At 59.9% G+C, this 57671-nt stretch carries 30 protein-coding genes, 2 tRNA genes and 18 pseudogenes (1 of these 50 running past the window's edge); 7 read left to right on the top strand and 43 right to left on the bottom strand.

What is annotated here, in order from left to right; genetic code table 11:
- On the bottom strand, positions 1–610 hold the 5' portion of the coding sequence (locus tag JCM25143_RS03750) for an IclR family transcriptional regulator (protein WP_025860072.1). It extends 173 nt beyond the left edge of the window; 610 of the gene's 783 nt are visible here — the first part of the coding sequence; the start codon lies at positions 608–610; its stop codon lies beyond the left edge, outside the window.
- A gap of 256 nt (positions 611–866) precedes the next feature.
- Here JCM25143_RS03750 and JCM25143_RS03740 point away from each other — a divergent pair, with 256 nt between their 5' ends.
- Positions 867–1352 carry a glutathione peroxidase gene (locus JCM25143_RS03740; protein ID WP_025860071.1) on the top strand — a complete coding sequence of 162 codons (486 nt, stop codon included), beginning with the start codon at positions 867–869 and terminating at the stop codon, positions 1350–1352.
- Here the strand turns inward: JCM25143_RS03740 and JCM25143_RS03735 are convergent.
- From JCM25143_RS03735 to JCM25143_RS16575, 27 genes and pseudogenes are all read right to left on the bottom strand, one after another.
- Positions 1349–2035 (bottom strand): ABC transporter ATP-binding protein, encoded by a 687-nt coding sequence (locus JCM25143_RS03735; RefSeq protein ID WP_025860070.1) that lies wholly within the window; start codon positions 2033–2035, stop codon positions 1349–1351. The two genes, JCM25143_RS03740 and JCM25143_RS03735, sit on opposite strands and share 4 nt — an antisense overlap.
- A pseudogene (locus JCM25143_RS16610) lies at positions 2028–3273 on the bottom strand (lipoprotein-releasing ABC transporter permease subunit). Before JCM25143_RS16610 ends, JCM25143_RS03735 begins: the two are co-directional and overlap by 8 nt.
- A gap of 5 nt (positions 3274–3278) precedes the next feature.
- Positions 3279–4595 (bottom strand): proline--tRNA ligase, encoded by a 1317-nt coding sequence (gene proS / locus JCM25143_RS03725; RefSeq protein WP_025860069.1) that lies wholly within the window; start codon positions 4593–4595, stop codon positions 3279–3281.
- A gap of 144 nt (positions 4596–4739) precedes the next feature.
- A pseudogene (locus JCM25143_RS16605) lies at positions 4740–6381 on the bottom strand (ribonuclease J).
- A 9-nt stretch (positions 6382–6390) separates the two neighbouring features.
- Positions 6391–7200 (bottom strand): type III pantothenate kinase, encoded by an 810-nt coding sequence (locus JCM25143_RS03715; RefSeq protein WP_025860068.1) that lies wholly within the window; start codon positions 7198–7200, stop codon positions 6391–6393.
- A gap of 2 nt (positions 7201–7202) precedes the next feature.
- Positions 7203–7948: pseudogene (locus tag JCM25143_RS16600) on the bottom strand (biotin--[acetyl-CoA-carboxylase] ligase).
- Positions 7945–9387 carry an NADH-quinone oxidoreductase subunit NuoN gene (gene nuoN / locus JCM25143_RS03705; protein WP_025860067.1) on the bottom strand — a complete coding sequence of 481 codons (1443 nt, stop codon included), beginning with the start codon at positions 9385–9387 and terminating at the stop codon, positions 7945–7947. The pseudogene JCM25143_RS16600 and the gene nuoN overlap by 4 nt, the downstream one beginning before the upstream one ends.
- 61 nt (positions 9388–9448) lie before the next feature.
- Positions 9449–11388 (bottom strand): annotated as a pseudogene (nuoL, locus tag JCM25143_RS16595) (NADH-quinone oxidoreductase subunit L).
- A gap of 6 nt (positions 11389–11394) precedes the next feature.
- On the bottom strand, positions 11395–11718 hold the full coding sequence (gene nuoK / locus JCM25143_RS03695) for an NADH-quinone oxidoreductase subunit NuoK (RefSeq protein ID WP_035370430.1): 324 nt from the start codon (positions 11716–11718) through the stop codon (positions 11395–11397).
- Entirely contained in the window at positions 11715–12434 is a 720-nt protein-coding gene (locus JCM25143_RS03690) for an NADH-quinone oxidoreductase subunit J (protein WP_025860065.1), read from the bottom strand. The genes nuoK and JCM25143_RS03690 overlap by 4 nt, the downstream gene beginning before the upstream one ends.
- 36 nt (positions 12435–12470) lie before the next feature.
- On the bottom strand, positions 12471–12959 hold the full coding sequence (gene nuoI, locus JCM25143_RS03685; protein ID WP_025860064.1) for an NADH-quinone oxidoreductase subunit NuoI: 489 nt from the start codon (positions 12957–12959) through the stop codon (positions 12471–12473).
- Entirely contained in the window at positions 12959–13987 is a 1029-nt protein-coding gene (nuoH, locus tag JCM25143_RS03680) for an NADH-quinone oxidoreductase subunit NuoH (RefSeq protein ID WP_025860063.1), read from the bottom strand. Before nuoH ends, nuoI begins: the two co-directional genes overlap by 1 nt.
- A 5-nt stretch (positions 13988–13992) precedes the next feature.
- Positions 13993–16056 carry an NADH-quinone oxidoreductase subunit NuoG gene (nuoG, locus tag JCM25143_RS03675; protein ID WP_025860062.1) on the bottom strand — a complete coding sequence of 688 codons (2064 nt, stop codon included), beginning with the start codon at positions 16054–16056 and terminating at the stop codon, positions 13993–13995.
- Positions 16057–16062: 6 nt separating this feature from the next.
- A complete protein-coding gene (gene nuoF, locus JCM25143_RS03670) occupies positions 16063–17388 on the bottom strand; it encodes an NADH-quinone oxidoreductase subunit NuoF (RefSeq protein WP_025860061.1) in 1326 nt (441 codons plus the stop codon).
- 12 nt (positions 17389–17400) lie between these two features.
- Positions 17401–18041, bottom strand: a pseudogene (locus tag JCM25143_RS16590) (complex I 24 kDa subunit family protein).
- Positions 18034–19316 (bottom strand): annotated as a pseudogene (locus JCM25143_RS16585) (NADH-quinone oxidoreductase subunit D). Before JCM25143_RS16585 ends, JCM25143_RS16590 begins: the two co-directional pseudogenes overlap by 8 nt.
- Positions 19316–19975, bottom strand: coding sequence for an NADH-quinone oxidoreductase subunit C (locus JCM25143_RS03655; protein WP_025860060.1), 660 nt, complete (start codon positions 19973–19975; stop codon positions 19316–19318). The pseudogene JCM25143_RS16585 and the gene JCM25143_RS03655 overlap by 1 nt, the downstream one beginning before the upstream one ends.
- The gene (locus JCM25143_RS03650) at positions 19968–20537 is read right to left on the bottom strand and encodes a NuoB/complex I 20 kDa subunit family protein (protein WP_035370429.1); all 570 of its coding nucleotides are present in this window, start codon (positions 20535–20537) and stop codon (positions 19968–19970) included. The genes JCM25143_RS03655 and JCM25143_RS03650 overlap by 8 nt, the downstream gene beginning before the upstream one ends.
- A gap of 8 nt (positions 20538–20545) precedes the next feature.
- Positions 20546–20911 (bottom strand): NADH-quinone oxidoreductase subunit A, encoded by a 366-nt coding sequence (locus JCM25143_RS03645; RefSeq protein ID WP_025860058.1) that lies wholly within the window; start codon positions 20909–20911, stop codon positions 20546–20548.
- Positions 20912–21135: 224 nt separating this feature from the next.
- A tRNA-Val gene (locus tag JCM25143_RS03640) sits at positions 21136–21210 on the bottom strand.
- Between the two features lie 85 nt (positions 21211–21295).
- A complete protein-coding gene (locus JCM25143_RS03635) occupies positions 21296–21583 on the bottom strand; it encodes an HU family DNA-binding protein (protein WP_025860057.1) in 288 nt (95 codons plus the stop codon).
- Between the two features lie 138 nt (positions 21584–21721).
- Positions 21722–24223, bottom strand: coding sequence for an endopeptidase La (lon, locus tag JCM25143_RS03630; RefSeq protein WP_025860056.1), 2502 nt, complete (start codon positions 24221–24223; stop codon positions 21722–21724).
- A 199-nt stretch (positions 24224–24422) separates the two neighbouring features.
- Entirely contained in the window at positions 24423–25688 is a 1266-nt protein-coding gene (clpX, locus tag JCM25143_RS03625) for an ATP-dependent Clp protease ATP-binding subunit ClpX (protein ID WP_025860055.1), read from the bottom strand.
- 120 nt (positions 25689–25808) lie between these two features.
- On the bottom strand, positions 25809–26471 hold the full coding sequence (locus JCM25143_RS03620; RefSeq protein ID WP_025860054.1) for an ATP-dependent Clp protease proteolytic subunit: 663 nt from the start codon (positions 26469–26471) through the stop codon (positions 25809–25811).
- A 172-nt stretch (positions 26472–26643) separates the two neighbouring features.
- Positions 26644–27977, bottom strand: a pseudogene (gene tig / locus JCM25143_RS16580) (trigger factor).
- 94 nt (positions 27978–28071) lie between these two features.
- Positions 28072–28156 (bottom strand) — tRNA-Leu (locus JCM25143_RS03610).
- Between the two features lie 90 nt (positions 28157–28246).
- Positions 28247–29702 (bottom strand): annotated as a pseudogene (locus JCM25143_RS16575) (NAD(P)H-hydrate dehydratase).
- A gap of 184 nt (positions 29703–29886) precedes the next feature.
- On the opposite strand from JCM25143_RS16575, the pseudogene JCM25143_RS03585 reads away from it, so the two are divergent.
- The 3 genes and pseudogenes from JCM25143_RS03585 to JCM25143_RS03575 all read left to right on the top strand — a co-directional run bounded on the left by JCM25143_RS03585 (position 29887) and on the right by JCM25143_RS03575 (position 34023).
- Positions 29887–30341 (top strand): annotated as a pseudogene (locus tag JCM25143_RS03585) (hypothetical protein).
- Positions 30342–30599: 258 nt separating this feature from the next.
- A complete protein-coding gene (locus tag JCM25143_RS16570; protein WP_408735021.1) occupies positions 30600–32657 on the top strand; it encodes a DEAD/DEAH box helicase in 2058 nt (685 codons plus the stop codon).
- Between the two features lie 37 nt (positions 32658–32694).
- Positions 32695–34023: a class I SAM-dependent RNA methyltransferase gene (locus tag JCM25143_RS03575; protein ID WP_025860048.1), complete on the top strand. Its 1329-nt coding sequence runs from the start codon at positions 32695–32697 to the stop codon at positions 34021–34023.
- Here JCM25143_RS03575 and JCM25143_RS03570 read toward each other — a convergent pair.
- The 9 genes and pseudogenes from JCM25143_RS03570 to JCM25143_RS16550 all read right to left on the bottom strand — a co-directional run bounded on the left by JCM25143_RS03570 (position 33977) and on the right by JCM25143_RS16550 (position 42134).
- The gene (locus JCM25143_RS03570; RefSeq protein WP_025860047.1) at positions 33977–34345 is read right to left on the bottom strand and encodes a HesB/IscA family protein; all 369 of its coding nucleotides are present in this window, start codon (positions 34343–34345) and stop codon (positions 33977–33979) included. The genes JCM25143_RS03575 and JCM25143_RS03570 overlap by 47 nt on opposite strands.
- A 26-nt stretch (positions 34346–34371) precedes the next feature.
- A pseudogene (locus tag JCM25143_RS21860) lies at positions 34372–34847 on the bottom strand (SUF system Fe-S cluster assembly protein).
- On the bottom strand, positions 34834–35319 hold the full coding sequence (locus JCM25143_RS03560) for an iron-sulfur cluster assembly scaffold protein (protein WP_051542837.1): 486 nt from the start codon (positions 35317–35319) through the stop codon (positions 34834–34836). The pseudogene JCM25143_RS21860 and the gene JCM25143_RS03560 overlap by 14 nt, the downstream one beginning before the upstream one ends.
- A pseudogene (locus tag JCM25143_RS16560) lies at positions 35316–36571 on the bottom strand (aminotransferase class V-fold PLP-dependent enzyme). Before JCM25143_RS16560 ends, JCM25143_RS03560 begins: the two are co-directional and overlap by 4 nt.
- Positions 36568–37842, bottom strand: coding sequence for a Fe-S cluster assembly protein SufD (sufD, locus tag JCM25143_RS03550; protein ID WP_148299997.1), 1275 nt, complete (start codon positions 37840–37842; stop codon positions 36568–36570). The pseudogene JCM25143_RS16560 and the gene sufD overlap by 4 nt, the downstream one beginning before the upstream one ends.
- A 2-nt stretch (positions 37843–37844) precedes the next feature.
- Complete coding sequence (sufC, locus tag JCM25143_RS03545) at positions 37845–38615, bottom strand: Fe-S cluster assembly ATPase SufC (RefSeq protein ID WP_025860044.1); 771 nt, start codon at positions 38613–38615, stop codon at positions 37845–37847.
- Positions 38616–38628: 13 nt separating this feature from the next.
- Positions 38629–40111, bottom strand: a pseudogene (gene sufB, locus JCM25143_RS16555) (Fe-S cluster assembly protein SufB).
- Positions 40112–40114: 3 nt separating this feature from the next.
- Complete coding sequence (locus tag JCM25143_RS03535) at positions 40115–40606, bottom strand: SUF system Fe-S cluster assembly regulator (RefSeq protein ID WP_025860043.1); 492 nt, start codon at positions 40604–40606, stop codon at positions 40115–40117.
- A gap of 230 nt (positions 40607–40836) precedes the next feature.
- Positions 40837–42134 (bottom strand): annotated as a pseudogene (locus JCM25143_RS16550) (DUF445 domain-containing protein).
- Between the two features lie 236 nt (positions 42135–42370).
- Here JCM25143_RS16550 and JCM25143_RS03525 point away from each other — a divergent pair.
- A complete protein-coding gene (locus tag JCM25143_RS03525; RefSeq protein WP_025860042.1) occupies positions 42371–45178 on the top strand; it encodes a phosphoenolpyruvate carboxylase in 2808 nt (935 codons plus the stop codon).
- Positions 45179–45370: 192 nt separating this feature from the next.
- On the opposite strand, the gene fusA is transcribed toward JCM25143_RS03525, so the two are convergent.
- The 4 genes and pseudogenes from fusA to JCM25143_RS03505 form a co-directional block, all read right to left on the bottom strand.
- Positions 45371–47458 (bottom strand): elongation factor G, encoded by a 2088-nt coding sequence (gene fusA, locus JCM25143_RS03520; protein WP_025860041.1) that lies wholly within the window; start codon positions 47456–47458, stop codon positions 45371–45373.
- 228 nt (positions 47459–47686) lie between these two features.
- Positions 47687–47992: a 50S ribosomal protein L28 gene (rpmB, locus tag JCM25143_RS03515; protein ID WP_025860040.1), complete on the bottom strand. Its 306-nt coding sequence runs from the start codon at positions 47990–47992 to the stop codon at positions 47687–47689.
- A 119-nt stretch (positions 47993–48111) separates the two neighbouring features.
- Positions 48112–48407, bottom strand: a pseudogene (locus JCM25143_RS16545) (hypothetical protein).
- A gap of 6 nt (positions 48408–48413) precedes the next feature.
- On the bottom strand, positions 48414–50273 hold the full coding sequence (locus JCM25143_RS03505) for an ABCB family ABC transporter ATP-binding protein/permease (protein ID WP_025860039.1): 1860 nt from the start codon (positions 50271–50273) through the stop codon (positions 48414–48416).
- Between the two features lie 164 nt (positions 50274–50437).
- On the opposite strand from JCM25143_RS03505, the pseudogene JCM25143_RS16540 reads away from it, so the two are divergent.
- Positions 50438–51312, top strand: a pseudogene (locus JCM25143_RS16540) (NUDIX domain-containing protein).
- Between the two features lie 3 nt (positions 51313–51315).
- Here JCM25143_RS16540 and JCM25143_RS16535 read toward each other — a convergent pair.
- Together JCM25143_RS16535 and mutS are read right to left on the bottom strand one after the other, a co-directional pair.
- Positions 51316–54279: pseudogene (locus JCM25143_RS16535) on the bottom strand ([protein-PII] uridylyltransferase).
- Positions 54280–54363: 84 nt separating this feature from the next.
- A pseudogene (mutS, locus tag JCM25143_RS16530) lies at positions 54364–56969 on the bottom strand (DNA mismatch repair protein MutS).
- Positions 56970–57162: 193 nt separating this feature from the next.
- Here mutS and JCM25143_RS16525 point away from each other — a divergent pair.
- Positions 57163–57671: pseudogene (locus JCM25143_RS16525) on the top strand (carboxypeptidase M32); the annotation flags it as partial.

Below are 57671 nucleotides of genomic sequence, written 5' to 3'. Positions count from 1 at the left end.
CATCGTGAATCTGCTCGTCATCCACCGCGTAGCCACGGTCACGGATTTCGCCCATTTCACGCACCAGCGTTGCAATAGAGCGTATGGCATTGGGGGTCAGCGGTTTGGGCCAGCCTGATACCGGGTGCTGGGCCAGCCATTCGTCAAACGACGCATCATCCATACCAGCCAGCATGGCATTGCCTGTCGCTGTAAAAATGGCAGGCAGGCGCATACCCACCCGAAACGACGCCCCAAGAACCATCGCGCTGTTCCGGCAGGCCAGATACACGACATCCGCCCCTTCGAGCATGGTGAGCGTGATGGTAAACGAATCCAGATCGGGGCGGGTTTCGAGCGCGTGGTAGAACTCAGCCACCAGATCGCGCTTTTCGGTTACGTCCCCTGCCCAATCAAGCAGACGTGTACCCAACCGGTATCCCTGCGCCGCGTTCTTGTCCAGCAGCTCAAGCTCCACCATCACGGCCAGCAATCCGTGGGCTGTACTGCGCGGTAAATCAAGCTGGCGGGCAATATCCGCCGCCAGAGGAGGCCTGCTGGCAGCACGCACAAGATCAAGAATGCGGACGGCTCGGCGCAGGGCTGGAACCGTATCCTGTGGAGTAGACATGCTTTTCTTATTTTCCTTGTTGACAGGAGAGGCCCGTCTCTTCATATTCAGAATACAGGATCAAGTTCAATATAATGAACAACAAAAATCAGAACACGATCTTGCCGCGCAGAGGCATGGTGGAAGCCTGAAAAAAGAACCCGTAACAGGGCAGCAGGCTTCCACCCTCTGATTACGCATCATCCCTCGCACCCTGTCTGCTATTCGGCTACATGGAATATTCCTCCTGCCACAAATGTAGCAAAAGGACAGCCTCTTGACTTGTGTGTATGATTTCACCCTGCCCTCTCTTGAAGGCGGAACCATTGATCTGGGCGCTTATCGCGGTCGCCCGGTGCTTCTTGCCAATACCGCATCGCTCTGCGGCTTCACGCCCCAATATGAAGGCCTGCAAGCGCTGTGGACCCAGTACCATAAAGCCGGGCTGGTTGTTATTGGCATTCCCAGCAATGACTTTGGCCGACAGGAGCCGGGGTCGTCCGAAGAAATTTCCGGCTTTTGCCAGCGCAATTATGGCGTTGCCTTTCCCATGGCAGCACGCAGCACGGTACGCGGGGCCGACACCATTGCGCTGTTCCGGTGGCTGGACAGCGACCTCGGTTTTCTGGCTAAGCCGCGGTGGAATTTTTATAAATATCTGACGGATCGCCACGGCCTACCCGCAGCATGGTTCAGCAGCCTGACACCGCCCACAGCCTGGCGCGTGCGCAAGGCTGTAGAGCGGGTGCTGAAAAACGCCTAACGCGGCACCAGAACGCCGTCGCGCAGGGTCACCACCCGGTCCATGCGCGGCAGCAGTTCTTCGTTATGGGTTGCAACCAGTGCAGCCAACCCTTTCTGCCGCACGGCATCCAGCAGTTCCGTAAAAACGGCATCTGCGGTGCGCACGTCCAGATTGCCAGTCGGCTCATCCGCCAGCAGCAGAGCCGGTGCATTAGCCAGCGCACGGGCTATGGCCACACGCTGCTGCTCACCCCCTGACAGCTTGCCCGGCAGGTGCCCCACCCGGTGTGAGAGACCAAACATGCCCAGCAGGCGTTCGGCCTCTGCCCGCGCCTGCCCCTTGGGCTTGCCCGCGATCATCTGGGGTAGCATCACGTTCTCACGCGCGCTGAATTCTCCGAGCAGGTGATGGAACTGGTATACAAAACCAATCCGGTCACGCCGCAGCGCCGTGCGCCCGGCCTCCGCCATGCCACGGGTGGACTGGCCGCAAATGACGATATCGCCATTATCCGGTGTATCCAGCAGACCCGCCAGATGCAGGAGGGTCGATTTACCTGTGCCGGACGGCGCTACCAACGCCACGATTTCCCCCGCATGCAGGGTCAGCTCCGCTCCACGGAGCACGGGGAGGACATCGTTATCACCACTGCGGTAGTTTTTCTCCACACCACGCAGCGACAGCACGGTCGTCTCACTCATGGCGCAGGGCCTCCACCGGGTCGGTTTTCGCGGCACGCCATGAGGGGTACAGCGTGGCCAGCAGCGAGAGGCCAAGCGCCATCACGATCACTTCCGCCACCTGCCCCCACACCAGCTTGGCCGGCAGATGTTCAAGGTAATACACTTCGGGGTTGAACAGGTTGGTGCCTGTCAGCTTCTGCAATGCCTGCCTGATCCGCTCGATATTCACGCAGAACACCACACCAAGCAGCGTTCCCGCCACGGTGCCGCTCACCCCGACAAAGGCTCCGCACATCAGAAAAATCCGCATGATGGCACCGCGGCTCGCCCCTAGTGTGCGCAGGACGGCAATATCTGCGGTCTTGTCCTTGACCATCATGATCAGCGAGGAAATGACATTGAAGGCTGCCACCAGAATGATCAGCGTCAGGATCAGGAACATGACATTCTGTTCCACCTGAACCGCGCCAAACAGGGCGTTATTGGCATTGGTCCAGTCCATGACCCGCAGGCCCGGATCAGCCAGAGCCCGGCTGATTGCCAGCGTGACTGGCCGCACATGCTCGGGGTCATCCGTCATGACCATGATCTGCGTGACCTGCCCGGGCATCTGGAAATATACCTGCGCCGCCTGCATGGGGAGAAACACCACGCTGGAATTGTAGTCATTCACCCCGCATCAAAAATCGCCACGACATGGTAGGTTTTGACACGCGGCACTGTGCCAAAGGCCGTTGCCGCGCCATCGGGTGAAACAAGGGTTACACCTGAACCCACCATAAGCCCGGCGCGCTCGGCCAGTGTCACCCCGACCACGATGGAATCATCACCGCCGAAATCGTTCAGTGATCCCGCCACCAGCGAGGAACTGACAGCCGTAAGCCCCTGCAAGCCCTGTGGGGTCATACCATGCACGACAGCACCGGTATTATACCCACCACGCTCAGCAGCACCTGGCCTTCGATCATGGGGGTAGCCCCCACAACACCGGGCACCTTGCGCACTTTTTCCGCCGCTGTTTCGTAAGCGCTGATGGTACGACCTGAACCATAGACGGTCAGATCGCCATTGAGCCCCAGTATGCGGCCCATCAGATCAGCCTGAAAGCCGTTCATCACCGCCATGACGATAATTAGCGTGGCAACGCCAAGAGCAATACCGATGAGTGAGAAAATGGCGATGATCGAAACAAAACGTTCGCCCCGCCGAGCACGGAGGTAACGGCCCGCCACCGCGCGCTCAAAGGGGCCAAACATACCGCTTAACCAGCCAGAACCAGAGCCAGCGCATCGTCTATCGCCAGCTCCTGCCGCTCGCCCGTGGCGCGGCGCTTGAGTTCCACCTGCCCGGCCTTGGCACCACGCGGCCCCACGACAATCTGCCACGGGTGGCCCATAAGGTCGGCATCCGCAAACTTCACGCCTGCACGCTCCGGCCTATCATCATACAGGAAGGCATCGGGGGCAGCCGCGTAAATCCGCTCGCACAGCGCATCGCACAGTTCATCGCCCGATTTCAGGTTCAGGATAGCCGCCTTGAACGGCGCAATGGAATCCGGCCAGATAATACCGTTCTCGTCATGGCTGGCCTCGATAATGGCCCCCGCCAGACGGGACACGCCAATGCCGTAAGACCCCATTTCCGGGTGGAGTTTGTTGCCATCCGGCCCGGCAATGCTGATATCCATCGCCTCGGTATATTTCGTGCCGAAGTAGAAAATATGCCCGACTTCCACGCCACGGCCTTCGCGGCGGCGCTCTACCGGCACATTCTCCCATGCGGCGGTGTCGTGCATTTCATCCGTTGCCGCATACGGCGTGGTCACACGGTTGAAAAAGGCTTCCAGCTCCGCCGGGCTGTTTACGTCAACCGGTTCATCCAGCCAGTCCTGCTCTTCCAGCGCGGCGTCATAAAACACGCCGCTTTCACCCGTAGGGGCCAGAATCAGGAATTCATGGCTGAGTTCACCGCCAATGGGGCCGGTATCAGCGCGCATGGGCACCGCCTGCACGCCCAAACGCTGGAATGTCCGCAGATAAGACAGCAGCATGCGCCGATAGGTCGCAACAGCGCCAGCATAGTCGACATCGAAGCTATAGGCGTCTTTCATCAGGAACTCACGCCCGCGCATGACCCCGAAGCGGGGCCGCACTTCATCGCGGAATTTCCACTGGATGTGATACAGTGCCTGCGGCAGTTCCTTGTAGGATTTAACGGACTGACCAAACAGGTCCGTAATCATTTCCTCATTGGTCGGACCGTACAGCAGTTCGCGCTTGTGCCGGTCCTGAATACGCAGCATTTCCGGTCCGTAGGCATCGTAACGGCCCGAGCGCCGCCACAGATCGGCAGATTGCAGGGTGGGCATAAGCACTTCCTGCGCATCAATGCGGTTCTGTTCCTCACGCACGATCTGGCTGATATTGCGCAGCACACGCAGGCCAGCAGGCAGCCAGGCATAGATACCAGACGCCGTCTGGCGGATCAGCCCTGCGCGCAGCATGAGCCTGTGCGAGACGATCTGCGCCTCTGCAGGGTTTTCCTTAAGCGTGGGAATGAAGCTGCGCGAAAGACGCATGGTCGGTTATGCCCTGTACGATGAACGCTCCCCTGAGTGGGAACATCCCGGAATGATTGATCCTGTTTTCTGCTCTAGAACAGCAAACGCCCAAAGGAAACCCGCGATGGGCCTCCTTCGGGCGAATGATGTTGTCATACCACCTCAGACGCGCAGCAGATGCACATCCACCAGCGGGCGTTTTTGCAGCTTGCGGCCCAGAGCACGACGCAGCGCGGTTTTGGCAGCATCGCGGAACGTGCTGTCCTCATTACGCAGTTCATCGGGGATGATATCCAGCGCATTGGCGAATTCCTCGCGCACGCGCACGCTTTCCAGATCATCCGGCTCAAGCAGCCCCGGTGCACTCACCTTGGGGTCGCCAATAACAAAGCCTTCCTCATCCACCGCGAAGCTGCCGATAACGATACCGTTGAACAGCATCTTGCGCCGCGCCGCCAGCACGCCACCGTTCATGGACAGCAGACGCCCCGCATCAAGCGCCAGACGGCCCGTGGGGGCTGTATCCACCACCTCGACCCGGCCCGGAGCAAGCTGCAGGATATCACCATCCTCCAGCAGCACCGGCGTAATGCCGGCTTCCTGCGCCAGAGCGGCCTGTGCCGTCAGGTGGCGCCATTCGCCGTGCACCGGCACAACATGCTGCGGGCGCAGCAGGTCATACATCTTGCGCACATCGCCACCCGTTGCATGGCCGGACACATGCACAAAGCGTTCACGGTCGGTAATAACCGTAACACCCCGGCGTGCCAGATTATCCTGCACGGCCATGATGGCGCGCTCGTTGCCCGGAATCATACGGCTGGAATAAATGACCGTATCACCCTCACCCAGCGAGATATTCGGGTGTTCGTCGATCGAAATACGGGAAAGCGCCGAGCGGGGCTCGCCCTGACTGCCGGTGATGATCATCAGCAGCTTGTCATCGGGCACGTCGTTCACGTCCTGCTCGCTCAGGAACGGCAGAACACCCGACAGATAGCCACATTCACGCGCGGCGGTATCGAGGTTGCGCAGGGAGCGCCCGACCAGCACCACCGTACGGCCTGCTGCCTGTGCTGCCATGGCAATGGTTTCAACACGCGCCACGTTGGAGGCAAAGCAGGTAACCGCAATACGGCCCTTAAGCTCCCCCACCAGTTCCGTCATGCTACGGCGCACTTCGGATTCAGACTGCGAAGGGCCGGGCTTCATGACGTTCGTGCTGTCGCACACAAGTGCCAGCACGCCTTCACGGCCGATTTCCTCAAGCCGGTTCAGGTCTGTCGCGGGGCCAACCAGCGGCTCGGGATCGAACTTCCAGTCACCCGTATGCACCACGATACCCGCAGGTGTGCGCAGCACCATGGACTGTGCCTCGGGCACCGAATGCGTTACGGGCACGAATTCGATATCGAACGGGCCGACATTGAAACGGCTGCCGGGCATGACAACCTTGATCGGCACATCGTTCAGCCGCGCTTCCGCCAGCTTGCGGCGCAGCACGGCCGCCGCGAACGGCGTGACGTAAACCGGGCATTCGAGCATGGGCCACATATGGGCAACAGCGCCAATATGGTCTTCATGCGCGTGAGTGATAACCAGCCTGCGAGGCTGTTTTTCCGTTCCACGATAAAGGCCGGGTCCGGCACCAGAATTTCAGCTTCCGGGGTGTCGTTCCCGCTGAAACCAATGCCGCAGTCAATGGCAAGCCATGTATCGCCCAGACGATACAGGTTCAGGTTCATGCCGATCTCGCCCGTTCCACCCAAGGGCAGAAAGGCAGATCGCCGTTTTGTCCTGTCATAATGTCGTTTTATCCTTCAGTCAGAAAATCTCGTTCTACAGTCAGTTTTGGCAGGGGATTGCGCCCCGCCAGCAAGCGCAGCCCGTTCAGGGTCAACATTGAATCCACATGGTCGAAAATAGTCGTTCCCTCCGAGAAGAGCGGAGCCAGACCGCCGGTCGCGAGCACCTTCATGGGCCCCACTTCCCGCCTGATCCTCTCGACGATCCCCTCGATCAAACCAACATACCCCCAGAACACACCCGACCGCATGGCCGAAACCGTATTGCGCCCGATGGCCGAATCTCCCACCGGACGCCCAATGCCAATGCGGGGCAAACGGGCCGCCGCCTGATGCAGCGCCTCAACCGATAGATTGATACCCGGCGCGATCACCCCACCGCAATAGCTGCCTTCACGGTCTACTACGTCAAATGTCGTAGCTGTGCCAAAATCGATAACGGTCAATGGCCCACCATAGTTGTGGTGCGCGGCCAGACCGTTCAAGAGACGGTCAACACCCACCTCGTCCGGGTTATCCACCAGAATGGAGAACCCCCAGTCCAGTCGGGCGGAAGCCAGAAGTGGCTCGACCGCAAACCACTGGCGGCACAATGTTCTGAGATGATAAAGGGCGGCGGGCACGACGGTGCCGATCACGGCCCCTTTGACGTCGGCAGGGCTCAGCCCCTGTGTGCGCAGCAAAGCCAGCAGCCACACGGCATACTCGTCAGACGTGCGCTGCGCCTGCATGGTAATGCGCCACACGCCCCGCCATTTTTCCGCGTCATGCACAGCAAACACAACATTGGTGTTCCCGGCATCAATGACGAGCAGCAACCCTAGCCTCTCCCTTCCGCAAGCAGGATATCACCTGTTGCGATCACTTTTGTGCCCGCAACCGTGTCCAGCAGCAGGCGTCCATCCGCCGTCAGCCCGGCGAAGCGCCCTTCCTCATAAGTACTCGCGCCCCTGACGACAAGAGGCGTTCCAGGCGGGTGCGCCCTTTCTAGCCATGCAAGACGCAGAGATTCAAAGCCTTCCCTGCGCCATATATCGCACCACTGGCCCAGCCGCGCCAGCACCGCGCGCGCGACATCTTCGACATCACCCACCGGACCGCACTGAGCAAGACAGGCGGTTCCCTGACCGGTCAGGGCCTGATCCGGAGCCGCCTGAAGGTTGGCCCCCATGCCGATCACCAGCCTCTCGCCTTCCCGCTCGATCAGAATGCCGCCGAGCTTGCGCCCGTCGAGCAGAATATCGTTCGGCCATTTTATGCTCAGCCGCACACGGGCCGCAGGCACGCTGTCAACAAGGCCATCATAAAACGCAAGGGAGGCGGCAAAAGGCCAGCCCCCCAGCGCATCCTGCTGCGTAACGCCTGCATCAAGCAGAACAGATAGGGCAAGACTTTGCCCGGAATCCAGCCATTGCCGCCCCCGGCTGCCACGTCCCTTGCTCTGCCGTCTGGCCAGAACCGCCAGACCACTGGGCTCACCTGCCTGAGCCGCTCCATGCAGTAATCAGAGGTCGATGTCAGTTCCTCGTGGCACTCAAGCCGCCACGGCCATGCCGGGTTACTCATCCGACCAGCGCAATCGCAGCCTGATGTGCGAAGGACAGAATCGGCCCCAGCACGGCAATGAACAGAACCGTGGCCAGACCCATACCGCCCGATACCAGCAGCAGACCCGGCGCGGGCCGGTCCAACGCCTGATCCGGTGCATCAAAATACATCACCTTGACAATGCGCAGGTAATAATAGGCACCGACAATGCTTGCCGCAGCCCCCACCGCCACCAGCGGATACTGGCCAGCCTGCCAGGCGGCAGCAAACACCAGAAATTTGCCAAAGAACCCGGCCAGAGGGGGAGCCCCCACCATGCTGAACATAAAAATGGCCAGCGCCAGCGCCATGCCGGGGTCTGTCTTGCCCAGCCCGGCGAGGTCGGCAATGCCGTTCACCTCACGCCCGTTACGGCGCATGGCCGCAATACAGCCAAATGTCCCCGCATTCATGATCAGATACGCGCTCAGATAGACCAGAGTAGCCTGCAATCCGGCCATGGAAGCCGCTGCCAGCCCCATAAGGGCATACCCCATATGCCCAATGGAAGAATACGCCATCAGCCGCTTGATGTTGGTCTGCGGAATAGCCGCAAACGCACCATACACCATGGACAGGATCGAGACTGTTTCAATCAGGATCTGCCAGCGCGGCGCCACGGCCCCAAACGGCCCGGCCATAACGCGCAGGAACAGCGCGAAAGCGGCAAATTTGGGAGCCCCCGCCATATAAGCCGTCACGGGCGTAGGCGCACCCTGATAGACATCGGGTGTCCACATATGGAACGGCACCATCGACAGCTTGAAGCACAGCCCAACCAGTACAAAGACAATGCCCACAACAAGCCCCATGGGCGGTATGGCAGCGGAACGCACGGCTTCGATCAGGCCGGTATATTCCATGGTGCCTGCAAAACCATACACCAGCGAAATGCCGTAAAGCAGCAGACCAGAAGCCAGAGAGCCCAGAATGAAATATTTCAGCCCGGCTTCTGACGACAGGACATTATCCCGCTCCAGCGCGCATAGAATGTAAATGGACAGCGATGACAGCTCCAGCCCCACAAACAGCGTCATGAGATTGGCGGAGGACGCCATAATCATCGCCCCCAGCGTGGAAAACAGGATCAGCACCGGGGCCTCAAACGGCAGGGTTCGCTGTTCGCGCGTGCGGTAGCCGGCACCCAGCACTACAGCGACCAAAGCCCCCGCCAGAACCAGAATTTTCATGAAACGGGCAAAACCGTCATTAACAAACGTGCCCGCGTAGCCATGACCCTGCGGGCATACCAGCACCAGCACCATGCAACCCAGCAGCGCGGCACCACTCAGCACCGTGGCGGGCAGAAACCCCTCCCCCTTGGGTTGCAGAACAACCCCGGCCAGAATGACAACACCCGCCAGCGCCAGCGCGATTTCCGGGAGGGCAATCGCCCAGTTGAAGGAAGACACACCCATCACGCAGCACTCCGCAGAGGAAAGCAGGGAACAGAAATCAGGTCACAACCAGACATGGCACTCATCCACACAGGGCCACGGTGAGCAGCACCACAAGCCCCCCAAGCATGCTGAAGGCGTATAGAGCGAGCGAGCCAGTCTGCAACCGAACAGCCTGCACGGCGCTTTCGCGCGTGGCGCGCACCGCATCGAGCGGCATGCCTTCGACCACGCCCTCCTCGCCACCTTTCCAGAGCGCACGCGCCAGAACTGCGTAGGGGCGCACGAAAATGAAATCGTACAGCTCGTCAAAATACCATTTGTTGAGCAGGAAGCGGTAAACCGGCCACAGAGCCTGTGCCAGCCGTGCAGGCAGGGTTGGCACGAGTTTGTAGAAAACAAACGCCAGCGCAATGCCCGCAATGCCCGCCAGCGAGGGCAGTAGGGCGATCAGCCCGGAGCCTGCTCAAGCCGCTCCATAATAAAATTGCCCGGTGCGTTAAAAATGGCACCATTCCAGAATGCAGCTTGATGCGCACCGATATAGAACGGGGCCAGCAGCAGCCCGGCAAAAACAGCACCAACAGACAGGCAGACAAGCGGCACGGTCATAATGGCAGGGCTTTCATGCGCGGCTTCCAGCGCGTGAGCATCCGCCGCATGGCCATGGAATACCAGCAGGATCAGACGCCAGCTATAGAAGGCCGTCAGGAAGGCCGTTACCGTGCCCAGCACCCAACCGTAATGGCTCCATGAGTCACCCGAAACCCATAGCGCGTTGAGAATGGCATCCTTCGACCAGTATCCCGCGAACGGAAACACGCCAGCCAGAGCCAGACTACCAATCCACACCACGGCGTAGGTCAGTGGCAGCTTTTTCCACAACCCGCCCATGCGGAACATATCCTGCTCATCATGCATGGCATGAATAACCGAGCCTGCGGCAAGGAACAGTAGCGCCTTGAAAAAGGCATGGGTTGTCAGGTGGAAAACAGCCGCCTGATAGGCACCCACCCCGATAGCCGCGAACATGTAGCCAAGCTGCGAGCAGGTGGAATAGGCAATGGTGCGTTTGATATCAGGCTGCACCATGCCCACCGTTGCCGCGAAAAAGCAGGTGCTCGCGCCAATCAGCACCACAAACCCGCGCGTGCCGGGTGCAAACTCCAGCAGTGGAGACATACGGGCCATCAGGAATACGCCTGCCGTCACCATCGTTGCAGCATGGATCAGGGCGGAAACCGGCGTGGGGCCTTCCATCGCATCCGGCAACCATGTGTGCAGGAACAGCTGGGCCGATTTGCCCATGGCCCCTACAAACAGCAGGAAGCAGATAACCTCCAGCACCCGCACCTGCACGCCACACACCGTATAGGTAGCCAGCAATACCTGCGGCACGGTCGCGAACACTGCATCGTACTGCACCGTGTGGAACACGACGTAAATCAGCCCGATCCCGACGATGAAGAACAGATCCGCCACGCGGTTAACCACAAAAGCCTTGATGGCAGCGGCGGTTGCTGCCGGGCGGTCATACCAGTAGCCAATCAGCAGGTAACTCGCCAGACCAACGCCTTCCCACCCGAAGAACAACTGCACCAGATCATTGGACGAAACCAGCATGAGCATGGCGAAGGTGAAAAGCGACAGATAGGAAAAGAAACGATACGCAGGCATGGTTTCGTGGCTCATGTATCCCACGCTGTACACATGCACGAGCAGGGAAACCGAAAGCACCATGGCCACCATGGTTACGGACAGCGTATCGAACCGCAGGGTCCATGTCGCTTCGAAACCACCCGCGTTCACCCACTCCGCCAGCGGCAGGCTCAAATGCGGAAAGCCCTGCCCCCATGCGCCACACAGGGCACCAACGCCGCACAGCGTTGCCACCCCCATGCACACAAGGGTTACGGCCTTGGCCAGGGCATCGCCCATCAGCCGTCCGCCAAGCCCCGCCACCACTGCTCCGGCCAAGGGGGCCAGAACAGCCACGGAAAACAGGTTGAGATCAGTGTGCATGGCCGCTCAGCCCTTCATCATCGTGACATCTTCAACCTGGATGGACCCACGGTTACGGAAATAGACCGTTACAATGGCCAGGCCGATTGCCGCTTCAGCGGCTGCAATCGTCAACACGAACAGAACCATGACCTGTCCGGACAAATCTCCCAGTGCGGATGAAAACGCGACCAGATTGAGATTGGCCGAAAGCAGGATCAGCTCCATCGCCATCAGCATCACGATGATATTTTTACGGTTAAGGAAAATACCGAACACTCCGAGCACCAACAAAGCAGCGCTGACAAAGAGGTAAGGCCCCAGCCCTATGGCATCGATCGCGGCGTTCATGCGCCCTTCTCCCTGTTGCTGGCGGCATCGTCCTGTGGGTTTTCAGGCACAAGACCGTAGGAGCCCGGCACGGCAATTTCGTTGTAAGACGCCTTGGGGCGGAGGAAACCACCCCGGTCGGCAACGCTCTCACCCAGTTCGAGGTCCAGCATTTCAAGTGTATCCGCGCGTGTGCGGGCATGCTGACGGGTAATGTTCTGCCGCCGCCCCGTAGTTTTTTCACGCAGGGTCAGCGTAATGGCGCCAATCATGGCCACCAGCAGCACCAGACCGCAGGCCTGAAACAGCAGCACGTAATGGGTATAGATAAGCCCGCCCAAAGCCGCCGTGTTGGTCAGCCCCGGTGCGGCCAGAGGAGCCGCCCGGCCGGGAGCCATTTCCCAATGGCTGAAGGCAAGCACCAGTTCGGCAAACAGCACGCCCCCAACACACCCACCCAGAGGGGCGTATTTCTGAAACCCTTCGCGGAGCTGCCCGAAATCGACATCAAGCATCATCACCACAAACAGGAACAGCACCGCCACCGCGCCCACATAGACAATCACCAGCAGCATGGCCAGAAACTCGGCCCCCGCCACCAGAAACAGGCCTGATGCGTTAAAAAACGCAAGGATGAGAAACAGCACCGAATGAACCGGGTTGCGTGCCGTAATGACCATGACAGCCGAAAACAGCAGCACGGCGGTAAAGATATAAAAAACAAGCTGCGCCATCATGGGCTGACCTCCTGCCGCGTCACGCGTTGCATCTGTTCACCGGTATGGCGCATCAAGTTCGAGCCGACGGGCCAGCAGGCTTTCCCAGCGGTCACCATTCGCAAGAAGGCGGTTCTTGTCGTACATGAGTTCTTCACGGGTTTCCGTGGCAAATTCATAGTTCGGGCCTTCAACGATCGCATCCACCGGGCAGGCTTCCTCGCACAGGCCGCAATAGATGCATTTGGTCATGTCGATATCGTAGCGCGTTGTGCGGCGCGAACCATCATCACGCTCCTGCGCTTCAATGGTAATGGCCTCCGCCGGGCAGGTTGCCTCGCATAATTTGCAGGCAATGCAGCGCTCCTCCCCGTTGGCATAGCGCCGCAGGGCATGCTCGCCCCGGAAACGATGAGAAAGCGGCCCTTTTTCGTACGGGTAATTCAGCGTCACCTTGGGCTGAAACATCATACGAAACGTCGATGCCATGCCCGAGACAATTTCCTTGAGCAGGAAGGAACGCAGCGTATTGGACAGGGTGCTCATTAGTTCACACCTCCACTATGCGGGAGCAGGCCCGTCGCCATCAGAAAACCGGCCGTTCCAATCATCCACAACAGCGAGAAAGGCAGAAAAACCTTCCAGCCCAGACGCATAAGCTGATCGTACCGGTAGCGGGGGAACGTCGCGCGCACCCAGATAAAGACGAACAGGCAGAACAGGATTTTGAAAATCAGCCATAGCGGGCCGGGTATCCATGTCAGAGGCGCAATACCCAGAGGCGGCAGCCACCCACCAAGGAAAAGAATGCTCACCATGGACGACATCAGGATCATGTTCGCGTATTCGCCCAGAAAGAACAGCCCGAAGGCAAGGGACGAATATTCGACAAAAAACCCTGCCACCAGTTCGCTTTCCCCTTCCGGTAGATCGAATGGTGCACGGTTGGTTTCCGCCAGAGCCGATATGAAAAACACGATAAACATCGGAAACATCGGCACGCAGAACCACACATGCCGCTGGGCCAGCACAATGTCATTCAGGTTCAGACTACCCACCGCAAGCAGGACGGACACAATAACAAGCCCGATGGATACTTCGTAAGACACCATCTGTGCGGCAGAGCGCAGGCCACCCAAAAAGGCGTATTTCGAATTAGACGCCCAGCCTGCAATCAGAATGCCGTAAACCCCCAGCGAGGAAATCGCCAGCAGGTAGAGAATACCGACATTGATGTTGGCAACCGCCAGCCCGTTACCGGTGGGAATAACCGCCCATGCCACCATGGCCAGAGAAAAGGTCAGAAACGGTGCAAACAGAAACAGCCCGCGATTTGCACCTGCCGGAATAACCGTTTCCTTTACGATCATCTTGATCGCATCGGCAAAGGCCTGCAACAGACCGAAAGGCCCGTTCACGTTCGGCCCCCGGCGACGCTGCATGGCCGCCATAACCTTGCGTTCCATCAGCGTCAGATACGCCACGCCAATCAGCAGCGGCACCAGAACGGCCAGCGTTTCCAGCAGCATCAGGCAGATCTGGCCGACAAGCGTATGGTAGAAAAACTGCGCCATGCCCGTTACTCCGCCGCCGCCACGCCATACACGGCGGAACATTCCGCCATGGTCTGGCTTGCCCGGCTGATGACGTTAGTCTGGTAATAATCACGGATAACCGGCCGGAACGGGGCTTCATCAAAAGCCACTGCCTCGGCAGGGTCATCAGCCACACCAGCCCCCGGCAACAAGGCCGCGCCCTCACCCGTCATAGCGAAAACAGGATTGACCTCGGCCATCCGCTCACGCAACTGCTCCAGCGTGTCATATGGCAGGGTATGGGCAACAACTTCGGAAAAAGCCCGGATAATCCGCCAGTCTTCACGCGCCTCACCCGGAGCGAACACAGCACGGAACGCCCGCTGCACACGCCCGGCCGTATTGACATATGTGCCCGGTTTTTCGGTATAGGCCGCACCGGGCAGAATGATATCAGCCCGTGCAGCAGCCGCATCGCCATGATGGCCCTGATATACGACGAAAGTATCAGCCGGTATCCGCTCCACCGGCACATCATCAGCGCCGAGCAGCCACAAGACATCCACCCCGCCCCTCACCATGGAGCTTGCCGCCCTGCCATGCGCGCCCGGCAGGAAGCCGAGATCGAGCGCCCCTACGCGAGAGGCCGCTGTGTGCAGGATGTTAAAGCCGTTCCAACCTTCTGCAATCACGCCCGTTGCCTCGGCCAAGGCACGGCAGGCAGCGTAAACCGCTGGCGCGTCCCGCCGGGTCAGGGCCGCATGCCCCAGAATAATCATGGGATGCTTGGCATTTTTCAGAATATCGGCAAACGGATGCTCACCTGCCAGCAGGGCTGCAAGCGTTTCCGGTCCTTCCCCCAGCACGGTGGCATCGTAAGTCAGATCGCAGCGCGGCGCGCCGATAATCCCAACCGGAAAAGCACCCCGCCCGGCATCGACAAACCGTTTACGTATCCGCGCATTCAGCACTGGCGCTTCATGCCGTGGTGTCGAACCGACAATCAGCAGGGCATCCGCCTGATCGATACCGGTCAGGTCACTATTGAACAGATAGCCATCCCGACGGGTCGTATCATACCAAGCCCCATCCTGTCGGCAGTCCAGATTGGCCGAACCGAGTGCTGTCATAAGGTCCTTGAGTGCACACAGGCTTTCCGCATCACACAGATCACCGGCGATAGCCCCAATCCGGTCGCCCGAAACACCATCGAGCCTGCGGGCCAGTGCAACCAGCGCATCTTTCCATGGCACAGCAATGAGTTTGCCATTAACGCGCACCCAAGGACGGTCAAGCCTCTTCCGCTTCAGGCCATCAACCGAGAAACGTCCTTTATCTGACAGCCATTCTTCATTCACTTCATCATTCACACGTGGAACGATGCGCATAACCTCGCCACCACGCGCCTGCACTTGAATATTGGTGCCCAGCGCATCCATGACATCAATGCTGTCTGTCTTTTTGTATTCCCACGAGCGGGCATGAAAGGCCGACGGCTTGGCTGTTAGCGCACCAACCGGACAAACATCGATAAGATTACCGGAAAGTTCCGAAGTCAGCGCTTTCTCAACATAGGTCGTGATTTCAGCATTTTCACCACGCGAGACCAGACCGAGCTCGGGCGTGCCTGCCACTTCCGTGCTGAAACGCACACAACGCGTGCACTGAATGCACCGCGTCATGACCGTTTTAACCAGAGGCCCAAGGTCCTTGTCCGTTACCGCCCGCTTGTCTTCCTGATAACGCGAAATACCCGAGCCATAGCCATAGGCCTGATCCTGCAGATCGCACTCGCCACCCTGATCGCAGATAGGGCAATCTAGGGGATGGTTGATCAGCAGAAATTCCATGACAGCCCGGCGGGCGCGCCGCACCACCTGCGTATCAGTGAAGATTTCCATACCCTCACCAACCGGGAACCCGCAGGACGCCACCGGCTTGGGTGCGCGCGCGACTTCCACCAGACACATGCGGCAGTTACCCGCAACGGACAGGCGCTCATGGTAGCAGAAACGCGGGATTTCCTTGCCCGCCGCCTCGCAGGCCTGCAGGGCGCTGGACCCGGCGGGCACATCCACCGGAATACCGTCTACAATTACCCTCACCATTATCCGTTACTCCGCCGCTACCGGCACGCCAGCAGGCACTGCGATCAGCCCCGTACCGCCATGAGACGCCTTGTACTGCTGAATACGCGCTTCCATTTCCGGCCGAAAATGCCGGATAAGCCCCTGTATAGGCCAGGCCGCCGCATCACCCAGAGCGCAGATCGTGTGGCCTTCAACCTGTCGCGTTACCTGCTCAAGCAGATCGATTTCCTCGATATCCGCGCGCCCCTCGACCATGCGATCCATGATCCGCATCATCCAGCCCGTACCTTCACGGCAGGGCGTGCACTGACCACAGCTCTCATGTTTGAAAAACCTCGAAAACCGGGCAATGGCTTTGATAATATCGGTCGATTTGTCCATAACGATCATGCACGCCGTGCCAAGGCCGGAACGCTCGGCCCGCAGGCTGTCATAATCCATCAGCACCGTTTCGCAGATCGACTTGGGCAGCAGCGGCACGGAACATCCACCGGGAATGACCGCCAGCAGGTTGTCCCACCCGCCACGCACGCCACCACCATGTTTTTCAATAATGTCTTTCAGCGGAACACCCAGTTCCTCTTCAAACACACAGGGGGTGTTCACATGGCCTGAAATCGCCATGAGCTTGGTGCCTGCATTATTCTGCCGCCCCAGCCCGGCAAACCACGCGGCCCCACGGCGCATGATGGTAGAGGCCACTGCAATGCTTTCCACGTTATTGACCGTGGTAGGGCACCCATACAGCCCTACCCCTGCGGGAAAAGGCGGCTTCATGCGGGGCTGGCCCTTTTTGCCTTCAAGGCTTTCCAGCAGGGCCGTTTCCTCACCGCAGATATAAGCCCCGGCACCACGGTGAATACGAAAATCGAAGTCCCAACCTGACCCGGCTGCGTTGGGGCCAAGCAGCCCGGCTTCGTATGCCTCGTCAATGGCGGCCTGCAGATGCTCGGCCTCACGGTAGAACTCGCCACGAATATAGATATAAGAGGCATGCGCCCCCATGGCGAAAGACGCGATCAGCGCGCTTTCAATCAGCTTGTGCGGTTCGTGGCGGAGAACCTCACGGTCCTTGCAGGTGCCGGGCTCGGATTCATCACCATTGATCACAAGGTAATGTGGCCGACCATCAGACCCCTTGGGCATGAAGGACCATTTAAGCCCGGTGGGAAAACCCGCCCCACCGCGCCCGCGCAGGCCAGACGCTTTCATTTCCGCAATGATTGCGTCACGCCCACGGGCAATAATGGCTGCGGTGTCGTTCCAGTCACCACGCCTGCGCGCACCGGCAAGACGCCAGTCATCCTGCCCGTAAAGATTGGTGAAGATCCGGTTCTTGTCTTCAAGCATGCCCCGTCTCCCCTATTGCGGCCCAGCGGCAGAATCCGCCGCGAGCAATGTCTTACGCCCGCCCTGCGGTGCGGAAACCTTACGGTCCACCATGGGCCCCGGCGGCGGCCGCTCTCCGGCACGCAATGCGGCAATCAGTTTTTCGGTGCTGGGGCCATCCATATCTTCGTAGAATCATCATCCACCTGAAGGATGGGGGCATTTGCGCAGGCACCCAGACATTCCACTTCCGTGAGGGTAAACAGCCCATCCTCACTGGTCTGGCCAAACTGACTTATGCCTGTAGCTTTCTGGCAGGCACTCACCACATCATCCGACCCACGTAGCCAGCACGGCGTGGTGGTGCAGACCTGCAGATGATAACGCCCTACCGGCCGCGTGTTGTACATGGTGTAAAAAGACGCGACTTCGTAAACACGGATAGCCGCCATTTCCAGCCTACGGGCAATTTCGTCCATGGCAGGCAGCGGCACCCAGGCACTTCCGGTCTGCCGCCCCATCTGCCGCTGTGCAATATACAGCAGTGGCATAACCGCACTGGCTTTGCGCTCCGCCGGATATTTACCCAGCACGATGCTGATTTCCGCCTCTGAGTCCGTATCGAACACAAAGCTCTCGGGCTGCTGGGGTGGGGTCCAGACAGGTTCATCGATCTACTTCCCCAAACACAAGATCAAGCGATCCGATAATGGCCACCATGTCCGCCAGCATGCCGCGGCGAGACAGTTCATCGACCGCCTGCAAATGGGAGAAACCCGTCGGGCGGATTTTGCAGCGATACGGCCGGTTGCTGCCATCCGCCACCAGATAGACACCAAACTCACCTTTCGGGCTTTCAACGGCCGTATAGGTTGCGCCCGGCGGCACGTGGTAGCCTTCGCTGAACAGTTTGAAATGATGGATCAGCGCTTCCATCGAGCGCTTCATTTCCGCTCTGGGTGGCGGGCTGAACTTGGGTCCTGCACCTTGACCGGCCCTGGACGGATCTGATCCAGACACTGCTCGATAATGCGCAGGCTTTCGCGCATTTCCGCCACCCGCACGAGGTAGCGGTCGTAACAGTCACCCTGCCGCGCCACCGGCACATTAAACTCCACCTTGTGGTAGTTGTCGTAAGGCTGGTTACGGCGCAGGTCCCACGGCACGCCTGAAGCCCGCAAGCACGGGCCGCTGAACCCCCAGGCAAGCGCCTGCTCACTGGAAAACACACCAATACCGACCGTGCGCTGTTTCCATATCCGGTTTTCGGTCAACAGGCCTTCAAGGTCATCGATCCATTTCGGGAATTCACGCGCCCACAGGCCTATGCGGTCTTCCAACCCGGCGGGCACATCACGCGCCACACCGCCGGGGCGAAAGTAATTGGCGTGAAAACGTGCACCTGAGGCTGCCTCATAAAACTCGAGCAGCTTCTCGCGCTCCTCATACCCCCACAGCGCTGGCGTAACCGCACCGCAGTCCAGCCCCATGGCTGTAAGGTTGAGGATATGGTTGAGAATACGGGTAATTTCGGCAAACAGAACCCTAAGCCACTTGGCTCGCTCGGGAATATCGATCCCCAGCAGCTTTTCCGTGGCCAGTGCGAAAGCCTGCTCCTCGCACATGGGGGAAACGTAATCCAGCCGGTCAAAATACGGCAGGGCTTTCTGGTAGGTCTTGTATTCAATCAGCTTTTCCGTGCCGCGATGCAGCAGGCCGATATGCGGCACAGCGCGCGCCACAACCTCGCCTTCCATTTCCAGCACCAGCCGCAGCACCCCATGAGCCGAAGGGTGCTGGGGGCCGAAGTTCAGGGCGTGCGAGTCAATCTCCACCACCCGGTGTTCCTGCGCTTCCGCCACGCTCTCGGGCAGCAGGCTCTGGGGGATATCGTCGCGCACCAGTGCCTGTGCATCTTCAAGAAAGGCTTTGTCATGAGAGTGCACCATCAGATTCCCCTCTTCATGCCTTGACGGACTTCATGCGCTTTTTCATCACCCGGCAGGGTCAGCATCCCTTCCCACGGGGAGACAAAGTCGAAATCGCGAAAATCCTGTGTAAGCGACACTGGTTCCTTGACCACCTGCCTGCGCTCGACATCGTAGCGGACTTCCTCATACCCGCTGAGCGGGAAGTCCTTACGTAGCGGGTGCCCTTCAAAACCGTTATCGGTCAGGATACGCCGCATATCCGGCTGCCCGGAGAACATGACTCCAAACAGGTCGTAACACTCACGCTCCCACCATGTGGCACAGGGCCACAGGTGATGCACCGATGGCACCGGCGCGCTCTCGCTGGTCGTAACAATAACCCGTATCCGCCGGTTATACGTGACGGAGAGCAGGTTATAGACCACGTCGAACCGCTCGACCCGCTGGGGCCAGTCCACCCCGCACAGGTCCATAAGCTGTTCAAAACGATAGCGCGGGTCATCGCGCAGGGTGGTCAGGAACCCCAGAAGGTGCTCCCTCCCTATCCTGACAACCAGTTCACCCTTTTCCACGGCAGCACTGCTTACATGCGCCCATGATGTCATGAAGGTGAAAGCCAGCGCACCAAGCTGCCCTTCCAAGCGGCCCTGATGCGGATTGATGCTTAGATCAGCCACGGATAATGGTTCCTGTCCGGCGGATTTTCTTCTGGAGCAGCATAATGCCGTAAATCAGCGCTTCGGCCGTGGGCGGGCAGCCCGGCACGTAAACATCAACCGGCACAATCCGGTCACAACCACGCACTACGGAATAGGAATAGTGGTAATACCCCCCACCATTGGCGCAGGAGCCCATGGAAATAACCCAACGCGGCTCCGCCATCTGCTCGTAAAGGCGGCGTAGAACCGGGGCCATTTTGTTGGTGAGGGTCCCGGCCACAATCATCACATCCGACTGACGCGGTGAGCCGCGCGGGATAATGCCCATCCGGTCAAGATCGTAACGCGGCATATATGCGTGAATCATTTCCACCGCGCAGCAGGCCAGCCCGAAGGACATGGGCCACAGACTGCCAGTACGGCCCCAGTTCACCAGCTTGTCCAGACTGGCAACAACAAAGCCTTTTTCCGCCAGCACACCGGTAATACCCCGCACCACGGCATCCTGCTCCGGCCCCGGAGGCAAGGCCTCACGGTTCCACATAATGGCGTCCTGATTCTGTCCAGCGCTCACGGCCATGCCCTCCCTCAATCCCAATCCAGGGCGCCTTTGCGCCATTCATACAGGAACCCGATACCCAGAACGCTCAGGAAACCCAGCATGGACAAAAACCCGAACAGCCCGATACGCCCGAGGCTGATGGCCCACGGGAACAGGAAGGCCACTTCCAGATCAAAAATGATGAAGAGAATGGCTACGAGATAAAAGCGGACATCGAAACGACGCCGCGCATCGTCAAACGCGCCAAACCCGCATTCATACGCTGTCAGTTTTTCAGGATTAGGTTTCTGGTGGCCGCACAAAAGCGCCATACCGAGCATGGCGGCCGCAATGACGACAGAAATGCCGCCAAAAACAAGAACCGGAGCATAGTCGCTAAGAACAGACTGCATCAGGGGCTCCCACAGCGTTGGAAGCTAAAACCGCTTCCCTCAAGTGAGTTCACCCTAGACCCGACAGGGGCATACGACCATGCCCGTTCTTACCAAACTCCGGCCACTTTCCTGTGAATAACGCCGCGCGCATGAATGCACAGCGCCTAGCATGAATGGCTGATAAATTGCCTGAATACTCAGGCCAGCCACACAGGAAGGAATTAAATTGTAAGGGAAGTATATGGTGGGCGATGACGGGATCGAACCGCCGACCCTCTCGGTGTAAACGAGATGCTCTACCGCTAAGCTAATCGCCCGCGCCCTATGTGTCACAAATGAAAACGGCCGACAACCCCTTTTTTTTACAAGGAGATGCCGGCCGTTAAAAAACACTGTCAGACTTTAGTTGCTGACGGCGTCCTTCAGAGCCTTGCCGGGCTTGAAACGCACAGAGGTGGAAGCCGGAATATCGATTTCCTCACCCGTGCGCGGGTTACGGCCCTTAGCCGCCTTACGCGTGGCAGTTACGAACGTACCAAAGCCGACCAGACGCACTTCCTGCTTTTTGGCAAGGGCCTTCTCGATGGCACCGAATACGGCGTCGACCACTTCTCCGGCCTTTGCCTTGGGCAGATCAACTGCCTCAGCCACGGCTGAGACCAGTTCCTGCTTGTTGAGCGGCTTCTCCATGTTACGCCTTTCGCTTTCTTTATTTTCTGGCGCGGCAGGCCATGTTACCCGGCCTGCCCGCTACCTGCCGCACTATGCAGCCGTTTTTTCCTACGTCAACCGAGCAATCGTAACTTTGCTCTCTGTTGCGCATTTTGCTTAGTGCGGCAGCACCCTTGCCGCCGCCGCGTCCCCCCCTGCGGGCACAAGATCGGCCACTTCATCCCACACAATAGGTTGGGGCTGGCGTGTCAGCGCACGGGCCAGAACCTCATCCACATGCGAAACAGGCACGATCTCCAGCCCGTCTTTCACATTATCAGGAATTTCAACGAGATCTTTCTCGTTCTCCTTGGGAATGAAAACCGTGCGAATGCCTGAGCGCAGGGCCGCCAGAAGCTTTTCCTTGAGCCCACCAATAGCCAGCACCCGGCCCCTGAGCGTGATTTCGCCTGTCATGGCCACATCGCGCCGCACCGGAATACCCGTAAGCACGCTCACCAGCGAAGTGACCATAGCCACACCGGCCGAAGGACCATCCTTAGGAGTCGCGCCTTCGGGCACATGCACATGGAAACTGCGCTTTTCAAACACGGTGGGGACGATTCCGAAGCTCGTCGCCCGACTCCGCACGAAGGAGTAAGCCGCTGAAATGCTCTCCTTCATCACGTCGCCCAGCTTGCCCGTTTCTACCACGCCACCCTTGCCGGGCACCATGACGCTTTCAATGGTCAGGATTTCCCCGCCCACTTCTGTCCAGGCCAGCCCTGTCACCACGCCCACCATGTCTTCAGCTTCGGTCTCGCCGTAACGGAAGCGACGCACGCCCGCGTAGGTTTCAAGGTTTTCGGGCGTAACCGTAACGCTCTCGGCCTTGCCGGTCACAATCTCTTTGACCGCCTTACGTGCCAGCCGTGCCAGCTCACGCTCAAGGCTACGCACACCTGCCTCCCGCGTGTAATAGCGAATCACGTCACGCAGCGCGTCATCGGTAATGGACCACTCACCAGCCTTCAGGTTGTGCGCTTCAATCTGCTTTGAAATCAGATGCTTACGCGCAATCTGAAGCTTTTCATCCTCGGTGTAACCGGATAGGCGGATGATCTCCATGCGGTCCAGCAGCGGCTGGGGCATATCGAGACTATTCGCCGTGGTAACGAACATCACATCAGACAGATCATAATCCACTTCCAGATAATGATCCGCGAATGTCGCGTTCTGTTCCGGGTCCAGCACTTCCAGCAGGGCGGAAGCCGGGTCACCACGCCAGTCGGCTCCGAGCTTGTCGATCTCATCAAGCAGGAACAGCGGGTTGGAAACCTTCGCCTTTTTCATACCCTGAATGATCTTGCCCGGCATGGAGCCGATATAAGTGCGCCTGTGACCACGGATTTCAGCCTCGTCACGCACACCCCCCAGAGACATGCGGACATAGTGACGCCCCGTTGCCTTGGCGATGGACCGCGCCAGAGAGGTCTTACCCACGCCGGGTGGCCCCACAAGGCACAGAATCGGCCCCTTGAGTTTCTGCGAACGGCTCTGCACCGCCAGATACTCAAGAATACGCTCCTTGACCTTCTCCAGACCGTAGTGGTCGGTATCGAGAATCGTCTCGGCTTCATGCAGATCGTGGCGAACCTTGGTACGCTTCTTCCACGGAATGCTGACAATCCAGTCCAGATAATTGCGCACCACCGTGGATTCGGCTGACATGGCACTCATGCCACGCAGCTTTTTCAGCTCGCTAACGGCTTTCTCACGCGCTTCACGCGGTAGACGTGCCTTGGCGATTTTTTCTTCGATTTCGGCGGTTTCGTCGCGCCCGTCTTCACCCTCGCCCAGTTCCTTCTGAATGGCCTTGAGCTGCTCGTTCAGATAGTACTCGCGCTGGGTCTTTTCCATCTGCCGTTTGACGCGGTTGCGGATTTTTTTCTCCACCTGCAACACGTCAATCTCGGCTTCGATATGACCGAAAATTTTCTCGAGCTGGGCCGTAACCGTCGGCAGTTCAAGGATTTCCTGCTTTTCCGCGATCTTGAGATTCAGGTGGCTGGTAACAGTATCCGCCAGCTTGGACAGATCGCTGATCTGGTTGAGCGAAACCAGCACCTCGGGGGCGATCTTTTTGTTGAGCTTCATATACTGCTCAAACTGCGCCACGATCGAGCGGCCAAGTGCCTCAGCCTCGGCCCCTTCGGCCGGCTGCTCGGGCATGTCCTCCACGTCGGCCTCAAAATACCCCTGCTTGTCATGCATGGCTTTCACCCGCACGCGCTTAACGCCTTCCATCAGCACCTTCACGGTACCATCAGGCAGCTTGAGCAGTTGCAGAATGGTAGAGAGCGTCCCGACCGTATAGATATCGTCTACACCCGGATCATCCTGAGCTGCGTCCCGCTGGGCTACCAGCAGAATGTGATGATCGTCCCGCGTGACGGATTCCAGCGCCTTGACCGATTTTTCCCGCCCAACAAATAGCGGCACGATCATGTGGGGAAACACGACAATATCACGCAGCGGCAACACGGCTACATGCGTGGTTTCCACCTTGCGCGCACCGGCTTTTTTCCCTGACTGAGACCGCACCACCTCGGTAGCGGGTGTCTCAGAGGCAACGGCCTTGCGACGACGACGTGTGACGGGTTTTTCGTTTTCAGACATTCTCAAGACCTCCTGACAAGGACGATCGAACTCCTTGCGCCCGCCAGGCGGCACGCCAGAAGCCTGTCCGCCCTTTCCGCCTACGGAAAAGGGCTCTGTTCTCTTGTATGTTGCAACGCCATAACCCCGGCGCAATAGGGGGCCAGAAGAAAACCGTGCCAGCTCAGATGTCTGGCACGGTTACCGGACCGTGACCTTTTCAGGCCGACTGCTCCGTTGGCAGTTCTTTTTTCTGTCCATAAACATAGACAGGGCTGGTTTTGGCGTCCGCCACCTCGCGGTTGACGACCACCTCTTCCACATTGTCCAGACCCGGCAGGTCGAACATGGTGGACATGAGAATGCTTTCCATAATGGAACGCAGCCCACGCGCACCGGTCTTACGCACGATTGCACGGTCGGCAATGGCCTTGAGTGCATCATCCGTAAAGGTCAGTTGTACGTCTTCCATCTGGAACAGACGCTGATACTGCTTGACCAGAGCATTTTTGGGCTCGGTCAGGATCTTGATCAGAGCCGCTTCGTCCAGATCGCCCAGCGTTGCAAGAACCGGCAGACGCCCGATAAATTCAGGGATAAGCCCGAATTTCATCAGATCTTCAGGTTCCACATCATGCAGGATTTCACCTGTACGACGCTCATCGGGTGAGCGGACATCCGCCCCGAAGCCGATGCTGGTGCCCTTACCACGCGCGGAAATGATTTTGTCCAGCCCCGCAAACGCCCCACCGCAGATAAACAGCATGTTGGTGGTATCCACCTGCAGGAATTCCTGCTGCGGATGCTTGCGCCCACCCTGCGGCGGCACAGATGCAACCGTGCCTTCCATCAGTTTGAGCAGCGCCTGCTGCACACCTTCACCACTGACATCGCGGGTAATGGAGGGATTGTCCGATTTCTTCGAAATCTTGTCGATTTCGTCGATATAGACAATACCACGCTGCGCCCGCTCCACATTGTAGTCAGAAGCCTGCAGCAGTTTGAGGATGATGTTTTCAACATCCTCACCCACATAACCGGCTTCGGTCAGGGTGGTAGCATCGGCCATGGTAAAGGGCACATCAAGGATACGCGCCAGTGTCTGGGCCAGCAGCGTCTTGCCCGAACCCGTCGGGCCGACCAGAAGGATGTTGGACTTGGCAATTTCAACTTCGCCAGCCTTGGCCACCTGTGTCAGACGCTTGTAGTGGTTATGCACTGCAACGGACAGAACCTTCTTGGCCTGCATCTGCCCGATGACATAATCATCCAGCACCTTGCAGATTTCGCGCGGTGTGGGCACGCCCTCGCGCGATTTGACCAAGGATGTCTTGTTCTCTTCACGGATGATATCCATGCAGAGTTCCACGCATTCATCACAGATGAACACGGTCGGGCCGGCAATCAGCTTCCGCACCTCGTGCTGCGATTTGCCGCAGAACGAGCAATACAGCGTGTTTTTGGAATCACCGGACTTCGCGTTCATCGGTCTCCTCCCTCGATCATCCAGGGTTCCACATTACCGGGAACCGCGTTCCGGTCTTTTTCCGCCCAAAAGTCAGCGGAACACTCCCTTAATGTAACAGGAAGTTCAAAGTATACCAGATCAGGGATGATCTTTATCCTTCTTGTCCGCCTGTGTTGCACTATGGCGGGTGATGACTTCATCAACAATCCCGAAAGACTGCGCTTCTTCTGCTGACATATAGGTGTCGCGCTCAAGCTTCTGCTCGATTTCCTCAAGCGTCCGGCCAGTATGCTCACGATAGATCTCGTTCAGGCGCTGGCGGATGATAAGGATCTCGCGGGCCTGAATTTCAATATCGCTGGCCTGTCCCTGCGCCCCACCTGAAGGCTGGTGCACCATGACACGCGCATTGGGCAGAGCAAAACGCCGCCCTTTCTCACCACCAGCCAGCAGGAGCGAGCCCATGGAAGCCGCCTGACCGATACACACGGTGCTAACGGGGCTGCGGATGTACTGCATGGTGTCGTAAATAGCCAGACCGGCTGACACCACCCCACCGGGGCTATTGATATAGAAAGAGATTTCCTTGGTCGGGTTAACGCTTTCCAGATACAGGAGCTGCGCTGAAATCAGCGATGACACCTGATCGTAAACCGGACCGGTCAAAAAGATGATGCGTTCCTGCAGCAGACGGGAATAGATATCGAAAGCCCGCTCGCCCCTGGAGGTCTGCTCGACCACCATCGGAACCAGTGCGTTGCTGAAAATCTCAACGGGATCACGATCCCTCATGCCACTCATTCCCGTATAAAAAACTGAAACGTCCCTTACCCACCGCCTCCTTTGGAGACGACCAGTTACAGGCTCATTCCTTCAAGATAGAGATAAAGTGGCAAGATGCCACCCCGGAAAAGAAAAACAGGCTCAAAAAGAATGTCCCGCCAGTTCACACTGGCGGGACAGAGCCGTTTTCTCAGATATCCGCTGCCGGAATATCAGAAAGCTCGTCCGGGGTGACTTCTTTATCCGTCACCGTGGCGAGTTCGATCAGGTAGTCGACCACCTTGTTTTCGAAGATCGGCCCACGCAGGCCTTCAGCGGCCTGCGGGTTCTTCTGGAAGAACTCGAAAACCTGCTGTTCCTGACCCTGGTAGCGCATGGCTTCAGCCCGCACGGCACGACCCAGCTCTTCCGAGCTAACGGTGATACCGTTCTTGCGACCGATTTCAGCCAGCAGCAGACCAAGCTTCACGCGGCGTTCGGCAATCTTGCGATAGTCCGCACGCAGGGTGTCTTCGTCTTTTTCCTTGTCTTCGTCGTCGAGCTGACCGGCATTGCGGTCAGATTCAACGCGCGTCCAGATCTGCTGGAACTCGCTTTCCACCATACCGGCGGGCGCTTCGAAGTCGGCCTTGCCAGCCAGTGCGTCCAGCAGGTCGCGCTTGATGCGCAGGCGCGTAAGCTGGTCATACTCGCCGCTGATCTGCTTGCGGATCAGGTCTTTGAGCTGATCGAGGGTTTCAAAACCGATCGACTTAGCCAGATCATCGTTGATTTCGGCATCAACGGCCTTTTTGAGCTGCTTCGCCTTGATGTCGAAGGTCGCTTCCTGACCAGCCAGTTCAGCCGCGCCGTAATCGGCCGGGAACGTCACGGTGATGATCTTTTCTTCACCGGGCTTCATGCCTTCGATCTGCTCGGCAAAACCGGGAATGAAACCTTCACCACCGATTTCGACGTTCACATCTTCAGCCGTGCCACCGTCAAACGGCACGCCGTCGCGCTTACCAACGAAGTCAATGGCGACAACGTCACCCTTGGCGGCAGGGCGGACTTCTTCGATCACTTCGAAGTTGCGGCCGCGCTGGGCAATATCGGCCAGAGCCTTGTCCACTGCTTCATCGCTGACAGTCGCCTTGAGGCGCGTCAGGGCCAGACCGGAAAGGTCAGGCACTGCGATTTCGGGCAGGATTTCGCTCTCGACCTTGAATTCCAGATCCTTGCCGTCGTCTTCCTGACCGGAGACCAGATCAACCTGCGGCTGACCGGCGGGGCGCAGGCCACGCTCGTCAAAAACAGCGCGGATGGAATCGGACACGGCCTGTTCGATCACTTCGCCCCACACGGCAGCACCATAACGCTGGCGCGCCAGAGACACAGGCACCTTGCCCGGACGGAAACCCGGCAGGTTCAGGTTAGCGGCCACTTCCTTGAGGCGCGCATCGCGCTTGCCTTCAAGTTCTGCAGCCGGAACTGTCACGGTGAAACCACGCTTCAGCCTTCGGAAAGGGTCTCGGTTACCTGCATCGGCCAGGCCTTCCTCTTGGTACATATAGACTTCGGACATCCCGCAGCATCAGCCATGGGCTACCACGGAACGGGACGGGAGTAAGAAACCATGTGGTACGGGCGGAGGGACTTGAACCCCCACGACTTGCGCCACCAGAACCTAAATCTGGCGTGTCTACCAATTCCACCACGCCCGCGCATTACTCGCCGTCGCAAGATGCGTGCGTTTAGCCCAAAGCGGACCAGACGGCAAGAGAGCGCCGCCACCCAACGCGACCAATAATCCCTTATATCACACCCTGTTCACGCGCAGACAATCCCTGACGCCGCTCCGCTTCCCCCCGGGCAGCCCCAAGATGCCGATCTAACGCCTCCACCACAGGCCACGGTCCGGCACGCAGCCCGGCCTCTCCATGCAGCCAGACTCCGGCGCAGGCCGCCTCCCATGCAGGCATACCCGCCGCCAGCATGGCGGCAATTACCCCGGAAAGGGTATCGCCCGAACCCGCCGTACCCAGAGCAGGCGTTGCATGCACATTAATAGCCAGCCGCCCATCGGGTGCGGCAATCAGGGTCGAGGCGCCCTTGAGCACCACAACCGCCCCGGTCTGCCGTGCGGCCTGCCGCACCCGTGCGGGCGGATCATCCCCTATCGCACCAAAAACACGCGCGAACTCTCCAGCATGGGGCGTTATGACTGCAACACCCCTGAGCGCATCCGGTCGCCCGGCGGCGGCACTCAGGCACCGGCATCCGCCAGCACACACCGTCCGGCCTCGACAAGTTGCGGCAGCGTAAGACCCACTTCCGCCTCCGTCAGCCCTGGCCCACAAACCCAGACATGCCGCCGCGCATCGCCCAACAGCACCGCCAACGGCGCGCCATCCACAATCAAGCCCGGCTCCCCCAGCCGGAAAGCTGCAGCATTCTCCCCCGCTGCCCAGACGCACCAGCCCCGCACCTGCGGCCCGCGCGCCCGAAGCGCAGAGCCGAGCCGCTCCCGGCATGGTTTCACCCGCGCAGAGACTGACAACGCCACGTGTATATTTATGGCTCTCAGGCGTGAGTTCGGGCACACGCCACAACCCCGGCGCATTCAGCCATGCCTGCGGGGGCTGGGCTTCCAGCGCCTCCGGCGGCATGCCGATATCCGCAAGCACAATGCGCCCCATTTTCTCCCGCACCGGTAGAGCAGATGCGCAGGCTTATAACGACAGAAGGTAACCGTGAGCTCAGCCGATGGTGCATAGCCGCGCACCTGCCCGGTGCCGCCATCCACTCCCGATGGCACATCCACGGCCACAACGCGCCCTGCGGCCCGCAGCACATCAGCCACCGCTGGGGCAACGTCACGCGCAAGCCCCGCGCCGAACACCGCATCGACCACCACATCCACCCGGGCGGCTTCCTCCGCCACAAATGGCACCCGCGGCCCTGTAAAGCGCCCTGCCACATCGGCGGCAGCGCTCCCTGCCTTGGGCTCTGTCAGGGCTGCCACGGCCACAGGCCAGCCCGCTTCAAGCAAATAACGGGCGGCGGCATATCCATCCCCCCCATTATTGCCCGGCCCACACAGCACCAGCACACGCGCGGGTCGCATAACCACACGCATGGCGCGAGCACGGCGCGCCCTGCATTCTCCATAAGGGTCACAACAGGCACATGCTGCTGCGCCAGCCTATCCACCGCACCCATTTCAGCCGGCGTGTAAACACCCAGTTCACGCAGGGGAAAAGACAGCATGGCAGACCTCCCTCACAAACCGGGCATCGGGCCCGCAATGGAACATACCCCTTGCACCCGGGCGCATGGCTTGGCAAATCAGGCCCGATACAGCGGCGTGATGCCCCCAAATAGCGGCTTGTTCACCCTGCGGCATCACCCTCGCCCCCGGCCTTTCTGCCAGCCACGTTCTCGCGGAGTCCTCATGCCTCATTCCCCCTCTGGAGCCTGGTGCTCACGCTTCATATCATCAGCATTGCGCTGTGGGTCGGCGGCACCTTTTATGCCACCACGATTCTGCGCCCGAGCCTCGGCCTGCTGGATGCCACACAGCGCAACTCCATCATGCTGCAAACGCTCGCGCGTTTTTTCAAAGGGCTGACGCACGCCATTCCGACAACTCTGGTTTCGGGCTGGCTGCTAATCCTGCATGAAGGCGGCTTTGCCAACGTGCCATGGACGGTCAACGCCATGCAGGTCTTTGGTCTGATCATGGCTGGGCTGTTCGCCCGCCTTTATTTCGGCCCCTATCAGAAAGTGCGCCGCGCCATCCGCCCGCAGGCCAGTGCCTTCGACTCGATCCGCACGCAAATGCTCGCAATCATGGCACTGGGTTTTCTGGCGATCCTGTCTGCCTGCCTCGGCCATCCCTTTATGTGAAAAAAATCTGTCTTTCCGCCCAAAAACTTGATTTCGGGCGGAAAGACCTTTATCCGGGCTAGCACCTGACAGGCTGCGAAACCGGCTCGGCTGCCCTATTGATCTGGCGACGGCAAACCATACGGCAGGCCCGCTCAGTCAGGGGTAAAACCGACCGACCTTTGTTCCGAGAGCATATTGACAGCTAAAACGCCCGCACGCACCCGCAAGACATCCCCTTCCCGGAGCCGGAAGGCTGCCTCCACGGACGCGCCTGCCGTGGTGGAAACAGCTGACGCACCGCCCCCGGTGGCAGCCGCCAAGGAAGCGAAGCCCGCAAAAGCCGCGCCTTCGACTAGGGCAAAAACCCGTGCGAAAGCTGTAGCACCCGCCAAAGCGGATACAGCTGTGCCTGAACTGTCAGTTCCTGTTACCGATGACGCCAGCCCGAAAACCGCTGGCAAAACGACACCCAAAGCCGCGCCGCGCCGCCGCAAGGTCAGTGCTGCCCAGAGCACGGCCACGGCTGAAAACCCCGCAGAGCTGACGGAAACGGTTCAGGAAGAACCGGCTGCACCGCCTGCCCCCAAAGCGAAGCGCGCCACCCGTAGCACTGCCACCGCAGGCAAAACCACCACCAGCACCCCGCGCAAAAAAACCACACGGGCTAAAAAGACCGAAGAAAGCGCTCCTGTCGCAGTTGAGCTTCTGCCCGAGTCCACTCAGGCTCCAGCTGCAACCGAGGCCAGCGCGCCGGAACCTGAAAACCCAGTAGCGCCCTCTCCTGCTCCCGCCGCAGGTGAGGAAAAAATTACCTTTGCAGATCTGGGGCTTTCAGAACCACTTCTGCGTGCCGTAACCGAAATGGGATACGTGCACCCCACGCCCATTCAGGCGCAAGCCATTCCTGCCGTGCTGATGGCGCGCGATGTCCTTGGTGTGGCCCAGACAGGCACCGGCAAGACAGCCTCCTTCACGCTGCCTATGCTCGAAATCCTGAGCGATTCCCGTGCGCGGGCCCGTATGCCCCGCTCGTTGATTCTGGAACCCACACGCGAGCTTGCTCTTCAGGTGGCGGAAAATTTCGTCAATTACGGCAAGCACCTCAAGCTCAACCATGCCCTGCTGATCGGCGGCGAAAGCATGGCCGAGCAAAAGGAAGTGCTCAACCGTGGGGTTGATGTGCTGATCGCAACGCCCGGCCGCCTGCTGGATCTGTTTGCACGAGGCGGGCTGCTGCTGAGCCACACCAAAATTCTGGTGATTGACGAAGCTGACCGCATGCTGGACATGGGCTTCATTCCCGACATTGAAAAAATTGTCGGCCTGCTGCCGCCCATGCGTCAGACCCTGTTCTTTTCCGCGACCATGGCACCCGCCATCCGCAAGCTGGCGGATGCGTTCCTGCACTCCCCCAAGGAAATCACGGTTGCACGGCCTTCCTCTGTGGCAACCACCATCACCACCGGCCTGCTGGTGGTGGATGAGCACGACAAGCGCCGGACCCTGCGCCTGCTGCTGCGTGCCCCCAAGCTCCAGAACGCCATCATTTTCTGCAACCGCAAGCGCGATGTGGATGTTCTGACTAAATCGCTCATCAAGCACGGGTTTTCCGCAGGCGCATTGCATGGGGATCTGCCGCAATCCGTCCGGTTTTCCACACTGGAACGCTTCAAGAGCGGTGATCTGAAAGTGCTCGTCTGCTCCGATGTGGCCGCACGCGGGATCGACATCGGCGGCCTGTCGCATGTGTTCAATTTCGACCTGCCGTTCCATGCTGAAGACTATGTTCACCGCATTGGCCGTACCGGGCGTGCCGGGCGTGAAGGCCATGCCTATAGTCTGGCCTGCCCTTATGACCGGACACTGGCCGAAGCGATTGAGGAACTGACCAAAAAACCCATTCCGCGTATGACCGTAGACGGCGTGACGCAGCTTGAATGGGCCGAAGGCAAGCGACCTGCAGGCGAGCGTGATCGCGGTCGCAAGGACAAAGACAAGGACAGGCACCGCGAAAAGGACAAGCCGCGGGACAAGGAAAAGAACAGGGAAAAAGAGCGCGACCGCCCGCGCAATGCCCGGCCCGAATCCGCCCCGGATACACGCCTGAACCGCAGGAACGCCCCCGGCATGACAGCAAGCCGCATGGCAAGCAGGCACGCCACCAGCGCGATGAAATTGCTCCCGTTCCCGGCGGCGAGACAATCGGGTTTGGTGACCTTCAGCCCGCATTCATGCAGCTTCCCCGCCGCTCGTCCGTGCGCCCCAACACACCGGGTATTGCGGCACCAGAGGCGGATACGGCACAGACACCCTCCCGCTCCGACGCCTGATTAAACTGGCACGGACACAAATACCGGAAGAGATCGGAGCGATGGGGGAGACTCGGGCAGATAAAACCGCGCCTGCACGGCAGGAAGTGGCAAAGGTTCTGTATCTGGCAGGCTTGGGAGATGGCGCTATCTCCCTGCCTGATGGGCAGGTAGCCCATGTAGCCGGAACCCTGCCGGGCGAGACCGTCCGTATTGAAGAAACCCGTAAAGGCACATGGCAGCTTGATGCTGTCATTGAAGCGGCCCCCGAACGGGTGACGCCCCCCTGCTCTCTGGCCGAATCCTGTGGTGGCTGCGCCCTGCAGCATGTGAGGCTGGATACTCTGCTGGACTGGAAGGTTCAGCGCGTTACCCGTGCGTTGCAGAGTGCAGGTTTTGAGACGGTGCCGGAGGCTTCAACCTTTCAGGTTACTCCCCATAGCCGCCGCAGGGCGGATCTGGCTGTCAAACGCGGCGCGGCTTCCATGCTTATCGGGTTGCATGGGCGGGGCACAAAAAACATTGTGGATATGACCACCTGCCTGGTGCTCGACCCGCATATTCTGGCACTGCTGCCAGCATTCAGAAACGTCCTGCACAGCATACAGGCGATCCGGCGCGAAGCCAGCCTGCACATCAATCTGCTGGATAGCGGGCCAGATATCCTGCTGATAACCGATGCCCCGCTCACTGCGGCTGACCGTATCCGTCTGGCGCAAATGGCCGAAGAATGTGCCATTCCACGCATAAGCTGGGCTTCAGCCTCAAACCCGGAAGCTACGGAAACCGCGACACAACGCGCGCCCGTAACCCAGACCATTGCAGGCCATAGTGTCTCCCCCCCTCCGGGCGGGTTCCTGCAGGCAAGCGCTGCCAGCGAGCAGGCCATTCAAAACGCGGTTATGGCGACTCTGCCAGAAAAAATGATTCGCCGTGCAAACGTGGTGGAACTGTATGCCGGGTGCGGCACCCTCACCTTCGCGCTGGCGCAACGGTGTCAGGTAAGCGCCTATGAAGGCTTCGGTCCGGCATGGAGTGCGCTGAAAGCCGCCATGGGCAAGGCGCGCATTACCGCGCACCATAGAGATCTGAACCGTCAGCCGGTCATGGCCAAGGAACTGGCGCAGGCTACGGCTGTTGTGCTGGACCCACCCCATGCCGGAGCCAAAAACCAGATGGATCAGATTGTCCGGGGTCTGCCTGCGCAGGTTGTTTATGTCAGTTGTAACCCGGCAGCCCTCTCCAAGGACACAGCACTTCTGGCTAAAGCAGGCTACCGGCTGCATTCCGTCTCAGTGATTGACCAGTTCCTGTGGTCAGCCGAGACGGAAACCGTGTGCGATTTCAGACGTGAAAGCTCTCGCCGCAGCCGCAGCGGCCCTTCTCGTTAGGGTTACTGAAAACAAACCCGGATTCGAGATCGCCCTCGCGATAATCCATCTGTGAGCCGATCAGGAACAGTGTTGCCTTCCGGTCCACCAGAACGGTCACGTCATGGCTGTTCACCACTTCATCACCATCACCGGGCTGGCTGACAAAGCTCATGTCATAAGCCTGACCAGAGCAGCCGCGTGTAGAGACCGAAACGCGCAGCAACTGCCCCTCATGCGCCGTAGCATACAGATGCTGCAACCGGGTTGCTGCGGCATCTGTCAGGCTGATCAGGGGCGGCAGGCTCCGTACCGCAGGCTTTGTGCTGGAAACTTGGGCCATTTTTCCCTCCCTCACTTCTTTGGTGTTCAGAACATGTTCAGGGCCAGCCGGGCCTCGTCGCTCATGCGCGACATATCCCATGGCGGATCCCAAACGACATCCACATCGGCCGAGGTAACACCCGGCACCCGCTCGACTTCTTCCTTTACCTGAGCGGGCAGTTCCTGCGCGCTGGGGCAATTGGGAGCCGTCAGGGTCATATCCACGTGCACGCGACCGTCATCATACAGGTCGATTGCGTAAATCAGACCAAGCTCATAAATGTTCACCGGAATTTCCGGGTCATGCACCTTGGCTATGGCTCGATCACGGCATCTTCGGAAACTGCTCCCGAATGCTGGGCGACAGCACTCTCGGTCGCCTCACCTTCCGGGTGCCAGCTTTCCACCCGTGCCTTCGGTTCACCCGCGGCATCGTTATCCTCAAGCACATCCTTGCGGATATGCTCCTCATGCTGAGGTTCGGTCTGACCCGAAACCTGTATGTCGTCAGACACGGACATGAGCTAATGCCTCCTTAAGCGCGACCCATGGCAATTCTACACAACGTATCCGCGCCTTGTGAAAACGTACTGCCGTCAGGGGTTCCATAACCCCCAGCGATGGCATGCCTTCCAGCGGGTCGTTTCTCTGTTCTTCTGCACCCTGCACAATGGTTTGTGCCGGGGCATCCTGGGCAACCAGCATGGCGGAAAAACGGGCACCCACTGCGCGGGCCTCTTCCACACTGCAACCGCTCAGCCGCTCGGCCAGCATATCCGCTGCCGCCGTGCATAAGGCGCATCCACGCGTGCGGTGCCTGATCTGACTGATATGGTGCCCTTGTAGGGCAATATCCAGCCGTGTCCTGTCACCACACAGGGGGTTACGCCCTTCTCCCTGCAAGTCCGGCTCTGGCAGGTCCCCGGCGTGAAGCGGGTTACGCGCCCGCTCCACAATCTGCCGGTCATACAGATCCTGCGCCAAACTGTTCACACAAAGAAATCCCTGATCCGCACCAGTGTTTCGGCCAGAGCATCGATATCGTTGGTATCGGTATAAACACCAAAGCTGGCGCGGGTCGTGGCATGCAGGCCGAGCCTGCGCATAAGTGGTTCCGCACAGTGCTGGCCCGCACGTACCGCAATCCCGTTGCGGTCCAACAGGGTGGCGATGTCATGCGGGTGCACATCGGCCATGGTAAAGGAAATCACCCCACCACGCTGTTTGGGTGCACCCACGACACGCAGCCCCGGCACCGTGGCCAGTTTTTCGAGCGCGTAGGTTGTGAGTGCCTGTTCATGCGCTTCAATCGCGTCGAACCCGATGGATTCAACCCAGCGGATAGCCGCCCCAAGACCGAGGGTTTCCACAATGGCAGGCGTTCCCGCCTCGAACTTGTGAGGCGTATTGGCCCATGTCGATTTTTCAAACGTGACAGAGGAGATCATGTCCCCTCCGCCCATGAAAGGCGGCATGTCATCGAGCAGCGCCCGACGCCCCCACAGAACGCCAATTCCTGTCGGGCCATACAGCTTGTGGCCGGTAAACGTGTAAAAATCAGCCCCAGAGCCTGCACATCGGTTTTATGGTGCACTGCGGCCTGACTACCATCAAACAGCACAAGCGCCCCTGCAGCATGCGCCATATCGGCAATCTGGCGTACGGGAGTAATGGTACCCAGCACGTTGGACATATGGGTAATGGCCACCAGCGCCACCTTGCCGTCATCCAGCAGGCGGCCATAGGCTTCCATGTCCAGATCACCTGCATCCGTAATGGGGGCAACCCTGAGTTCCACACCCGAGCGATCGCGCAGCATCTGCCAGGGGATCAGGTTGGCGTGGTGCTCCATTTCCGAAATCAGCACGGCCTGACCCGGCTTCATCAGACTGCCGAGCGAATGCGCGACAAGATTGATGGCTTCTGTGCTGTTGCGGGTGAAAATGATTTCTTCATGCGAAGACGCATTCAGGAAAGCCGCAACCTGCCCACGCACCGCCTCATAGGCATCGCTGGTGCGTTCGCTCATCCAGTATACGCCACGATGGATGTTGGCATACTGATGGCGCATGGTGTCCGCCATGGCGTCGATCACCACAGTGGGCTTCTGTGCCGACGCGCCGCTATCCAGAAAGACGAACGGACGGCCATGCACCGTTTCGGACAGGATGGGAAACTGCGCACGCACCGCCTGTACGTCCAGCCCACCTGTGGGAGCTGTTTTCAGGGTCTTGTCGGTATTCATGCGCTCTCTCCTGCAGCACCCTTGCGGGTCAGCATGGCCCGGCACAGTGCCTGCGCCCCGGCGTGAGAAATCAGGCCCAGCGTTTCGTCCAGAAAGGCCTCGATCAGAATCTGCCGGGCCTGAGCCTCAGGCACACCCCGGCTGCGCAGGTAGAATAGTTGCTCATCATCCAGCGCACCAACCGTGGCTCCGTGACTGCACCGCACATCATCGGCATAGATTTCAAGCTCAGGCTTGGCATCTATTTCCGCATCGGGCGAAAGCAGCAACGCCTGATTCATCTGGTAGCCATCGGTTTTCTGGGCGATCTGCTCAACCAGCACCTTGCCCTGAAAAACACCCCGGGCATGGCCGTCCAGCACATTGCGCACGGTCTGGCGGGAAATACAGTCGGGCGCGGCATGGGTAATGACACTGGTCATGTCCCCCACCTGTGAGCCGCCAAGCCGCTGCACACCGTTAACATGCACCGCCGCGCGCGAGGCCCCAAGCCGGGCATGCACTTCATGCCGCAGCAAAAGCCCATCCACACCAAGGGCGAAGCTGTCATAAACACCTTCGCTGGCGACATCGGCATAAACGGTGCCAAGGCCTACCGCCTCTGCCCCTTCAAGCTGAAGGGTTACATGCTCAAGAGCCGCACCGCTGCCAACGCTGATATCCGTGACCGGGTTATGGAAATACGCGCCTTGCCCCGCCTGCACGCAAATCAGTTCCAGACGGGCGTCAGACGCCAGTATGACAGCGTGGCGGGGGTGGAAGGAAAACGCACTGCCCTGCACCCCAAGGCCGATGGACAGGAGCACAAGCGCTCCACCGTCCACACCGGCCTCGACCTGTATCTGTGCGCCATCTTCAGCCAGAGCCGTATTCAGCGCCACCAACGGATCACGATCCGGGGCGGCAGCTGTGCCGAAGCGGGGCGTATCGGCAAAAAAAGTAACCGTAACGGCTTTGGGCAGCACGCTCAGTTCCGGCGCGTGACGACCATTGACAAACACCAGCCGAGGCAGGCTGGCCAAGCTGTCCTGCGCCGACAGCACATCATCCAGCACGGCGCGGGCTGCTTTTGCGTCATAAAGAGCCGCAGGCGCGGAAAGGCTGCTCTGCCCCAGAGCACGCAGGGCCGTGTATTTCCACGCTTCCACCCGGCGGGTCGGCAGGCCCGCGCGCTGCAAGGCCGCTACGGCCTGCTGACGCTCGGCACCGGTAATGCCCTCAAGCCGCGAAGTGAACAGGTTCAGAGGGCCGTTCCTGTCCGGGCTGATCATATTCACGCCGCCTCCGACAGGAACTTGGCGTAACCTTCCTGATCGATCTGGCGGGCCAGTTCCGGGCCACCAGACAGAATGATGCGCCCCTTGGCCATGACGTGGATACGATCAGGCACCAGATAGTCGAGCAGTTTCTGATGGTGGGTGATCACCAGCGCCGAGAACGTAGGCGCACGCAGGCGATTGACGCCTTCGGCCACAACCCGCAGCGCATCGACATCCAGACCGCTATCGGTTTCGTCCAGAATGGCAAAGGTGGGCTGAAGCAGGGTCATCTGCAACACTTCGTTGCGTTTTTTTTCCCCGCCGGAAAAACCGACATTGACGTTCCGCTTGAGCATGTCCGGCGCCATGGAGAGGGTCTTTGCGGCCTCGCGCGCCAGCTTGAGAAACGCCACCGCGTCCAGCTCTTCCTGACCGCGTGCGCGGCGTACGGCGTTAATAGCCGTGCGCAGGAAGTTGGCGTTATTGACACCCGGCAGTTCCACCGGCGACTGGAAAGCAAGGAACAGACCTGCTGCCGCACGTTCTTCCGGTTCCATGGCCAGCAGGTCCTGCCCCTGAAACTGCACGCTGCCAGAGGTGACTTCGTAATCATCACGCCCGGCCAGAACATAGGACAGGGTGGACTTGCCCGAGCCGTTCGGCCCCATAATGACATGCACCTCGCCGGGGGGGATGCTCAGATCCACACCACGCAGAATCTGCTTTTCCTGTCCGTCAGCGTCGATTCTGGCGTTCAGGCCGGAAATTTCCAAAAACTGGCTCATATGCAGGGCTCCCTTAACCGACGCTACCTTCAAGACTGATCTGCAGGAGTTTCTGGGCCTCGACCGCAAACTCCATGGGAAGCTCCTTGAGCACGTCCCGGCAGAAACCGTTCACGATCAGCCCCACGGCATCTTCCTCCGACAGGCCGCGCTGGCGGCAGTAAAAAAGCTGGTCTTCTGATATTTTGGATGTGGTGGCCTCATGTTCAACACGGGCCGCCATGTTACGGCATTCGATATACGGCACGGTATGGGCGCCACACCGGTCCCCTATCAGCAGGCTGTCGCACTGGGTGAAATTACGGGCACCAGAGGCCTTGGGCTGCACGCGCACCAGACCGCGATACGTGCTGTCTGAACGCCCGGCACTGATGGTCTTGGCAATAATGGTCGAGCGCGTGTTGCGGCCCAGATGGATCATCTTGGTGCCGGTATCAGCCTGCTGGCAGTTATTGGTAACCGCCACAGAGTAGAATTCCCCCACCGAGCCTTCACCCTGAAGGATGCAGGAAGGATATTTCCACGTAATGGCCGAGCCCGTCTCAACCTGTGTCCAGGAAATCTTGGAGCGGGCACCACGGCACGCACCACGCTTGGTGACGAAATTGTAAATCCCGCCCCGGCCTTCCTCATCCCCCGGATACCAGTTCTGAACGGTGGAATACTTGATGGACGCATCATCCATCGCCACCAGTTCGACCACCGCGGCATGGAGCTGGTTTTCATCACGCATGGGGCCGTGCAGCCTTCCAGATAGGAAACCGAAGCCCCCTCTTCCACCACGATCAGCGTGCGTTCGAACTGCCCCGTGTTGCGGGCATTGATACGGAAATAGGTGGACAGTTCCATAGGGCAACGCACCCCTTTGGGCACGTAAACAAAGGAACCATCGGTAAACACAGCCGAATTAAGGGCTGCAAAGAAATTATCGCCCGTTGGCACTACGCTACCAAGGTAACGCCGCACCAGATCGGGGTGTTCACGCACCGCCTCTGAAATAGGGCAGAAAATCACCCCCGCTTCCGCCAGTGTCTTACGGAAGGTGGTGGCAACGGAAACGCTGTCAAACACCGCGTCCACCGCAACCGGCAGGCGCTCACCCTCAGCCGGTTCCACCCCGGCCAGCAGGGCTTGCTCATGCAGGGGGATACCCAGCTTCTCGTAAGTTTTGAGCAGGGCCGGATCGACCTCTTCAAGCGACTTCGGGCCCGGCTTGCGGCGTGGAGCCGCATAGTAATGGAGGTCCTGATAGTCGATAGGCGGATAAGAGACCTTCGCCCATCGGGGGTCTTCCATCGCCTGCCATGTACGGAAGGCGGTCAGACGCCATTCCAGCATCCACTCGGCTCTTCCTTGCGGCTGGAAATCAGACGGATAATGTCTTCATTCAGCCCCTTGGGAGCCAGATCCATCTCGATATCGGTTTCAAAGCCCCACTTGTACGTGGACTGTCCGAGTTTCTCGACGGCTTCTCTTGTCTCTGTCACTGCCGGCATGGATCAGGCCCCTTCACGTATCTCTGGGCTGGCGAGCGTGCCACCAGCGTGCATTTCCTCGGGCTTTTTTGTCAGAAACTGGGCTGAGGCCCGCGCCGTGCGGTTCATGCGCATATCTTCAAGTGATATGCTTTCCAGTGTCGCACGGATGGCCTGATTGATCGTATCCCAGCTTCCGCACAGCCCGCAGGTTACGCCGTTATCGCAGCCGCCACCATCAACACAGGCTGTCAGGGCAATGCGCCCATCCACGGTTGTTATCACGCTGGCTACGGATATCTCGGCCAGAGGGCGTGCAAGGCGGTAGCCCCCTTTTGCCCCCCGCTGGGACAGCACGAAACCATGCGTGGACAGCAGTTTAAGCACCTTGGCCACAGTTGGTTCCGGCACCCCGGTATCGGCTGCGAGAGAAGGCGAGGTCACGACCCCTTCCTGCTCTCCCAGTCTAACCAGGATCACGATTGCATAGTCTGCCAGCCGGGAAAGTTTCAGCATTGTCTGGCCTTCACCCAATTAAAGACCTGTGCGGTCCTGTTTCGGATACATGGAGCTTGCCGCCCCCCCGTCAACCCGAATCTACACACCCGGGCCGTCCCACGCATTCGTGACACGCGCCCAATACCGGCCCTGTGGCAGGACTGCCGCACTGCTTCATGCGTCAACAGATACGCAAACAGTGCATATTGGGCTGAGCTGCCATGTGTTCCGCGCAGGAAACCAGCCTGCTACTGGGCGTTAAGGCCGAATGTCAGGCGCAGAACCGCAAACAGCAGCGCCCCCACACCAAACCCGACCAGCGTACCATTAAAGCGGATAAACTGAAGGTCCTTGCCCACGCGCAGTTCCAGCTTGTCGGCCATTTCAACCGCGTTCCAGCCAGACACCACCCGCGCGATGAATTCTACCATCCGCTCACGAATGAACGGCAGCATCCGCAATGTGGTGCGGTTCACGTTATCCATGATCCGGCGGCGCAGCACGTCATCATCCCGCGCCTGAGAGGCCAGACGCTCCAGCCCTTCGCGCACCAATGTCGCCACGCGGCCTTCCGGGTCTTCCACATCGGCTTCCACCATGCGGCGGAACTTCTGCCAGATATCGCCCCACCACCCCACAACACTCTCATGGGAAAGAACGCCGGTCACAGCCTGCGTAAATTCGCTTCCATGTTCGGGGTCTGTTTCTATCCGGTCGATCTGGGCGCGCACCCAGGCAGTGAACCCTTCCCGCAGGCTGGAGTTTTCAGGATCGATTCGATCCAACTCCTTGCCCGCTGCAAGCAGAACCTTGGTAGCAATGGACCCGCCGATAGCCCAGCCGAGAAAACGCCCGCCCTGCTCACGCACCCGATCCTCGATCATGGCGCGCAAAGCGCTTTCCTTGGCCTGCAAACCGTCCTTGATCTGACCAAGCAGGTAGGAGAGCACCTCCTGATGCCGGTCGTCATCCACAAGACTCCGCAAGGCCTTGGCGATTACGGGGGCCAGATCGCTCCCCCCGAGCAGGCGCGGCATCACGCGCGAAAGCGCATTGCTGGCCCGCCCGTCCTCCAGCCTGTCGAGAATTTGCGGCGCAGAGCGCACGACCCCCCGCACAACGGCGTCCTGCGTTGCGGGGTCTTCCAGCGCGTCAGCCAGAAACGCGGGCACATCCACCTGTGCCAGTACCCGCTCCACTTCTTTTTCAGTAAAAACCTGCCCGGCTACAAACCGCCCCAGCGCCCGGCCGAGCCGGTCCTTCTGGCTGGCAGGATAGCGGTATGGGGAATGGGCAAGCCCATCGGGCGGCGGAATAGCGCCACCACGGCAAACCAGTCCGCAATTCCGCCTACAACCCCGGCCCGCGCGCCTGCGCGAAACATTTCCAGCCAGAAGCCATCACGCACCCACCCAAGGGCCGGAGCCGCATAACCCGCTATGGTCAGCCCGCCCATACCTGCGAGCAGCCCGGTCGCGGCCAGCTTGTAACGTCGCAATGTCTGGCGGGCGGCCAGATCAGCATCGCTGTTCCCATGCACTGTCATGGCATGGTGGATAGCACCATGGCCGTCTTATCCCAAGTCACACGACAAAAACGCCCTGTAATCGGGCGGCATATGCGGTGCTCCACGGCAACAGGGCTTTTATTTTGTTGGGCCTCTGGCCTCACGTCTCAGTCAGGCTGTTGCGCCAACGGGACAGACGTGAAAAAAATCACACTCACTTTTGTGCAAGAGTATCAGTCTCTTCGGCACGGCCCCATCAAGGACAAGACGTCGCCATGCTCCCTGACCTTTCCTCCCTTCCTCCTCGTCTGGGCGCCATTCTGGGCAGCATGACCGAACCCTCGGAGCCCTCGGGCATGGGCACCGTGGCCGAAGGCACAAACCCCGTAATGGCGACGGCGCTCCGGCTGGGCGAATCCCTCGACCGCGGCGAACTGACCTACGATGACATCAAAACCCTGATCCGCACCCTGCGTGACGACGCCTTTGTCAGCCGCGCCCGCCGCCTACACCGCTATGTTGGGGGAGCGACGCTGGATGCTTCGCGCAAGAAGCTCAAGGCCGTTGCGGCTCAGGTGCTGGAAAACCTGCCTGAACACAGCTTTTCGGCCTATAGCAGCGCCACGGACACCATCCGTTTTGCCGCTGTCTTTACCGCACACCCGACCTTTGCGCTGAGCAATCCGGTTTATGCGGCACTGGCCCAATGTGCCTCAACCGAGATGCCCCCTGAAAAAGCACCGTTCTTTGAAACCCACCGGCGCACCGCACCGCCAACGCTGGAAGAGGAATTCACCCTCGCAGCACAGGCCATTACCCGCGCGCGTGACGCCATAGACCTGCTCTGCGCCGCTCTATTGGAAACCGCTGAGGCCAACTGGCCTGAACAATGGCGCAGCCTTGTGCCCTGTCCGGTTATCGCCACAAGCTGGGTCGGTTACGACACGGATGGGCGCACGGATATCGGCTGGTGGGACACTCTGCGCCTGCGCCTGCGCATGAAACTGTTCCAGCTTATGCGCCTTGAGCAGCAGATCGCCCATGAAGGCGTTCTAGCACCCGAACTGAGCGAACGGCTGCAAAACGCCATTGCCTGTGTGAAGGAGCAGATCAGCGCCGCCCCCACCAGCCCGAGCGATACACAGGCTGTAGCACATTTTGCCCGCCTGATGGTGCAGGGCCGTGAGCGCGCGCTGTGCAACGCCTCCGAGTTGGCGAAACTGCTCCAGCATGCCATTGATTCCGCACCGCCTTCCGCCCGGCTGCCGCTGGCGGTGGCGCGCGCAGGCTTCCTCTCGCACGGGCTGGGGCTGGCCCATACGCATGTCCGCCTCAACTCGGTGCAGGTGCATAATTTCGTCCGCCAGAAGCTGAACATGCTGGATGATCCGAGCAACCCGGCCCATCGCCGTGCGCTGCTCAACCGGGTAAACGAAGCACTCGATACGGTCGAACCCGTGCCGGTCGATTTCGGCGCACTTCTCAACGATCCCTCGACAGCCGGGCGGTTGATGATGACCATCGCCCAAATCACCAAATATGTGGATACGCAAACCCCGGTACGCTTCCTGATCGCGGAAACCGAAACCGGCTACACCCTGCTATCCGCCCTCTGGGCCGCCACCTATTTTGGCGTAGCCGACAAGATCGAAATTTCTCCGCTGTTCGAAACGGAAGAAGCCCTCGTCAATGGCGATCATATTGTGGAAGAAGCCCTGCGCTCTCCCGCATGGCGCGATTACGTGCGGCGTATGGGGCGTATCTGCTTCCAGTTCGGTTATTCCGATTCAGGCCGCTATATCGGCCAGCTTGCGGCCTCCTACCAGATTGAGCGCCTGCGCCTGCGCATTTACGATCTGCTGGCCCGCTGGAAACTAACCGACGTTACTGTGGTGTTTTTCGACACGCATGGCGAAAGCATCGGCCGCGGTGCGCATCCTTTCCGCATGTCCGACCGTCTGGCCTATCTGTCTCCGGCCCATGTGCGCGCGCGCTTCCAGTCCAGCGGCCTTGCTTACCGCGAGGAAGCCGCCTTTCAGGGCGGGGATGGCTATGCCCTGTTCGGCACGCCGGAACTGGCCTGTGCAACACTCGCGACCATTGCCGAAAACATCTACATGCCGTTCGGGCAGGATGAAGACCCCATTTACGACCACCCTGACTTTTCGGCAGATTTCTTCTCGAGCGTTATCGAGGACATGACCGGACTGGTGGAAGATCCGGGCTATGCCGCATTGCTCGGGGCATTTGGTCCTTCCCTGATCGACCGCTCGGGCTCACGCCCCCCGGCACGGCAGAGCAGCGAGTCCGCCACGCGCACGCGCATTACCCACCCCAGCCAGCTCCGGGCTATTCTCAACAATGCCATTCTCCAACAACTCGGCTGGTGCGCCAACACGTTACAGGGCCTTGGAGCCGCTGCCCGCCGCCACCCCGAAACCTTTGAAACGCTGAACACCTCCAGCCCGCGCTTTCATCGTGCGCTCGATTTTGCCCGGCATGCGCTGGCCTGTTCGGATGACAAGGTGCTGAAAAGCGTCGTGTGCCTGCTCGACCCCGGCTTCTGGCTTGATCGCGCTACCGAGGAGCAGGATGGCAAGCGGCGGGGCTTTTTCCTGACCATCATGCGGGATCTGGAAAAGCTCAACCTGTCTGCCGAACTCCAGACCCTGTTCCGCCGTATTCAGGCCGACCATCTGGCCCTGCGTGAAGCCTGGCAGCACGCCCCCCGCACCGAACCGCGCATTCGCCTACTGCATGCCATCCGCATCATGCTGATCGAACGCATCTGGCTTCTGGCCTGCCGCATTCCTTTCTTTATGCCACGTGGCGGCTTCAGCCATGATGCGATGATGCAGCAGATCCTATGCCTTGATATCCCCAGCGTGCTGCAGAACATGCACCACATTTTCCCTACGGGCTCCGGCCCTTCCGACCTTGATTTCCATGAACCGCGAGGCCCGCGTGAGGAAGGAATCTATGTCCGTGAACACCGTGATATCTTCGCGCCCATGGAGCAAATTTTCCAGCTTATCCGCGAAATCAGCGTCGCGCTGATGCACGATATTGGGGCGTTTGGCTAACCCTTCCCCTCCCAATTCCGCTCACAAAAAGGGCCACGCTGTTTCGCAGCGTGGCCTTTTGCTTTTCTGGCCTTCGGTAGCGGAGCTTGCCATGAGCTTCCACAGCCCCGCCCGAGCACCCCACAAAAAGAAAAGGCCGCCTCCCTTGTAGGGAGACGGCCCTGTTCTACTGCCTTACGGCGCAGCGTGAAATCAGCGGGACTGAGCCATGATTTCATCAGCCACGTTGCGCGGCACGGGGTCGTAGTGATGGAACTGCATCGTGAAGGATGCACGACCCTTGGTCATGGAACGCAGCTGGGAAATGTAGCCGAACATTTCCTTCAGCGGCACGAACGCACGCACCATAACCGTGGAACCAGCCGTTTCCTGATTCTGGATCATGCCACGACGACGGTTGAGGTCACCCACCACGTCACCGACGTGATCGTTCGGGGTGGTGATTTCCACATCCATGATCGGTTCGAGAATGACCGGGCCGGCCTTCTTCATGCCTTCGCGGAAGCAGGCCTTGGCGGCGATTTCGAACGCCAGAGCGGACGAGTCAACGTCATGGTACTTACCGTCGAGCAGCGTGAACTTGAAGTCCACAGTCGGGAAGCCAGCCAGAACACCCGTGGAAGACTGGACGCGAATGCCCTTTTCCACCGCCGGGATGTATTCCTTCGGCACCGTGCCGCCAACAACCTTGTTTTCGAACAGGATACCGTCGTTCCGTTCAAGCGGCTGGAACTCGATCTTCACTTCAGCGAACTGACCCGACCCACCGGACTGCTTCTTGTGGGTGTAGGTTTCCGTGTGAGCCTGCGAAATGGTTTCGCGGTATGCCACCTGCGGCGCACCCACATTGGCTTCCACACCGTATTCACGGCGCAGACGGTCAATGATGATGTCCAGATGCAGCTCGCCCATGCCGGACAGGATGATCTGACCGGTTTCCTGATCGGTCTTGAGCTGCAGAGAGGGATCTTCACCCGCGAGCTTCTGCAGGGCGAGGGTCATCTTTTCGACCGCGTCCTTGGTCTTCGGCTCAACGGAGATGTCGATCACCGGCACAGGGAAGGACATACGTTCCAGCACAACCGGATCGGCGGCATCGGCCAGCGTGTCACCCGTCTGGCTGTCCTTCAGGCCCACGAATGCAGCGATATCACCCGCATGCACTTCGCTCAGTTCTTCGCGCTTGTCGGCGTGCATCTGGTAGATACGGCCGATACGCTCCTTGTGACCCTTGGTGGTGTTCAGCACCGTGTCGCCAGTCTTGAGCACGCCACGATAGACGCGCACGAAGGTCAGCGTGCCGTATTTGTCGTTGATGATCTTGAACGCCAGACCGGCGAACTTGCCATCGGGATCGACAGGAATGATCGGCTGGTTGTTTTCGTCGGCCTCTTCGCCTTCGGGCGGAGCGCAACGGATACCGGCCACGTCGTTAGGAGCGGGCAGGTAGTCGATGATGGCGTCGAGCAGGGGCTGCACGCCCTTGTTCTTGAAGGCCGTGCCGCACAGAACGGGACGGAACTCACCGGAGATGGCGCCCTTCTTGATGCAGCGCTTGAGTGTCTCTATGGAGACATCGCCGTTCTCGAAGTATTCTTCCATCGCCTTTTCGTCGACCGCCAGAGCGGTGTCGAGCAGGTTCTGGCGGGCTTCGGCTGCCTTTTCCTTCAGGTCGGCCGGAATTTCCTCATCGTGGAACTTCGCGCCCAGTTCACCGCCTTCCCAGACGATGGCCTTCATTTCAACCAGATCGACAACGCCCAGGAACTGATCTTCAGCACCGATGGGAAGCTGCAGCGGAATCGCTACGATATCGAGCTTTTCCTTCAGCGTATCGAATGCGCGATAGAAATCGGCACCGGTACGATCGAGCTTGTTGATGAAGATGATGCGCGGCACGTTATAACGGTCAGCCAGACGCCAGTTGGTTTCGGACTGGGGCTGCACGCCCGCAACGCCTTCGATGATGAACACAGCACCATCGAGCACGCGCAGGGAGCGGTTCACTTCGATGTTGAAGTCGATGTGTCCGGGCGTATCGATGATGTTGATGCGGTGATCGTTCCAGTCACAGGTCACGGCGGCGGAGGTGATGGTGATACCACGCTCACGTTCCTGGGCCATGTAGTCCGTGGTGGTGTTGCCTTCGTGCACTTCACCGATTTTGTGAGACACGCCGGTGTAATACAGAATGCGCTCGGTCGTGGTGGTCTTACCGGCGTCGATATGCGCGGTAATGCCGATATTGCGGATCTTGGACAGATCTGTTGTGGCGGACACGAAAACCTCCAGAAAACAGGCGAGGCGCGACGGGAGAGCCCCTTCGCGCCTGTGGCCGCCGAACACCGCGGATATCGCCCTCAGGTCAAGCCTTCAGGCATTCCGGCTGACGGACACCGGCCGAGAAACATGAAAACACCTGGCATGAAACCAGATACTTAACCGCACGGGCCGGACGCGCCCCACATGGAGACACAGCCCGGCCCGAACACGGCAGAACCTCTGAAATCAGGCGCTAACAGCAGCCTGCTTCTTGGCCTGAGCACGCTGCAGACGGCGCTTGATCACGAGCGCTTCGGTCGGGAGCTTGCGGTTGGCCGTACCCAGCAGGAAGGCATCAAGCCCGCCATTGTGCTCAATGGTACGCAGGCCACGTGCCGTCACGCGCATACGCACGGAAGAACCGAGCGTTTCGGACATGAGGGAGGCTTCCTGCAGGTTGGGCAGAAAGCGGCGGCGGGTCTTGTTGTTGGCATGACTGACGTTGTTTCCGGTCAGCACGCCCTTGCCGGTGATCTGGCAACGACGGGACATTGTCTCATCCTTGTCTTAACAAAAATAGTAGGAACAGAGGGCCGAGACAGAACCCGGCAACCACATTCGGGATTGGCGCGGCTTATGACTTAGCCAACGCTTCCAGTCAAGGGTTTACCTCAGGCTTTCTCGCTTTCATGGCCATCTTCCGCCTTTACGGAAGCATGGACATCACCCGAGCGCACGCTGCTGGCCGCAGAGTCGAGGATACGCAGGATAGTGTCCTTGTCCGCGCTGCGGGCCAGAACCCCCAGCGCGCCACCCAGCAGAGCCGAGGCCACGGCCAGCGGCGGGTATTTTTCCTGCCGCAGATGGTCGATGGCATGCTCGATCACCATGCGCAACGCGCCAGATCTTCAGGAACATCCGCCTGATGCGCAGGCGCTTCCGTATCCTGAGATGAAGTATCCGCCATGTTCTTTCACTCCTCTACCCCCACCCGGATTCGGGGCGGGGTTCTTCTTTCAGCCTTCCGCGGCGGCTTCGCCTGCTGGGCAACCCACATGCCTGCGTAGCGCCCCTGAGCGGCCAGCAGCGCCTCATGCGTGCCCCGCTCAACCACAAGCCCATGCTCCATAACCAGAATTTCATCCGCATCCACAATTGTGGATAGTCGGTGGGCAATGACAAGCGTGGTGCGGCGGGCCGAAACGGTTTTCAGGGCAGCCTGAATTTCCTGCTCGGTATGTGTGTCCAACGCGCTTGTGGCCTCGTCAAGCACAAGAACGCGTGGGTCTTTCAAAATCGTCCGGGCAATGGCGACGCGCTGCTTTTCCCCACCGGACAGCTTGAGCCCGCGCTCACCCACCTGCGTGGCATAGCCTTCTGGCAGGGAGAGAATGAAATCATGAATCTGCGCGAGCCGCGCGGCCTGCTCAACCTCATCCTGTGTGGCGCCCAGACGGCCATAGGCAATGTTGTAGCCTATGGTGTCGTTGAACAGCACCGTATCCTGCGGCACCACACCTATGGCGGCTCTCAGGTCGGCCTGACGGTAATCGCGCACATCGTGTCCATCAACCCGCACACTACCTGCAGCCACATCGTAAAAGCGGAACAGCAGACGGCTGATGGTGGATTTACCCGCCCCCGTTGTGCCTACAATCGCCACCTTGCTACCGGGTGCCGCTACAAAACTGACCCCGTGCAGGATTTCACGCTCAGGCCGGTAGCCGAAGCGCACATCTCGGAACTCGACCTCCGCCGGTCCTGCCTCTGACAGGCGCGTGGCCATGGAGCATGGCTGCGCGGGATCCGCCACCTCTATGCTTTCGTCCACCAGCCCCATCATGTGCTCCAGATCGACCAGCGCCGTGCGGATACCTGAATAGACCGACCCCAGAAAATTCAGCGGTCCATAAAGCTGGAGCAGGTAGGTATTGAGCATGACAAACTCGCCCACCGTAATGTGCCCACTCTGCACATCCCGCCCGCCTAGCAGCATGATGGCGGCCAGAGAAATAGCCACGATAGCCGCCTGCCCGAAGTTGAGCAGGCCAAGCGAATACTGCGTTGTCAGCGCGGCTTTCTCATAGCGCGCCTGTGCGCTGTCATAGCGCTTGGCTTCATGCAGCTCATTGCCGAAATATTTGACGGTCTCGTAATTGAGCAGGCTGTCCATCGCCTTGCCCGTGGCTTCGCTGTTGGTTTCGTTCATCTTGCGCCGCACACCCAGACGCCACGTTGTAAAGCGCACCGTAAACAGGATGTAGGCAACAATCATGCCCGCCACCAGCACCACATACCACCCGCTGAACAGATGCCCGATAACCGCCAGCACCAGAACCGACTGCAAGATGGTGGGGGAGATGGACATGAGCATGCGCAGCAATGTCTCCACCGCCTCGGTACCGCGCTCTATGGCGCGGGTAACGACACCTGTCCGCCGGTCCAGATGGAACCGCAGTGACAGGTCGTGCATGTGCTGGAAGCTGCGATACGCCGCCTGCCGCGCTACCCGAAAGCGCACAGGCGCGAACAAGGCATCGCGCAGGTTGGTCAGGGCCGCGGATATGAGCCTGACAAGGCCATAGCCAATTATCAGCGCAGCCGGCGCCATGGCCAGACTGGATGGATGCACGAAGCGGTCAACCACCCGGCTGTAAACCAGTGGCACGCATAACGTGACAAGCTCACCCGCCAGCATGACCAGCAGCACAAGCACCACCCGCCCGCGCAGCGCCAGATCACCTCTGGGCCACAGATAGGGCAGAAGACGGGCATAAGTAAGGGAAACGGGTTTCTGAAGCGGCCCGGACACCGCACGACGCGAACGAGACATTCTGTGGATGTGACACGCCAGCGCTTTTTTGCAAGCCCCCAAAGCCTTGCCACATCGGCAATCACACCGGATAACAGATTTTTTCAGCACCCTGTACGCTGCTCCGGCGCACCACCCTGCCTATCCGCCACACCCGGCTACCATGCGGGACAACAGGATTTTTCATGCTTTCCAATCCCTCTCCCTTTTTAAGACATCTGCAGCAGTGCAACACGGCCAACCCTGCGGCCACACGCGCACCATTCCGCCTTGCGGGGGTTGCCGCCGGGTGGATCACCCCTGCCCTGTTCAGCCGCCTGACACAGGCGGGCCTTGGCTCCGCGGCCGATGGGTTCAACCTGCCCGACCCGGCAGCTCTCGAACAATTGGGCGAGCAGCTTGCCGCCGAGGGTTTTTATACCTCGCATCATGAGCTGTTCGATGTCGCAACCGATGTGGACTGCCCCGCCATTGCCCGCATAGACCGTGGTGCCCTGCCGCTTTTCGGTCTGGTGGCCGCTGGTGTGCATATGAACGGTCTGGTGCGCACGGACTCAGGCCTGCATCTGTGGACAGGGCGGCGCGCCGCCAACAAGCGGCTGGACCCGGCCAAGCTGGATCATCTGGTTGCTGGGGGTATTCCCGCCGGACACACACCGGATGAAGCCCTGACCAAGGAAGCCGCCGAGGAGGCCAGCATAGCCCCAGCGCTGATCGACAACGCAGAAAGGACAGGACGGATCGTTTACGCACTGGACAGGCCCGAAGGCCTGCGGCGTGACGTGCTCTATTGCTATGACCTGTATCTGCCGACCGATTTCACCCCTGTCGCCGCTGATGGCGAGGTGGAATCCTTCACCCTGATGCCGATCGAGGAAGCCTGCGCATCGTGCGGGATACGGATGAATTCAAGTTCAACGTCAATCTGGTGCTGATCGACCTGTTCCTGCGCCACGGGCTGATTGACCCCGCCAGCAGCGAGGGCAAACAGCTACGTGCGGGGCTGAACCATGGCCTGTCCAGCGCCAGCCCGGGCCACAAGGCGCGAACTGAGGCGTGACAGTCAGGCGGAGTAGCGCGCCGCCGCCTGCGCCGAGGCTTCGGCCTCGGCTTCTTTCAGTCCGGCGAGCAGACGCTCGCGGATTTCCTCAAGCCGCTTCTTGTCCGTGATCTTGAGGCCAAACAGATCCTTGACGTAGAACACGTCCACAGCCCGCACCCCGTAGGTGGTAATATGAGCTGAGGCAATCTGCAGGTTTTCCTTGTTCATGGCCTCTGTCACATCATGCAGCAGGCCGGGCCGGTCGCGTCCGTTCACCTCGATAACCGTGTAGGTGTTAGACGCACCGTTATCCACCACCACACGCGGCGGCACATGAATGGCGCGCATACGCAATGGCATGTGACCAAAGCCCGCACGGGAAATTTCCGCCTCGATATCCAACTCCCCGCTCAGGCCCTGATGGATCAGTGCAGACAGGCGCGCCAGACGATGCGCCTCCTCATAGGCCTGCCCGGAGGTATCCTGAATCCAGAACGTATCAAGCGCCATGCCATGCGTCATGGTATGGATGCGCGCATCGACAATCGATGCCCCGGCAAGGCCAGTGCTCCGGCAATTTTGGAAAACAGGCCCGGCACGTCCACGGTATAGACAGTCACTTCCGTCACGCCGCGTGCGGGCAAGGGCAGCACGTCCACCGTCAGCGGGGCATCGGCAGCATCGGCCTCGCGCACAAGACGGGCATGACGGCGGTGCGTCTCATAATCGAACGACAGCCAGTACCCCGCGTAACCGAGCCCCAGAAAGCGGTCGATCTCCTGACGGGAAAGACCGTCTTCGGTCAGCACTTCCGACGCAATATCCTTGGCGTGGCGCACGCGCACATCGCGCTCGGTGGTAGACAGACCGCCCGCCAGCACTTCGGCCACACGCACATAAAGCTCACGCAGCAGGGTGGCTTTCCATGCGTTCCACACCTTGCTGCTGACCGCACGCATATCCACGATAGTCAGCAGCAGCAGCAGGCGCAGGCGCTCGGGCGACTGCACGATATCGGCTACGTCCAGAATGGTCTTGGGGTCATCTATATCACGCTGGAACGCTGTATGGCTGAGCAGCAGATGGTGCAGAACCAGCCATGAAACCGTCTCGGTTTCCTCGCCCGACATACCCAGACGCGGGCAGAGATCAGCCGCGATTTCCGCCCCGATTTCCGAATGGTCGCCACCGCGCCCCTTGGCTACGTCATGCAGCAGCACCGACATGTAAAGCGCCCGGCGTGAATGCAGGCCCTTGACCAGTTCATAGGCGATGGGAATTTCATCCGCCATGCGCCCGGCCACGACTTCATCCATGATGCGCACAGCTTCGATCGTGTGCTCATCCACCGTAAAGACATGGTAGGTATCAAACTGCATCTGCCCGACAATACGCGCCCAATCAGGGATCAGGCGCCCGAAAATGCCGGTTTCATTGAGAATATGCAGCCAGTGCGAATGACCCGAAGGCGGATGATTACCGTAGGAGACGGCATAACCCGGCTCTTCTGCAGGGGCTGGCGCAGGCAGGATAGAACCCAGCAGGCGGCGGCGGGGGCGCGGCGGCTCTTCTGTTGGGATATCACCACACAGGAGGTCGAGAAATATCCGCGCGGCCTCGGGGTCGTCACGCAGGGTTGTGGCCCGGCGCTCCCAGCGGATCAGTTCATGCCGGGCCAGAGGGTGCAGAGCCCGGCGGCGCAGGCGCGCCCAGTCCAGAATCTGCATCATCTTGATGGGTTCGCGGTCGAACGACACGCCCCGGTCAGGCAGAATCTGCCCATCGAGCAGCGTAAACCCGGCCTCACGCATGGCCTCGTCAGGCTTGGCGGCATGCGCCACCGGCCCTGTGCCTGCCGCAGCACGGCAGGCTCCAGCACATGGGTCAGGCGCATGACTTCACGCGCGGTCAGGAAGTAGTGGCGCATGAAGCGCTCGACACCATTCTGGCGGCCGTGGCGTGTATAGCCCATGCGCGCGCCGATAACGGGCTGGGTGTCAAAGGTCAGACGCTCTTCCGCCCGGCCCGCCACGTAGTGCAGATGCAGCCGCACGGTCCACAGGAAATCCCATGAACGGCGTGCGCGCGCTGCTTCCTGCTCCGTCAGCAGGCCCATCCAGATAAATTCGGGGGCTAGCAGGTCCTTGACGTGGCGCGTGCCAAACGTGTTGCGGCACATCCAGTACAGGGTCTGCAGATCCCGCAGACCGCCACGCCCTTCCTTGATATTGGGCTCGACCAGATACGGGCTGTCGCCAAAACGGCGGTGCCGCTCCAGCCGCTCGCGCCGCTTGTCCTGAATGAATCCACCCACGCCGGCTTCCACACAGGCAAGAATGTAGCGGGCCTCGAACATGGCAAACAGCGCCGTATCACCCGCCAGCAGGCGGGCATCCAGCAGGGCTGTACGCACGGTGGTATCGGCGGCGGCTCGGTAATACACTCATTGACCGTGCGGGTGGCGTGCCCGACTTTCACCCCGAGATCCCACAGGAAATACAGAACGTATTCGATCAGCGGGTGCACCCGCTCACCGGCATCGTCCGCAATCAGGAACAGCAGATCAATATCGCTGAACGGCGCCAGCAGGCCGCGCCCGTAGCCGCCAGTAGCCGCCATGGAAAAGCCCGTAAGCCCACCCACAGGCATGGCCATATTATCCGGCCCCACCATCTCGGTCGCGCGCATGGCAAGGTCCACGATGGCGCGCAGCATCACATCCGTGAAGGACGCGATCATTTTGGCGGCTGCCGCACCTTTGAGCTCGTAGCGCTCGAAACGGTTGCGGATGTCGGCCTGATAGCGGCCCAGATAACGGCGAAAAATCGCCACGGCCTCTTCCCGCTCGGGAATGACCGCTTCTTCACGTGCGGCGTCTCTGAGCTCACGGGTCAGGCACGCGGCAAGGGCTTCTGGCGTCAAGGCCGCCAGTACGGCCATGTCAGGCTGCTGCCCAGAGGCAGCGTGTGCGGAAGAAGTGGACATCGGGCTTCGGGTTCGGATCCTGTAGGGGTCTAGAAACTGTCTGTTTCGGGGCTGGGCTGTCCATGGCCGACCATGGCCTGAAACTTACGTCCGCTCGGCTTCCTTGCGCAGGGCATACACAAGCTCCAGAGCATCGCGCGGGGTCAGGCTATCAGGGTCGGTTTCCATTAATCGTTTTCTTAACGTATTTTCCGGCGGAGGGGGTAATGTCTTCTGCGTGTCGAAAAGGGGAAGCGGCTCAGGTATTGTATTTTCAGCACGCTCCAACTCCTTGAGCAACCGCGCAGCCCGCTCCACAACCGGCACAGGCACCCCGGCCAGCCGCGCTACATGCACACCCCAGCTTTTTTTGGCGGTGCCTGCCAGAACTTCATGCAGGAACACGATCTGCCCACGCCATTCGCGCACGCCCATGGTGTGCAGGCTCAGGCGAGGCAGGGTATCGACCAGCCGCGCCAGTTCATGGAAATGCGTTGCAAAAATGGTCCGGCACCGCACGCTCGAATGCAGCGCCTCCAGCACGCCCCATGCAATGGCCAGCCCGTCCAGCGTTGCTGTGCCCCGGCCAATTTCATCCACCACCACCAAAGAACGTGGCCCGGCCTGATTGAGAATGGCGGCTGTTTCGGTCATTTCCACCATAAAGGTCGAACGGCCCCGCGCCAGATCATCCGATGCCCCTACGCGCGAGAAAAGCTGATCCACCACCCCGAGCTTGGCCCGTTCCGCTGCAACCGGAAAACCCGCCTGCGCCAGAATGACCGCCAGAGCCGTCTGCCGCAGAAAGGTGGATTTACCCGCCATATTGGGGCCTGTCAGCAGCATCACGCGCTGTTCGGGCGGCAGGCGACAGTCATTGGGTGTAAACCGCGTGCCCGCAGACAGGGCAGCCTCCACCACCGGGTGGCGGCAGCCTTCGAGAACAAAGGCCGTATCTTCCGTTACATGCGGGGTGCACCAGGCACCGCCCGCCGCCAGAGTTGCGCAGGACTGGAACACATCCAGCTCCGCCAGCGCCTGAGCCAGAGGCGGCAGGTCCGCCTCTGCCAGAACAGCCTCCACCAGAGCGCCAAACACGGCGCGCTCCCGGCGGGCAGCCTGCTCCGCCGCCTCGGTTATCCGTGTATTGAGGCTGGCCAGTTCCTCCGTCACAAAACGCGCATTGCTGGCCGTGCCCTGCCGCAGAACCAGTTCGGCCCGGTCCTTTAGGCGTGCGCTGGCGGCCACCGGCACTTCCATGACGTAACCAAGCTGCGCGTGATGGCGTATCTTGAGAGTCGTAACACCATAACGGGCGGCGTATTCGGCCTGCATGGCGGCAATCAGGCGGCGCGAATCATCACGCAGGGCACGGTGCTCATCCAGTTCTGCATCGTAGCCCGGCGCAATCACCCCGCCATCATCCAGTCTGGCGGGCAGATTTTCTGCCAGCGCGCGGCCCAACTGCTGTTCCAGCCCAGTGGCCACACCCAGAAAAGCGCCGACACGCGTAAGCTCGTGCGGCAACGCTCCCACATCACGCAGGGCATTCTCCGCCTCGCGCGCGGCCTGAATGCCATCACGCATTGCCGCCAGATCACGCGGCTGCCCCCGCCCAACAGACAGGCGGCCCAGTGCGCGGGCAATATCGGGGGCTTTGCGCAGGGCTGCACGCAACCCTTCCCGGCTGACAGTCTGCTCGCGCAGCCAGCCCCATGCCTCCTGCCGCGCAGCAATACGGGCAGGCTGGGTTAAAGGAGCGGCCAGCCATTCCGCCAGCAGGCGCGCGCCCGCCGCACTAGCGGTGCGGTTAATAGCCGCAAACAGTGTATGATCCGTACCGCCGTCACGCGCGCGCAGCAGGTCGAGACTCGCACGGGTTGCCGGGTCTATGCCCAGAATACCGCTCTCATTCTGCGTGACCGGCCGTGCCAGACGCGGCAGACGCCCCGCCTGCGTGCGGCGCACATACTCAACCGCCATAGCGGCGGCGATGCTTTCCTCATCCGAAAACGTGCCGAATGCATCCATGCTGGCAACACCAAACGCCGCTGCCAGACGCTCGCGCGCTGTCTCCACCGAGGGCGGTGCCATATCCGGTGCACGGCGCTGGTAAAATCCGCCAGATCAAGCGTTGCGGGTGCGAGAATTTCCGCCGCATCCAGCCGCCCCAGCAGGGCAGGCAGCGCATTGGCACTCAGGCTGGCAGTTTCAAACACACCGGTGGAGACATCGATCCACGCCGCCCCCAGATTTTCGCCCTCCTTGGCCTTGCGCCCGCGCGCGGCCCCTCCGGCCAGCACCAGCAGCAGATTCGAGCGGCCGGGTTCAAGCAGTTCGTCCTCTGTCAGGGTGCCGGGCGTTACCAGCCGCACCACAGCACGCGCCAGCGGACCTTTGGAGGGACGCCCCTTGACGGGCGTTTCGGTCTGCTCGGCCACGGCCACACGAAAACCGCGCCGGATCAGCCGCGCGAGATAGGCCGGGGCAGCGGCCACAGGCACGCCGCACATGGAGATAGGCTCCCCCCCATGGGTGCCGCGGGCTGTCAGGGCGATATCAAGAGCTGAAGCCGCCGTAACGGCGTCATCAAAAAACAGTTCGTAAAAATCGCCCATGCGAAAAAACAGCAGGGCCTCTGGGTTTTCAGCCTTGAGCATGAACCACTGCGCCATAGCGGGCGTGGCTCCTTCGGGGGAAAGTCGTGTCATACCCGTATCATAGAAGAGCCGCCGCACGGGGCAACCGGCTTTGCGCTCCCTGCCCCGCATTATTCAGCCATACCCCAGCGCTTTTTTGCCCGAGCGGTAGGCGACCCATACCGCCCGGTCATTGCCGCAACGCGATCGGAAGGGGAAAATTCCGCCCTGCGGTCCATTCCGTCCGGGCGGCGGATGCTGTACCATGTATGGCATGAACACGGCCTATCTCGCGCTTGAGCGCCATTTCGCCCGTATTGCCTCCCTGCAGGACGCCATTGGACTGCTGGGGTGGGACAAGGAAGTCATGATGCCTTCGGGCGCGGCTGAGCGCCGGTCGGAAAATCTGGCCATGCTCGAAGGGCTGCGCCACGAAATCCTGACAGCCCCCATCATGGCGGACCTTCTGGATCAGGCCGAGGCTGATCAGCCTGCCAGTTCACCAGCAGGCGAGACGGACTGGCAGCGCGCCAACCTTGCCGCCATGCGCCGCCAGCACACTCGCGCCACGGTCCTGCCGCAGGATCTGGTGGAAGCCCACGCACAGGCCACCACACTATGCGAAATCGCCTGGCGTGATGCCCGCCAGAATAGCGACTTCAAGGCCCTACTCCCCGCACTGACGGAAGTGCTGAACCTGACCCGTGCCATAGCCAGCGCCACGGGCGAGGCCTGCGGCCTGAGCCCCTATGATGCGCTGCTCGATTCCTTCGA

The sequence above is a fragment of the Acetobacter papayae JCM 25143 genome (assembly GCF_000613285.1).
GTDB classification, from domain to species: Bacteria; Pseudomonadota; Alphaproteobacteria; order Acetobacterales; family Acetobacteraceae; genus Acetobacter; species Acetobacter papayae.
This window is presented reverse-complemented; position numbering and strand designations above follow the sequence as displayed.

Excerpts from the sequence above, each read along its gene's own strand:
- JCM25143_RS03505 (WP_025860039.1), bottom strand. The coding sequence starts at position 50,273 with ATGTCTCGTTCGCGTCGTGCGGTGTCCGGGCCGCTTCAGAAACCCGTT.
- JCM25143_RS03735 (WP_025860070.1), bottom strand. The coding sequence starts at position 2,035 with ATGAGTGAGACGACCGTGCTGTCGCTGCGTGGTGTGGAGAAAAACTAC.
- clpX (WP_025860055.1), bottom strand. The coding sequence starts at position 25,688 with ATGAACGCGAAGTCCGGTGATTCCAAAAACACGCTGTATTGCTCGTTC.
- JCM25143_RS03575 (WP_025860048.1), top strand. The coding sequence starts at position 32,695 with ATGGGGGAGACTCGGGCAGATAAAACCGCGCCTGCACGGCAGGAAGTG.
- JCM25143_RS03525 (WP_025860042.1), top strand. The coding sequence starts at position 42,371 with ATGCTCCCTGACCTTTCCTCCCTTCCTCCTCGTCTGGGCGCCATTCTG.
- JCM25143_RS03645 (WP_025860058.1), bottom strand. The coding sequence starts at position 20,911 with ATGCAGTCTGTTCTTAGCGACTATGCTCCGGTTCTTGTTTTTGGCGGC.
- lon (WP_025860056.1), bottom strand. The coding sequence starts at position 24,223 with ATGTCTGAAAACGAAAAACCCGTCACACGTCGTCGTCGCAAGGCCGTT.
- nuoN (WP_025860067.1), bottom strand. The coding sequence starts at position 9,387 with ATGGGTGTGTCTTCCTTCAACTGGGCGATTGCCCTCCCGGAAATCGCG.
- proS (WP_025860069.1), bottom strand. The coding sequence starts at position 4,595 with ATGCGTCTTTCGCGCAGCTTCATTCCCACGCTTAAGGAAAACCCTGCA.
- JCM25143_RS03535 (WP_025860043.1), bottom strand. The coding sequence starts at position 40,606 with ATGCTGAAACTTTCCCGGCTGGCAGACTATGCAATCGTGATCCTGGTT.
- JCM25143_RS03570 (WP_025860047.1), bottom strand. The coding sequence starts at position 34,345 with ATGGCCCAAGTTTCCAGCACAAAGCCTGCGGTACGGAGCCTGCCGCCC.
- JCM25143_RS03620 (WP_025860054.1), bottom strand. The coding sequence starts at position 26,471 with ATGAGTGGCATGAGGGATCGTGATCCCGTTGAGATTTTCAGCAACGCA.
- sufC (WP_025860044.1), bottom strand. The coding sequence starts at position 38,615 with ATGAGCCAGTTTTTGGAAATTTCCGGCCTGAACGCCAGAATCGACGCT.
- JCM25143_RS03690 (WP_025860065.1), bottom strand. The coding sequence starts at position 12,434 with ATGATGGCGCAGCTTGTTTTTTATATCTTTACCGCCGTGCTGCTGTTT.
- sufD (WP_148299997.1), bottom strand. The coding sequence starts at position 37,842 with ATGATCAGCCCGGACAGGAACGGCCCTCTGAACCTGTTCACTTCGCGG.
- JCM25143_RS03650 (WP_035370429.1), bottom strand. The coding sequence starts at position 20,537 with ATGGCCGTGAGCGCTGGACAGAATCAGGACGCCATTATGTGGAACCGT.
- nuoG (WP_025860062.1), bottom strand. The coding sequence starts at position 16,056 with ATGGTGAGGGTAATTGTAGACGGTATTCCGGTGGATGTGCCCGCCGGG.
- nuoH (WP_025860063.1), bottom strand. The coding sequence starts at position 13,987 with ATGGCGCAGTTTTTCTACCATACGCTTGTCGGCCAGATCTGCCTGATG.
- JCM25143_RS03635 (WP_025860057.1), bottom strand. The coding sequence starts at position 21,583 with ATGGAGAAGCCGCTCAACAAGCAGGAACTGGTCTCAGCCGTGGCTGAG.
- rpmB (WP_025860040.1), bottom strand. The coding sequence starts at position 47,992 with ATGTCCCGTCGTTGCCAGATCACCGGCAAGGGCGTGCTGACCGGAAAC.
- nuoF (WP_025860061.1), bottom strand. The coding sequence starts at position 17,388 with ATGCTTGAAGACAAGAACCGGATCTTCACCAATCTTTACGGGCAGGAT.
- nuoK (WP_035370430.1), bottom strand. The coding sequence starts at position 11,718 with ATGAACGCCGCGATCGATGCCATAGGGCTGGGGCCTTACCTCTTTGTC.
- nuoI (WP_025860064.1), bottom strand. The coding sequence starts at position 12,959 with ATGAGCACCCTGTCCAATACGCTGCGTTCCTTCCTGCTCAAGGAAATT.